The 57,671-nt window shown below is 60.4% G+C and carries 40 protein-coding genes and 4 pseudogenes (1 of these 44 cut by a window edge); 16 read left to right on the top strand and 28 right to left on the bottom strand.

Translation table 11 applies throughout. From position 1 onward, the window contains the following. Positions 1–458 (top strand): IS630 family transposase gene (locus ACVWW3_RS03095; protein ID WP_247341796.1); it begins 491 nt to the left of the window's first position. Within the gene, positions 1–458 belong to an annotated coding region that runs on past the window's edge; the region does not span the whole gene. A gap of 81 nt (positions 459–539) precedes the next feature. On the opposite strand, the gene ACVWW3_RS03090 is transcribed toward ACVWW3_RS03095, so the two are convergent. The 4 genes from ACVWW3_RS03090 to ACVWW3_RS03075 all read right to left on the bottom strand — a co-directional run bounded on the left by ACVWW3_RS03090 (position 540) and on the right by ACVWW3_RS03075 (position 5,113). After that, positions 540–1,361 (bottom strand): enoyl-CoA hydratase-related protein, encoded by an 822-nt coding sequence (locus ACVWW3_RS03090; protein WP_247341793.1) that lies wholly within the window; start codon positions 1,359–1,361, stop codon positions 540–542. Positions 1,362–1,431: 70 nt separating this feature from the next. Further along, positions 1,432–2,136, bottom strand: coding sequence for an SDR family NAD(P)-dependent oxidoreductase (locus ACVWW3_RS03085; RefSeq protein WP_247341791.1), 705 nt, complete (start codon positions 2,134–2,136; stop codon positions 1,432–1,434). A gap of 17 nt (positions 2,137–2,153) precedes the next feature. Further along, the gene (locus ACVWW3_RS03080; protein ID WP_247347912.1) at positions 2,154–4,475 is read right to left on the bottom strand and encodes a molybdopterin-dependent oxidoreductase; all 2,322 of its coding nucleotides are present in this window, start codon (positions 4,473–4,475) and stop codon (positions 2,154–2,156) included. Between the two features lie 14 nt (positions 4,476–4,489). Beyond that, positions 4,490–5,113, bottom strand: a complete 624-nt coding sequence (locus ACVWW3_RS03075; RefSeq protein ID WP_247341785.1) for a TetR/AcrR family transcriptional regulator — start codon at positions 5,111–5,113, stop codon at positions 4,490–4,492. A gap of 162 nt (positions 5,114–5,275) precedes the next feature. Here ACVWW3_RS03075 and ACVWW3_RS03070 point away from each other — a divergent pair, with 162 nt between their 5' ends. Together ACVWW3_RS03070 and ACVWW3_RS03065 are read left to right on the top strand one after the other, a co-directional pair. After that, positions 5,276–6,466, top strand: a complete 1,191-nt coding sequence (locus ACVWW3_RS03070; RefSeq protein WP_247347911.1) for an acetyl-CoA C-acyltransferase — start codon at positions 5,276–5,278, stop codon at positions 6,464–6,466. Between the two features lie 95 nt (positions 6,467–6,561). Beyond that, positions 6,562–7,764, top strand: a complete 1,203-nt coding sequence (locus ACVWW3_RS03065) for a multidrug effflux MFS transporter (protein ID WP_247444357.1) — start codon at positions 6,562–6,564, stop codon at positions 7,762–7,764. A 127-nt stretch (positions 7,765–7,891) separates the two neighbouring features. Here the strand turns inward: ACVWW3_RS03065 and ACVWW3_RS03060 are convergent, their stop codons facing one another. The 7 genes and pseudogenes from ACVWW3_RS03060 to ACVWW3_RS03030 all read right to left on the bottom strand — a co-directional run bounded on the left by ACVWW3_RS03060 (position 7,892) and on the right by ACVWW3_RS03030 (position 15,368). Continuing rightward, complete coding sequence (locus tag ACVWW3_RS03060; protein ID WP_018322613.1) at positions 7,892–8,545, bottom strand: flavin reductase family protein; 654 nt, start codon at positions 8,543–8,545, stop codon at positions 7,892–7,894. A gap of 127 nt (positions 8,546–8,672) precedes the next feature. After that, entirely contained in the window at positions 8,673–9,686 is a 1,014-nt protein-coding gene (locus ACVWW3_RS03055; RefSeq protein WP_247341777.1) for an NAD(P)H-dependent flavin oxidoreductase, read from the bottom strand. Positions 9,687–9,708: 22 nt separating this feature from the next. Next, complete coding sequence (locus tag ACVWW3_RS03050; protein ID WP_247341774.1) at positions 9,709–10,896, bottom strand: acetyl-CoA C-acyltransferase; 1,188 nt, start codon at positions 10,894–10,896, stop codon at positions 9,709–9,711. Positions 10,897–10,910: 14 nt separating this feature from the next. Beyond that, positions 10,911–12,041 carry an acyl-CoA dehydrogenase family protein gene (locus ACVWW3_RS03045; protein WP_456650951.1) on the bottom strand — a complete coding sequence of 377 codons (1,131 nt, stop codon included), beginning with the start codon at positions 12,039–12,041 and terminating at the stop codon, positions 10,911–10,913. Between the two features lie 23 nt (positions 12,042–12,064). Further along, entirely contained in the window at positions 12,065–13,246 is a 1,182-nt protein-coding gene (locus ACVWW3_RS03040; protein WP_247347906.1) for an acyl-CoA dehydrogenase family protein, read from the bottom strand. A 13-nt stretch (positions 13,247–13,259) separates the two neighbouring features. Beyond that, positions 13,260–13,998 (bottom strand): annotated as a pseudogene (locus ACVWW3_RS03035) (SDR family oxidoreductase). Positions 13,999–14,015: 17 nt separating this feature from the next. Beyond that, complete coding sequence (locus ACVWW3_RS03030) at positions 14,016–15,368, bottom strand: class I adenylate-forming enzyme family protein (protein WP_456671863.1); 1,353 nt, start codon at positions 15,366–15,368, stop codon at positions 14,016–14,018. Positions 15,369–15,857: 489 nt separating this feature from the next. Between ACVWW3_RS03030 and ACVWW3_RS03025 the strand changes: the two genes are divergently transcribed. Beyond that, positions 15,858–16,601: an SDR family NAD(P)-dependent oxidoreductase gene (locus ACVWW3_RS03025; protein WP_456650955.1), complete on the top strand. Its 744-nt coding sequence runs from the start codon at positions 15,858–15,860 to the stop codon at positions 16,599–16,601. A 70-nt stretch (positions 16,602–16,671) separates the two neighbouring features. After that, positions 16,672–17,281: pseudogene (locus tag ACVWW3_RS03020) on the top strand (glutathione S-transferase family protein). Positions 17,282–17,305: 24 nt separating this feature from the next. Here ACVWW3_RS03020 and ACVWW3_RS03015 read toward each other — a convergent pair. Next, on the bottom strand, positions 17,306–18,505 hold the full coding sequence (locus ACVWW3_RS03015) for a CaiB/BaiF CoA transferase family protein (protein ID WP_247347904.1): 1,200 nt from the start codon (positions 18,503–18,505) through the stop codon (positions 17,306–17,308). A gap of 100 nt (positions 18,506–18,605) precedes the next feature. Further along, on the bottom strand, positions 18,606–19,238 hold the full coding sequence (locus ACVWW3_RS03010; RefSeq protein WP_247341747.1) for a 2-hydroxychromene-2-carboxylate isomerase: 633 nt from the start codon (positions 19,236–19,238) through the stop codon (positions 18,606–18,608). Positions 19,239–19,480: 242 nt separating this feature from the next. Here ACVWW3_RS03010 and ACVWW3_RS03005 point away from each other — a divergent pair, with 242 nt between their 5' ends. The 3 genes from ACVWW3_RS03005 (at position 19,481) to ACVWW3_RS02995 (ending at position 22,701) form a co-directional block, all read left to right on the top strand. Further along, positions 19,481–19,996, top strand: a complete 516-nt coding sequence (locus ACVWW3_RS03005; protein ID WP_194406779.1) for a winged helix-turn-helix transcriptional regulator — start codon at positions 19,481–19,483, stop codon at positions 19,994–19,996. A 777-nt stretch (positions 19,997–20,773) separates the two neighbouring features. Beyond that, positions 20,774–20,905 (top strand): hypothetical protein, encoded by a 132-nt coding sequence (locus tag ACVWW3_RS03000; protein WP_256468377.1) that lies wholly within the window; start codon positions 20,774–20,776, stop codon positions 20,903–20,905. 1,178 nt (positions 20,906–22,083) lie between these two features. Continuing rightward, complete coding sequence (locus tag ACVWW3_RS02995) at positions 22,084–22,701, top strand: LabA-like NYN domain-containing protein (protein ID WP_354105061.1); 618 nt, start codon at positions 22,084–22,086, stop codon at positions 22,699–22,701. A gap of 184 nt (positions 22,702–22,885) precedes the next feature. Here the strand turns inward: ACVWW3_RS02995 and ACVWW3_RS02990 are convergent, their stop codons facing one another. Together ACVWW3_RS02990 and ACVWW3_RS02985 are read right to left on the bottom strand one after the other, a co-directional pair. Then, positions 22,886–23,098 carry a hypothetical protein gene (locus ACVWW3_RS02990; protein WP_456650956.1) on the bottom strand — a complete coding sequence of 71 codons (213 nt, stop codon included), beginning with the start codon at positions 23,096–23,098 and terminating at the stop codon, positions 22,886–22,888. 1,100 nt (positions 23,099–24,198) lie between these two features. Further along, positions 24,199–24,900, bottom strand: coding sequence for a Crp/Fnr family transcriptional regulator (locus ACVWW3_RS02985; protein ID WP_456650957.1), 702 nt, complete (start codon positions 24,898–24,900; stop codon positions 24,199–24,201). A 457-nt stretch (positions 24,901–25,357) separates the two neighbouring features. Between ACVWW3_RS02985 and ACVWW3_RS02980 the strand changes: the two genes are divergently transcribed. The 3 genes from ACVWW3_RS02980 to ACVWW3_RS02970 all read left to right on the top strand — a co-directional run bounded on the left by ACVWW3_RS02980 (position 25,358) and on the right by ACVWW3_RS02970 (position 27,929). Continuing rightward, entirely contained in the window at positions 25,358–26,461 is a 1,104-nt protein-coding gene (locus ACVWW3_RS02980) for a DUF2336 domain-containing protein (protein WP_247443160.1), read from the top strand. Beyond that, the gene (locus ACVWW3_RS02975) at positions 26,458–26,781 is read left to right on the top strand and encodes a PilZ domain-containing protein (RefSeq protein ID WP_354105065.1); all 324 of its coding nucleotides are present in this window, start codon (positions 26,458–26,460) and stop codon (positions 26,779–26,781) included. Before ACVWW3_RS02980 ends, ACVWW3_RS02975 begins: the two co-directional genes overlap by 4 nt. A gap of 98 nt (positions 26,782–26,879) precedes the next feature. Beyond that, positions 26,880–27,929, top strand: coding sequence for an HD-GYP domain-containing protein (locus tag ACVWW3_RS02970; RefSeq protein WP_456650958.1), 1,050 nt, complete (start codon positions 26,880–26,882; stop codon positions 27,927–27,929). A 469-nt stretch (positions 27,930–28,398) separates the two neighbouring features. On the opposite strand, the gene ACVWW3_RS02965 is transcribed toward ACVWW3_RS02970, so the two are convergent. The 4 genes from ACVWW3_RS02965 to ACVWW3_RS02950 are packed head-to-tail and all read right to left on the bottom strand — an operon-like array spanning position 28,399 to position 33,550. After that, the gene (locus tag ACVWW3_RS02965) at positions 28,399–29,481 is read right to left on the bottom strand and encodes a response regulator (protein WP_456671862.1); all 1,083 of its coding nucleotides are present in this window, start codon (positions 29,479–29,481) and stop codon (positions 28,399–28,401) included. Positions 29,482–29,538: 57 nt separating this feature from the next. Continuing rightward, positions 29,539–31,497, bottom strand: coding sequence for an ATP-binding protein (locus ACVWW3_RS02960; RefSeq protein WP_456671861.1), 1,959 nt, complete (start codon positions 31,495–31,497; stop codon positions 29,539–29,541). Then, positions 31,481–32,494, bottom strand: a complete 1,014-nt coding sequence (locus ACVWW3_RS02955; protein ID WP_456650961.1) for an ABC transporter substrate-binding protein — start codon at positions 32,492–32,494, stop codon at positions 31,481–31,483. The genes ACVWW3_RS02960 and ACVWW3_RS02955 overlap by 17 nt, the downstream gene beginning before the upstream one ends. Positions 32,495–32,524: 30 nt before the next feature. Beyond that, a complete protein-coding gene (locus ACVWW3_RS02950; RefSeq protein ID WP_247441974.1) occupies positions 32,525–33,550 on the bottom strand; it encodes an ABC transporter substrate-binding protein in 1,026 nt (341 codons plus the stop codon). Positions 33,551–33,992: 442 nt separating this feature from the next. Here ACVWW3_RS02950 and ACVWW3_RS02945 point away from each other — a divergent pair, with 442 nt between their 5' ends. Together ACVWW3_RS02945 and ACVWW3_RS02940 are read left to right on the top strand one after the other, a co-directional pair. Then, on the top strand, positions 33,993–34,439 hold the full coding sequence (locus ACVWW3_RS02945; protein ID WP_456671860.1) for an MFS transporter: 447 nt from the start codon (positions 33,993–33,995) through the stop codon (positions 34,437–34,439). Then, entirely contained in the window at positions 34,423–35,526 is a 1,104-nt protein-coding gene (locus ACVWW3_RS02940; protein WP_456671859.1) for an MFS transporter, read from the top strand. The genes ACVWW3_RS02945 and ACVWW3_RS02940 overlap by 17 nt, the downstream gene beginning before the upstream one ends. 159 nt (positions 35,527–35,685) lie before the next feature. On the opposite strand, the gene ACVWW3_RS02935 is transcribed toward ACVWW3_RS02940, so the two are convergent. Continuing rightward, positions 35,686–36,630: a DUF5996 family protein gene (locus ACVWW3_RS02935; protein WP_456650963.1), complete on the bottom strand. Its 945-nt coding sequence runs from the start codon at positions 36,628–36,630 to the stop codon at positions 35,686–35,688. A gap of 400 nt (positions 36,631–37,030) precedes the next feature. Between ACVWW3_RS02935 and ACVWW3_RS02930 the strand changes: the two genes are divergently transcribed. Then, positions 37,031–38,344 carry an adenylate/guanylate cyclase domain-containing protein gene (locus ACVWW3_RS02930; RefSeq protein WP_247441980.1) on the top strand — a complete coding sequence of 438 codons (1,314 nt, stop codon included), beginning with the start codon at positions 37,031–37,033 and terminating at the stop codon, positions 38,342–38,344. Positions 38,345–38,617: 273 nt separating this feature from the next. Here the strand turns inward: ACVWW3_RS02930 and ACVWW3_RS02925 are convergent. After that, positions 38,618–38,892 (bottom strand): annotated as a pseudogene (locus tag ACVWW3_RS02925) (transposase); the annotation flags it as partial. 324 nt (positions 38,893–39,216) lie between these two features. Continuing rightward, complete coding sequence (locus ACVWW3_RS02920) at positions 39,217–39,558, bottom strand: hypothetical protein (RefSeq protein ID WP_456650964.1); 342 nt, start codon at positions 39,556–39,558, stop codon at positions 39,217–39,219. 1,180 nt (positions 39,559–40,738) lie between these two features. Between ACVWW3_RS02920 and ACVWW3_RS02915 the strand changes: the two genes are divergently transcribed. Together ACVWW3_RS02915 and ACVWW3_RS02910 are read left to right on the top strand one after the other, a co-directional pair. Then, positions 40,739–41,923: a 5'-methylthioadenosine/S-adenosylhomocysteine nucleosidase family protein gene (locus tag ACVWW3_RS02915; protein ID WP_456671858.1), complete on the top strand. Its 1,185-nt coding sequence runs from the start codon at positions 40,739–40,741 to the stop codon at positions 41,921–41,923. Positions 41,924–42,035: 112 nt separating this feature from the next. Next, positions 42,036–45,980 (top strand): AAA family ATPase, encoded by a 3,945-nt coding sequence (locus tag ACVWW3_RS02910; RefSeq protein ID WP_456671857.1) that lies wholly within the window; start codon positions 42,036–42,038, stop codon positions 45,978–45,980. Between the two features lie 450 nt (positions 45,981–46,430). On the opposite strand, the pseudogene ACVWW3_RS02905 reads toward ACVWW3_RS02910, so the two are convergent. From ACVWW3_RS02905 to ACVWW3_RS02880, 6 genes and pseudogenes are all read right to left on the bottom strand, one after another. Next, positions 46,431–47,778, bottom strand: a pseudogene (locus ACVWW3_RS02905) (IS5 family transposase). 327 nt (positions 47,779–48,105) lie between these two features. Then, positions 48,106–49,470, bottom strand: a complete 1,365-nt coding sequence (locus ACVWW3_RS02900) for an HlyD family type I secretion periplasmic adaptor subunit (RefSeq protein ID WP_247447005.1) — start codon at positions 49,468–49,470, stop codon at positions 48,106–48,108. An 18-nt stretch (positions 49,471–49,488) separates the two neighbouring features. Then, positions 49,489–51,309 carry a type I secretion system permease/ATPase gene (locus ACVWW3_RS02895; RefSeq protein WP_456650966.1) on the bottom strand — a complete coding sequence of 607 codons (1,821 nt, stop codon included), beginning with the start codon at positions 51,307–51,309 and terminating at the stop codon, positions 49,489–49,491. 55 nt (positions 51,310–51,364) lie between these two features. After that, entirely contained in the window at positions 51,365–55,525 is a 4,161-nt protein-coding gene (locus ACVWW3_RS02890) for a hypothetical protein (protein WP_456671856.1), read from the bottom strand. A 73-nt stretch (positions 55,526–55,598) separates the two neighbouring features. Further along, positions 55,599–56,150, bottom strand: a complete 552-nt coding sequence (locus ACVWW3_RS02885) for a hypothetical protein (RefSeq protein WP_247447008.1) — start codon at positions 56,148–56,150, stop codon at positions 55,599–55,601. A 132-nt stretch (positions 56,151–56,282) separates the two neighbouring features. Further along, the gene (locus ACVWW3_RS02880) at positions 56,283–56,894 is read right to left on the bottom strand and encodes a sigma-70 family RNA polymerase sigma factor (protein ID WP_354068638.1); all 612 of its coding nucleotides are present in this window, start codon (positions 56,892–56,894) and stop codon (positions 56,283–56,285) included. Positions 56,895–57,671: the final 777 nt, after the last annotated feature.

Raw genomic sequence — 57,671 nt, 5'->3', positions numbered from 1 at the left:
GTGCCAAAGGGGCACGCCTGCGTGGCTTCGCACCGCACGGTTACTGGCGTACCCTCACGTTCCTCGGCGCGCTCCGCCACGACCAACTCACGGCACCCTGCGTCTTCGACGGGCCGATCAACGGCGAATGCTTCCGCGCCTATGTTGAGCACCTTCTCCTGCCAACCCTGCGCGAGGGCGATATCGTCATTCTCGACAATCTTGGAAGCGACAAGTCGAAAGCTGTCAGGCAGATGATCCAGGCCGCTGGCGCCAGGCTCTGGTACCTGCCGCCATACTCCCCCGACCTCAACCCGATCGAACAGGCCTTCGCCAAGATCAAGCATTGGATGCGGCAAGCTCAGAAGCGCACCATCGAGGACACTTGGCGACACATCGGTCACCTCGTCCACGACATCCAGCCTCGTGAATGCGCCAACTACTTCGCTAACGCCGGTTATGCTTCAGTCAAAAAGTGAAACGCTCTAGCTTGGCAGCTCCAGCTTGTGCGGTTGCGGGTACGGCCCGCTAGGCCTTCGAAGTCATGACCTGAAAGAGTTTTACCTGTAAGTCGGCGGACGCTTCTCAATAAAAGCCCGGACAGCTTCGGCGTGCTGCGCAGTGCCCGCCGCGAGGACCATCCTCTCGGCCTCTTGATCTAGTGACGTCAAGAAGTCGGCCGACAGCGCAAGGTCGAGATTATCCTTCATGGAGGCATAGGCGCTCGCCGGGCCATTCGCCAATGCTCTCGCCATTTCGAATGCTTCGCTTTGCAGTTCGGAATCAGACACCACGCGATTGATAAGGCCCAATGCTTCGCAGCGCCGTGCACTGATCCGTTCAGACAGAAACATCAGTTCGCGAGCACGTGCCGTCCCGGCAAGCCGGGTCAACAACCACGAAATGCCGTAATCGCCGGTGAGCGCAATCCTGGCATAGCCTGTCGTCATGATCGTGGATTCGGCCGCGATACGAAGGTCGCAAGCGAGTGCGATCGCAAGCCCGGCGCCAGCCGCCGGTCCCGGCAAAGCTGCGATGGTGGGCTTCCGCACCGAAACAAGTACGCCGGTCAGGGTTCGCTGACGTTCCCGCAATCGCGCAACCTTGTCGCTGAATGACATCGCCGGCGCGGCAGCGTTGCCGCCCATTCCCTTAACATCGCCGCCCGAACAGAAGGCAGTGCCTGCACCGGTAATCAGGAGGGCTCCGACCTCAGGATCATCTCCATTCTGTTTGATCATCCGGCGCAACGCCGGCGTAAGATGATCGGACAACGAATTTCGGGCTCCGGGCCGGTTCAAGGTAATCACCGCGACGCGATCCCGGATCGCGCACAGCAGTTCGTCCGTCCCCGCATCAACCGCGATGGATCCATCAGTCATGTTCCTGACCTTTCAAGTCCCGCGGAGAGCTCTCCAAAGTGACCCAGCGCGCCGTGCCCGTGTTCGAGCGTTACCAATTTTCGTTGAATGGCCGCAGTTCCGTGAGAAACGACCAGGCCGAGCGATCCTGACCGTAGAGATGCAATAATTCGTCGGCGATCGCCGCCGGCTTGATGAAGAACTCATCCGGTTTGTCGCTCATCCGCGCGCGCATCCGGGGCGTATCGATAACGGCGTCGATGAGAACGTAGGAGACGTGGACGCCGAGAGGTCCTACTTCACGTGCGATCGACTCGGCCAGAATGCGCTGCGCCGCCTTCGTCGGCGCGAAGCCGGCGAAATTGGCTTTGCCTCGGATCGAAGAGGTGTTGCCGGTCACCAGGATTGCGCCCTTGCCCCGAGCGATCATGTCAGGCGCCACTTCTCGCGACAGGTACAACAGACCCATCACGTTGACTTCGAAGTTGCCCTTCAGCATCTTCGGATCGATCTCGCGAAAACTCCCCCAACCCCCTCCGACCGCGTTGTGGATGAGAATGTCCGCCGCGCCAAAGCGGCGCTTTACGTCAGCGACTGCGGTCCGCACCTGAGCCTCCTCGGAGACGTCGCAGGTCACCGCGTGCACGTCCGGAAGCTCTTGCGCAAGTCGATTGGTGAGCTCCGCTGAGCGGGCAAGCGCGATGATACGAAACCCGCCAGCAGAGAAGCGCTTGACGATGGCAGCTCCCGTGCCTGGCCCTACTCCGGTCACGATTGCGATTGGTTTCTCGGTCATTCGACGCTCCCTTCGAGCTATTGTCCGGCCGCTCTCTTATGAATTCGCTCGGATTGCGACTGATAGGCGGCAGCTTCGTGCCCGGACACCAGGGTCAAACGCACCGGGACGTTCTTGTGGTAGGGCGTGCCCGCAATGGGATCACGGTTGCCGCTCTCGGTGAGCAGATTGATGCGCGGTCCGTTGATCAGGCGCTCTCCGTCTGATGTCGGGTATGCCTGACCGTAGCCGTGCGGCAGCGCCAACTGGCCGTTCCGCATGGCGTCATCGACCTTGCAGCGGACGACGAGCCGCCCGACCGCCGACTCGACCGCGATCCAGTCACCATCCTTCGCGCCCAACTCGCTCAGATCGCTCGAATTGATCAACAGGGCGCCGTCCGGGTCGTCGCGACGCCACGCGGGATCGCGAAATATCTGGTTGGCATTGAACATGCGGCGACCACCGGCCGCCAGCATGAACGGAAACTCCTTTGGCGCGCCCGCAGCCTGCGGATCGAGACGCGCCAGCCATTCCATCATCTGCGGGACGACCAGCCGAACCTTGCGATCCGAATGGCTGATCAGTGACCAGACCTCGTCATACTTGTGCCGGGTGACCGCCGTGCCCTGCCGGGTCGCCACAATGGTGTTGAACAGAAGGTCTCCGAGCTGCTGGTCCGTCACCTGGTCGGATGCGCCGATCGCCCGCCGTACCGCTTGCGGCGACCGCTTCGCGCAAGCCAATGCCGCGCTCCACAACGGAGCCGCGGCCGCCGTGTCATCCGGAAGCGTCTGCCCTAGCGTATGGTAGAGCACCAGGGCAGGCACCGCCGCCGGGTTTTCCGCGATGAAGGCACGAAAGGCCGCGGCGAATTCAGGTCGCGAGCGCTGTGCTATTTCGCGTAGCGGCGCGAGCACATTGTCACCCGGCAGAAGCCCCAGGGCGACGGCAAGCCGCGTGTAGATCTCGGGCTCTGGCAACGTGCCGGCGAGCGGCGGCAAGACGCCAGCGCGCACGTGAAAATAGTTTGTCGGGAATTCGTAGTTAAAGAGAGTGAATTCCGTCTTCTCGTATTGTGTGGACGCCGGGAGAACGTAATGCGCGAGCCTAGCGGTTTCGGTCATCGCAACGTCCACGACGACGCATAGTTCGAGCGATTTCAGCGCGCGTTCCACCGCCTCCGTGTTTGCGGCGGTGTTGGCGGGATTGGAGCTGTCGATCCAGGCGCAGCGCAACCGGTCTGGATGGTCCTTGAGAACCGCTTCGGGGAAAATGTTGGGCGGCAACAAGCCGCCAATGATGGCGTCGCCGGTTGGCGCGAATGTCTGGTTCGGAGAATTTCCCCATAGCGGCTGAAGCCAGCTATGCAATTGGTTGGTACCTTCACGGCCGAAATTGCCGGAAAGCATGATCAAGAGCTTCTCGAGATAGGAGTTGAGAGTCGAGTTGACGCCTTGCTGGATGCCGAGTTCAACCCGAACCACCATGGCCTTCGCGGCCGCGATCATCGCGGCGCAGCGCTCCAGCTGCGCGATCGAGATATCGGCGGCGTCGGCCCATTCTTGAACGGGGATATTCAATAGCGCTTGCCTCACTTCCGCGAAGCCGATCGTATGCGCCTCAATGAACGCGTGGTCGATCCGGTCGGACCGGACGAGCGTGGCCAGCAGCGCGCCAAGAAGAAACGTATCCGCACCGGGACGAACCGCAAGATGCAGATCCGCCATCTCTGCGGTTTCGGTTCGCCGGGGGTCGATGACGACCAGCTTGCGTGCGGGATCCTTGCGTATCTGATTGAGATGGTCGCGCGCATTGGGGAAGCCGTGCGCGATCCAGGGATTTGCCCCGATGACAAGCAAGAGATCGCAATGATGGACGTCCTCTGAGGTGTGGCAGGTTTGGCTGCCGAACATGTGGCCATTGACCCAGAAGTCGCCGGTTTTTTCCTGCGAAAGAGCGTTGAAGACGCCGCGCGAGCCCAGCGCACGCAACAAACCACTGGCGTAGGCGCCGCCAGCGTGGTTGCCCTGCCCGCCGCCGCCATAAAGGGCAATACTCTTGCCGCCATACCTGTCGACGACGTCTCGAAGCCGCTCCGCGATTTCTGCGATCGCGACGTCCCACTCGATCTCATCAAAGCCGCCATCGGCGCGACGACGCAGCGGGGTCGTGAGCCGATCCCTGTGATGCGCATAGTAGGGAATGCGCGCCGCCTTGTTGCACAGATAGCCTTGCGACTTCGGGTTTGAACGGTCGCCTCGTACCTTCTCGAGACGCCCCTCATTCACCCAGACCTCGATGCCGCAGTTTACGTAACACAGGTTGCAGGCTGTCTTGAGCCACTTGCCGGCCGTCATGGGCACCTCCCAGATTATGGTTTGTCGCAGCTCATCGCCTTTGCTGTTCTGCGCTGTCGCTTGTGAGTCCGGCCGCAGACAGTCATCCGTCCGGCGTCGAGAATATCGTCGGAAAGCTTCCCGGCGCCGACAGCACGCGATAGCACGATCGATCCAACCATCGTCGCAATGGCGCTCGTCGCGATTTGGCGTGCCTGTTGAGGACCCTCGGCGGGAAGCACTTCGACCAGGATGTCGATCATCTTCTCCAGCTTGGAAGCAAGCGCCCGTTGCTCCCTCGGGCTCGATCGAGCGACATCAGCGGCCAGGGCTGGAAGCGCGCAGCCTTGTCTGGGATTGTCGCGGTGGCGGGAACTGAGATAATCGGCGATCAACGTCTCGAAACGATCCTCGTTTGCCTTCCGGTTCGCCAGTTTTTTCCACCGCTCGGCCGTTTGATCCATCGCAAACGCAATTGCCTCGCCAACAAGCGCGGCACGCGACTCGAAATGGTTATAGAACCCGCCGTGCGTAAGACCGGCGAGCTTCATCAATTCGACAACACTAAGCCCTTCGGCACCGTTTTGACGCAAGCCGTAGGAGGCACTTTCAACGATCCGGCTGTGGGTCTGGCGCCTATGGTCTCCTACGTAACGCATCTCCCCTCCGTGCAAGCTGCTCGGTGACCGGCTGTACGACCGTTCCCATCCACCAGCGCTTCTGGACCGCGCTTTTGAAGTGACGGCAATATTTCATTGCAATGCCGGCCATGTTATATGATTATCGTCATATAACAACAGCGATCAACAGGAGAATTCGCCATGGCTTCCGATCCCGTCGTCATCCTCTCCGCAGCCCGGACGCCGCTCGGCCGCTTCATGGGCGAGCTCTCGCCACTCAGTGCCCACAAGCTCGGCTCCCATGTGATCGGATCTGCGCTCGAACGAGCCAAACTGGCGCCCGAGCGGATCGACGAGGTGTTCATGGGCAACGTGTTGCCGGCCGGACAGGGCCAGGCGCCGGCACGCCAGGCCGCGCGCGGCGCCAAATTGCCCGATGCCACCGGCGCCACCACGATCAACAAGGTCTGCGGCTCCGGCATGAAGGCCACCATGCTGGCTCACGATATCATCAATGCGGGCTCCGCCGAGATCGTTCTGTCTGGCGGCATGGAGAGTATGAGCAATGCGCCCTATTTGCTGGCCAAGGCGCGGGGCGGCTATCGCGCTGGCCACGACCGCATCATCGACCACATGTTGATGGACGGGCTGGAAGATGCCTACGAGACCGGACGCTCGATGGGCGACTTTGGCGAGGCCACGGCGGAGGCCTATCAATTCACCCGCAAGGACCAGGACGAGTATGCGATCGAGACCTTGACCCGCGCCCGCAAGGCGGTTGAGGGCGGCGCGTTCAAGGCTGAGATAGCTCCGATCACGCTGACCGAGAAAGCCGGGCCCCGGATCATCTCCAATGACGAACATCCGCTCAAGGTAGATCCCGCCAAAATCCCCGGGCTGAAAGCCGCGTTCCGCGCCAACGGCACCATCACGCCCGCCGCCTCATCCGCCAATGCTGACGGCGCTGCGGCGCTCGTCTTGGCGAAACGCTCGCTCGCCGATCGCGACGGCCTCCCGGTGCTCGCCGAGATCAAGGGCCATGCCACCCACAGCCAGGAGCCACAATGGTTCACCACGGCCCCGATCCCCGCTATTCGCAAGCTGTTGGACAAGGTCGGCTGGAGCGTTGGCGACGTAGATCTGTTCGAGATCAATGAGGCATTTGCCGTCGTGGCGATGGCGGCACAGAAGGATCTCGGCATCCCCAGAGAGAAGCTGAACGTCAATGGCGGCGCCTGCGCGCTAGGTCATCCCATCGGCGCCACCGGCGCGCGGCTGATCGTGACGCTATTGCACGCGCTCGAAACGCGGAACCTCAAGCGCGGGGTCGCGTCACTCTGCATCGGCGGCGGCGAAGCCACGGCCATCGCGATCGAGCGCGTCGTCCGCTGATATTGCGGCTAGGCGACAAAAACGGAATCGGCAAGCGGCGCGAACCGCGTCACTCGCCGCCTTGATCTACCTATCCCTGTCACGCGAAAGATCCCATGGCTGACCTGATCAACACCGCGCCTCGGGACATTCCCACCTCCAGCGCCCTGCCTATCGCGGTCCTTTCCGTCCTGGCCGCGATGGGAACGCTCGCGACTAACATCTTGCTGCCGTCTCTGCCGCAGATTGCGATCTCATTGAATGTCACGACTGCAGAGGTCACGTCCGCCATCACCGTGTTTCTTGCAGTGTTCGGGTTAGGCCAGCTCCTGGTCGGACCGCTTTCGGATCGCTACGGAAGACGTTGGCCGGTCCTGATCGGATTTGCTGTGTTTTTCGTCGGCAGCGTTTGGTGCGGTCTGGCAACCGACCTGCCCAATCTCCTCATCGGCCGCGTCGTGCAGGCAACAGGTGCTTGCGCGACGTCAGTGCTGTCTCGCGCTATCGCCCGCGACATGTTCAGTGGCGCCGCACTGGCGCGCGCGATGGCGCTCATCATGATCGTGATGTCCGCTGCTCCCGGATTCTCGCCGCTGCTTGGCGGCGCCCTCGACCACAGCCTGGGCTGGCGCGCCGAATTCGCGCTGGTCGCAGCCTTTGCCGCCGTCAGCGCCGTTGCCTACGCCATCGTTCTTGGCGAAACCCACAATTCGATCCGCACGCCGTTCAATCCAGTTGTCGTCGGCAGGACCTATGCCGGTCTGATTCGAGACCGTCGCTTCGCTACCCCCGCGGCCGCCTCGAGCCTCACTATGGGCGGCTTGTTCTCGATGTTTTCCGCTGCGCCGCGCCTATTCATCGAAGCGTTGCACTTCACGCCGATCCAGCTCGGGCTCTTCTTTGCCGGCACCGTCTTCATCGTATTCGCCGCGGGTATGCTTGCCACAAGATTGGCACCACGCTACGGGCTCGATGGTCCGATCCGGGCAGGTTTGTGCGCGACGACCGCCAGCAGCCTTGCGATCCTGCTCATCTCGCTGATCAGTCCGACTTTCTTGCCGTTCTTAGCCGCAATGAGCATATATCTCCTCGGCATGGGCATTGTCGGTCCATTGGCCACGGCGCGCGCGTTGTCTCCATTCGGCGAGAAAGCCGGCGCGGCCTCGGCGCTGCTGGGTTTCTTGCAGATGATGATCGCGGCAATCGGCGTATGGCTTGCTGCCACAGTGTCACATGAAGCAATGTTTGCGCTGGGCGTCGTGATGAGCGCGTTCTCCCTGCTGGCTCTTGGCCTGTACGCGCGGGGCCCGGGGTCTTGATGGGCGTATGACTCCGCACGCGCTTCCGTTCAGTCACTCATCGGCTTTGCGAAGTCGGGCTTAGGCCTGTCGGGCAAAACGCGGCAAGGCATGGTCGGCCCCACAATTGAGCCTGTTTCCAGCTCAATCAGGTCCCGTGGAACTCCGGCTTGCTGCTGCCCGCTGGGCGCTTCATCTCGAACATGTTCTCGGTCCTGACCTCGAGATAATCTCCACCCCGGCCGGCGCGCAGAATGGGACGCGCAAGTGCCGTGTTGTAGACGCCGTCCTCGATCAACGTTTTGTCGATGTAGACCGCGACGACCTCACCAAGCACGAACCATCCTTCGACCTTTTCTCCGCGTGCGTTGGCCAGCTGAGAGACCTCGACGACTTTGCATTCCATGGCGGCCCTGCTCTCGCCCACCCGCGGCACAGCAACGTGGCGTCCGGGTATCGGTGTCAAACCGGCTGCTTCGAACTCGCTCACGCCGTGATCGAGTGGCGTCGCTGTCACGTTCATGCGCTCGCCGAGATCCATGGTGACCAGATTCCAGACAAATTCGCGCGTCTCGCTGACGTTCTTGACGGTGTCTTTCCACGAGATCGAGGAAAATCCGATGATCGGAGGATCGTAGAGGAACGCGTTGAAAAAGCTGTAGGGGGCCAAGTTCAATCGACCGGCTGCATTGCGCGATGAGATCCACCCAATCGGACGCGGCGCGATTATCGCATTGAACGGATTATGCCGGAGCCCGTGGCCTTTCGAAGGCTCGTAGTAGTGGAAGTCGGCCTGGTCCATAAATGCCCCCGAAGCTGCCGAAGGCCGTCGATCTGACCCGTTGAGCTTCAACAAAGATCGACGCACGCATGACCATGCGTGCGCATAGCCTCCGTCAGAACGTCCGGAAGCGGTATGTCCTCCCGGGCTAAGCCATCGCCCGAGCCGCAGCCGGCCGCTGTCCGGCGCCGTCGAGGAAACCAGTCAGGCGCTGCCGGATGAGTCTTTCCGCATCCGCCATGATGCGGTCGATCAGTTCCTTCACGGACGGAATGTCGTGAATGAGCCCGACGACCATGCCGCAGCTCCATGCGCCCGCATCCATGTCGCCGTCGATCATCACCTTGGGATAGACGCCCGCCACCTGGTCATGGATGTCCTCGATCTTGAGGCTCTTGCCCTTCTCGCGCTCGATCTCGAGCAGTTGCTCGACGCCCTTGTTGTTCAGGACCCGCTCTGTATTCCGGAGCGCACGCATCACGAGCCTGGTGTCGAGTTCCGTCGCCGCGACCAGCGCCTTCTTGACGTTCTCGTGCACCGGCGCTTCCTTGGTGGCGATGAAGCGCGTGCCCATGTTCATGCCCGCAGCGCCCATCGCCAGGGCGGCAACCAGGCTGCGCGCATCCGCCATGCCGCCCGAGGCAACGAACGGGATCTTCAGTTCCTCCGCGGCGCGCGGCAACAGGATCATGTTCGGCATGTCATCCTCGCCGGGATGGCCCCCGCACTCGAAGCCGTCGACGCTGACGGCATCGCAACCGATCTGCTCGGCCTTCAGTGAATGCCGGACGGAGGTGCATTTGTGGATCACCTTGATGCCGCCCGCCTTCAGGGCCGGCATGTACTGTTCGGGGCTGCGCCCGGCGGTTTCGACGATCTTGACGCCGCCCTCTCTGATGGCCGCGATGTACTCCGGATAGGGCGGCGCGCTGAAGGTCGGCAGGAATGTCAGATTCACGCCGAACGGCTTGTCCGTCATGTCGCGGCAGCGAGCGATCTCCTTGGCCAGCAGCTCCGGCGTTCTCTGCGTCAGGCCCGTAATCAAGCCGAGCCCGCCCGCGTTGGAGACGGCCGCCGCCATTTCGGCGAAGCCGACATAGTGCATTCCGCCCTGGATGATCGGGTGCTCGATGCCGAACAGTTCGGTAATTGCTGTCTTCACGAATGATCTCCCGCGTTGCCGCTCAGTGGATGATTTCGAACAGGCCGGCTGCGCCCATGCCGCCACCGATGCACATGGTCACCACGCCGTACTTCGCCTTGCGCCGCCGGCCCTCGATCAGGAGATGGCCGGTGAGCCGCGACCCGGTCATGCCGTAGGGATGACCGATCGCGATCGAGCCGCCGTTGACGTTGAGCTTGTCCGGATCGATTCCGAGCTTGTCGCGGCAATAGATCACCTGCACCGCATAGGCCTCGTTCAGCTCCCAGAGGTCGATGTCGTCGATCTTGAGGTTATGGCGCTTGAGCAGGCGCGGGATCGCGGCGACCGGGCCGACACCCATCTCGTCCGGCTCGACGCCGGCAGCGACGAAGCCACGAAAAATGCCAAGCGGCTTGAGACCCTTTCTGGCCGCAATCTTGTCGCTCATGATCACGCAGGCCGAGGCACCGTCCGAGAGCTGGCTGGCATTTCCTGCGCTGATTGTCTTGCCCTCGAACACCGGCTTGATCTTGGCGAGGCCTTCGGCGGTGGTTTCCGGACGCGGGCCTTCGTCCTTGGTGAGCGTCACCTGCTCGTAGGTGACCTCCTTGGTGTCCTTGTTGAACAGCGCCATCCTGGTCGTGAACGGCACGATCTCGTCGTTGAAGCGGCCGGCCTGTAACGCAGCGCCGACGCGGCGTTGGCACTCGAGGCTGTATTCGTCCTGCTTGTCGCGGCCGATCTTGTAGCGCTCGGCAACGACCTCGGCGGTATCGAGCATCGACATGTACATTTCGGGCTTCATCGCCATCAGCTCGTCGTCCACCGCGTGGAACTTGTTCATGTGCTCGTTCTGCACGAGGCTGATCGACTCGATGCCTCCGCCGATCGCGACCTCGACCCCGTCGAGCATCACCGAGCGCGCGGCGACCGCGATGGCCTGCAGGCCGGACGCGCATTGCCGGTCGATCGTTGTGCCGGCCACCGTGATGGGCAGGCCGGCGCGGATCGCGCCCTTGCGCGCCACGTTCATCACCATGGTGCCTTGCTGCATCGCGCAGCCCATGACCACGTCTTCTACTTCTCCGGGCGCGATGCCGGCGCGCTTCACGGCTTCGGCCATCACGTGCCCGGCCGTGGTGGGGCCGTCCGTGTTGTTGAGCGCGCCGCGATACGCTTTTCCGACGGCCGTTCGGGCGGTGGAAACGATGACTGCTTCAGTGGTCATGCCTGCCTCGCTGCTTATGCGGCCGCGTCCAGCTGCGCGTAACGCAGCACATGGAACGCGGGATCGCCGAACTGGATGTTGATGGAGGAGATTCGCTTGAAATAGTGCCCGACGTTGAGCTCGTCGGTCATTCCCATGCCGCCGTGAAGCTGCACCGCCTGGTCGGCGACGAACTTGCCGGCATAGCCGATCTTCGATTTGGCACCCGAGGCGAGCCGCGACAGGCCCGCATCGCCAGCGCTGAGACTGAGGCTCAGATGCTGCATCAGGGAAAGCGCCTCCTGATGTGCGATGAACATGTCGACCATTCGGTGCTGCAGCACCTGGAAGGAACCGATGGTGGTGCCGAACTGCTTGCGCGTCTTCGAATACTCCAGCGTCGCCGAATTCAGCTCGCCGATCGCGCCGACTGCTTCCGCGCAGAGCGCGCCGATGGCACGGTCACGGCAGGCTTCCAGCGCGGCAAGACCCTCGCCTTCTGCGCCCAGCAATTGCCCGCGGACCTCGTGCAGGCCGAGCTCGGCAGCCCGGCGGCCGTCGATGGTCTTGAAGCTCCGGAGATCGACGCCGGTCGCGCGCCGATCGACCACGAACAGGCTGACGCCGCCGCGGTCACGATCGTCGCCGGAGGTCCGCGCAGAGAGGATCAGATAGTCGGCCCAAGGTGCGGCGATCACCATGGTCTTCGCGCCGGTCAGGATGTGGTCGCTCCCCTCGCGCCGCGCCCGCGTCGTGACATTGGCAAGATCGAAGCGCGATGCCTTCTCCGTCCAGGCCAGCGTCCAGATTTTCGAGCCGTCGATGATTTCAGGGATGAAGCTTTGCTGCTGCTCCGGCGTGCCCACGTGCTCGATCAATCCGCCGGCCAGCACCACCGTCTCGACGAACGGCTCGACCACGAGGTGACGGCCGAACTCATGCATCACGATCATGGTCGACAGCGGACCGCCGCCGAGACCGCCGGCGCCCTCGGAGAACGGTGCAGCGAGAAGGCCGAGCGCGGCGAAAGCGTCCCATTGCTTTCGGCTGAAGCCCTCCTCGCTTGCCACGATCTTGCGCCGCGCCTCGAAGTCGTACTGGTCGCGCAACAGGCGCTGGACGCTGGATCGCAGCAATTCCTGCTCTTCCGTGAACTGAATATCCATCCGATCCTCCCGATCCGCCGTGACTAGAGCCCGAGCACGGCTTTGGCGATGATGTTGCGCTGGATCTCGTTGGATCCGCCGTAGATGCTGAGCTTGCGCGCGTTCAGGTATTTCTCCGACGCGGTATGGCCGTAGTCGGCGCCGGGCATGAAGCGGTTGGCGCTGACCGGATGCTCGCGGATGGCAAGGCCGTAATTGCCGATCGCGCGATGGGTGAGTTCGGTGATGGCCTGGAAGATTTCAGTGCCGCGGATCTTGAAAAGCGAGGCGGCCGGGCCAGGATCTATGCCGCGCGCCATCTGGGCGACGACGCGCAGCTCCGTCGCCTCCAGCGCCAGCACGTCGAGCTCGATGCGGGCAATGTCCCGCAGAAATTCGAGATGCGCGGGATCCTCGGCCGGTATTTCGGCCTTCACGATCTGTTTCAGCTTGTTGATGTAGCGGGTGGACCGGCCGATGCCGGCCATGCTGGTGCGCTCGTTGCCGAGCAGGAACTTGGCGTAGGTCCAGCCCTTGTTCTCCTCGCCGATCAAATTCTCGGCGGGCACGCGGACGTTCTCGAGGAAGACGTCATTGACCTCGTGGCTGCCATCGATCGTGATGATCGGCCGCACGGTGACGCCGGGCGACTTCATGTCGATCAGCAGGAAGGAGATCCCGGATTGCGGCTTCGCGCTCGGATCGGTCCGCACGAGGCAGAAGATCCAGTCGGCATGCTGCGCCAGCGTGGTCCAGGTCTTGTGACCATTGACGATGTAGTGGTCGCCGTTGCGCACGGCCTTGGTTCTGACGGTTGCGAGGTCCGAGCCGGAGCCAGGCTCCGAATAGCCCTGGCACCACCAATCCTCGCCGGAGAGAATCCGCGGCAGAAATTTCTGCTTCTGCGCCTCGTTGCCGAAGGTGTAGATAACCGGCCCGACCATGGTGACGCTGAATGCGAGCGGCGGCAGCGTGCCGGCGCGAGAGGTCTCCTGCTCGAAGATGAAGCGCTGCGTGACGGACCAGCCCGGGCCGCCATACTCCTTGGGCCAGAGCGGGGCGATCCAACCCTTCTTGTGGAGGATCCGGTGCCACAGCAGCGACTGCTCCTTGGTCAGGTCGGTCTCCGGATTGGGAACGCGCATTTCCGGCGGATAGTTCTCCGCAATGAAACTGCGCACCTCGTCACGAAACGCGGCATCCTCGGGCGAAAGCTTGAGCTCCATCGCAGCAGGCCCGCTACCACTTCTCGCCGAAGGGGCGGATCTCGAGCTCGAAGGTCCAGGCGCTTTTCGGCTGATGGTAGAGCTGCCAATAGGATGCTGCGACGGAGGACGGAGGCATCAAGGCGTCCGGATCATCCAGCGCGGTGGGCCCGAGAGCCTCCAGTCGGCGTTGCCGCCACCCACTCAGTATCCACGCCGGAATCGATGATGAGATGCGCGACGTGAATATTTTTCGGGCCAAGCTCGCGGGCCATTGCTTGCGCGACCGCACGAAGGCCAAACTTGGCGCTTGCGAAAGCGGCATACCCGCTGCCGCCTCGGAGCGAGGCGGTCGCCCCGGTAAAGAAGATGTTGCCACCCCCGCGCGGAAGCATGAGGCGGGCCGCCTCGCGACCGGCCAGAAAGCCGGAATAGCAGGCCATTTCCCAGACCTTGCGGAAAACGCGTTCTGTGGTTTCCAGAATTGGGAAATTGACGTTCGCACCGATGTTGAAGATGCAGACTTCCAGCGGCGCATGCTTGTCTGCATCGTTGAGGAAGGAGATGATCTCGTCTTCCTTGCGAGCGTCGAGCGAGCGTGCGTGAATCTCTCCGCCGGCAGCCTCGATATCCCTGACGAGCGGAGCCAATTTTTCGCCGTTACGACGGCCGGCGAAGACCGTGAAGCCTTCTGCGGCGAATTTTTTGGCGATCTCGCCGCCGATGAAGTCTCCGGCGCCGATGACGGCCACGGTCGCGTTTCTCTTTTGCAAGATGTCCTCCCGGTAAGTTAGATGTGTTGCCTGCGGAATTCGGGCGTCTGCACCGCAGGGGTTGCGCCGCCTTCGCGCAAGCTCTCCGCGAGCTTGTGCTTGAGTATCTTGCCGGTCGACGTCGCCGGCAAGGCATCGAGGATGACAATTTCGGACGGCCGCTTGTAAGAAGTAAGCTGAGACCGGACAAAATGCATCAGGGTCTCTGGTGTCGTGCAAGATCCTGGCAGCAACTGCACAAAGGCCACGATCTCCTCATTGCCGTCCGCGGCACGACCGACCACAGCGGATTGCACGACGTCCTTGTGTGAACTGAGGACAGCTTCGACCTCCGCGGGATAGACGTTGAAACCGGAACGAATGATCATTTCCTTGGTGCGGCCGACGATATACAGACAATCGCCGTCGAAACGTGCGAGATCGCCGGTGTTGAACCAGCCCTCGCTGTCAATCACCTTTGCGGTAAGCTCGGGGGCACGATAGTACCCCAACATGACGTTGCGCCCGCGAACATGCAGCTCGCCGACTTCACCTCCTGCCGTCGGAAACCCTTCGATGGTTCGCACCCGCGCCTCCACACCCGGCAGCAGCGTACCAACAGCCTGATCCGAGCGTGGTCTGTCGAAACGTACGCCTGATATTCCCGGCGAGCATTCGGTGATCCCGTAGCCGTTGAGCAACGGAAGCCCGAACTCCTCTTCCACACGCAACTTCAAATTCAAATCCAGCGGCGCGCCGGCGACGGCAATCAAGCGCAACGAACCTCGGGGGAGTTGTTCCACGCCTGATACGCTCTTGTACTCCAGCAGGCGCTGATAGGTGGCAGGCACGCCATTGAGAATGGTGACGCCCTCCTCCGCGATGGCCTTTGCAGTCGCGGCAGGATCGTATTTGCTGACCATCCGCGCCGTGCCGCCAACCATCAGCGTCATCATCAGGAGCGAGATGCCGACGATATGCGAGATCGGCAACACAAGATAGATCTTGTCCTTCTCGTTCATCCTGCGGAAATACGCGGTGGTCTTTGCGCTGATCAGAAGGTTGTCATGCGAGAGCATCACGCCCTTGGGAGTCCCCGTCGTTCCGGACGTGTAGATCAAAACCGCGACTTGCCTCGCTGGATCGGCCTCCACCGGCTGGACCACCACGCTTTCGTTGAGCGGACCAACACCAATTTCCGACAGCGCGCCAATTCGCCGATTCTCGGCGCCATAGCGAGAGGCGTGAGCAGCGGCCTCGTTCGAAATACCCGACGTGAACAACATCCGCCGGGCGCCGCTGTGATCGCGGATCTGGTCCAGTTCGCGCGCCGACAAGCGCGGGTTGGCGACAATCGCCCAGGCGTCGAGCCGGCTCGCCGCCAGCAGCAAAGCGGCAAGCGCAATACAGTTCTCGCTGACAATGATCATCCGATCGCCGGCCCCTGATCCCCAGCGATGAGAGCATGGTGGCGATCTCGCCAACGCGCTGCTCCAGATCTCGATAGCTCCAGGAAGCCCCGTCCTCGACCAGCGCAATCCGGTCAGGCGCTCTGGCAACCGGTCCTGCCGTTACTTGATGGATTCGGCTCGGCAAGCCGACAACAATCTCGTCGACACTGATCGTCTCTGAAAGCTCCAGCACGACTGACCTCCCGACCGACCATGCCGACTTTGCAATGCGGCACACTTGGCTTCGACTTATAGTTCTTTTTTAGAACTCGTCAATCGATAAATCGTCGTCGGCCTTTTCCGGAGTCGAATGGACAATCCATCCGCGAGTATCGTTTTCTGCGCGACTCTTAAGAACCTCCGTTTACAACGCATCATCCGGCAGCTAGTCTATAGTATCAAATAAGAACTTAAAGGGGAGGATCGAGGATGGCAGCGAGCCGCGGTGTAGCGATACTTGTCGGCGCAGGCGATGCCATTGGCGCGGCGGTCGCCCGGCGTTTTGCCCGAGGCGGCTATACGGTTTGCATTTGCAGACGCGATGCGTCCAAATCGCAGGGACTCGTGGCCGAGCTGAGGGCTGCGGGGCATGACGTTCACGCATTCAGCGTGGATGCGCGTCAGGAACCAGAAGTCCAAGGCTTATTCACGCGGGTCGAGAAAGAGCACGGGCCTGTCGAGGTTTGCCTCTACAATGCCGGCTCGAACGTCAACAAGCCTCTGCTCGAGACCACGGAGAAGTTGTTCTTCAAAGCTTGGGAACTCGCCTGCTATGGTGGTTTCCTGGTTGGACGTGAGGCGGCTCGCGTGATGCTGTCGCGCGGACGCGGCACCATCTTCTTTACGGGTGCGACGGCAAGCGTGCGTGGCGGCCCGGGATTTGCAGCATTTTCATCAGCGAAGTTCGGCCTTCGTGCAGTGGCACAGGCGATGGCGCGCGAGCTTGGACCGAAGAACATTCACGTCGTGCATCTCCTGATCGACGCTGGCGTGGATAGCGAGGCGATTCACCAACGCATAAAGGCAGCGAAGGGGATCGAAGCAAGCGACATTCCGCCCGATAGCCTGACCAAGACGTCTTCCATTGCCGAGGCGTATTGGTTCACCCACCAGCAAAGCAAAGATGGCTGGACCCACGAGCTCGATCTCCGTCCGTCCGTGGAGAAATGGTAACATGAATGCGACACCAGACCTGACCCTGTGGGGCGTTGGAACGAGTCGCACCATTCGTCCGCATTGGGCCATGCACGAACTGGGCTTAGCCTACAAGACAAGGCCCATTGGCCCGCGAACCGGCGAAACCAAGACCGCGGAATACTCGAAGCTCAATCCGCGCCAGAAGATCCCGCTGCTTCAGGATGGCGACTTCTGCATCGGCGAGAGCGCGGCGATCGTTGCCTACCTGTCGCGAATGTATTCCACGACGGAACGCTCGCTGATTCCGGAAGCCGCCCGCGAGTATGCGGCGTGGCTGGAATGGTGCTTCTTTATCGTTCGCGGAGCTGGATTCCACCAGCCTTTACGTGATGCGTCGCCATCGGGCCGATGCGCTCGGCCCGATCTACGGCGTCGCGCCCGAGGTCGTCGCCCAGGCCGGAGAGTATTTCCGCCAGCAGTTGCGCCATGTCGAAGTCGCGCTCGCAGACGGCCGTCAGTTCCTGATGGGCGACCGGTTTACCAGCGCTGACATCCTGCTCACGACCTGCCTGGAGTGGGCCATCGCCTATGGCGTCGGCATTTGCGACAACGCTCAGCCCTATCTCGAGCGCATCAGGAAACGGGAAGCTTTCCAGCGCGCCGTCGCGGCGAATGCCCCGCTGGCACCGATCACGCCGGCGCCGGCGAAGACCTAGAGTACGGCCTCGTGCGCTTCGCCGTCAGACGGCGACGCGCACGCTGCGCTCTGCGACCATCTTGTCGATGGCGGCGTCGTCATAGCCCAGTTCGTGCAACACGTCGCGCGAGTGCTCACCGACCCTGGGAGCGGGCCCACCGATCGCGGCCTCATTGATCGCAAAGCGGGCTGCGGGTTTAGGTTGCCGCACCCGCCCGACCTTCGGTTGATCGAACTCCGCGATGATTTCGCGCGCGACCACCTGTTCGTTGTGGATGATTTCGCCGCGCCGCAGGATCGGCGAACAGGGGACGTCGGCGGCATCCAGACGCTCCAGCCATTCTGCGGTGGTGTGCTGGCTAATATATTCGGCCATCTTGTTGATGCGTGCCGTGGCGTTGACCGAGCGCGCCGATGGCGTCGCAAACCGGGGATCCTTGGCAAGCTCGGGATCGCCGGAGGCCTGGCAAAACCCCTGCCATTCGGAATCGGAAATGGTGCCGGCGGTGATGTAGCCGTCGCTGGTCTTGAACACGAGATCGGGCCGATCGTTGGGATCGGCAGCAGCAGCCTCGGCACCCACCACCGTGTATTGCATCATGCCTTCGGGCCACAAATACGAGATCATCGCATCAAGCATCGCAACCTGAATGTGATCACCCTGCCCGGTCTTCTCGCGGGCATAGAGCGCGGCCGCCACCGCCTGCGCGGTGAACACCGCGGTGGTCTTGTCACAGACGATGGTGCGGATCATCTGCGGGCGGTTCGTGACCGGCTGCGACTGGATGTCGGCAAAGCCCGACAGGCCCTGAATGATCGGGTCGTAAACGCGCTTCTTCACATAGGGTCCGGTGTCGCCAACACCGCTGATCGAGACATAGATCAGGCGTGGATGCCGCTGGCGCAGCTCATCGCCGCCGAGACCGAGGCGCTCCATGGTGCCGGGCCGGAAATTCTGCACCAGCACATCCGCCTTCGCGACCAATTTGGCCAGAACCTCACGGCCGGCCGCGCTTTTGACATCAATCGACAGCGAGCGCTTGCCACGGTTTGAAGAAATGAATAGCGCGGAGAATTCGCCATCCTTATCAATGGTGGCGCGGCTGCGCCGGGTAATGTCGCCGCCGATCGGCTCGATTTTCAGGACGTCCGCGCCCTGATCCGCCAGGAACATGGTCGCGAAAGGACCCGACACTACGCCTGTCAAATCGAGGACACGAACGCCGTTGAGGGGGCCGGGCATGACATTCTCCCTAAATTGGTTTTGTTATAAGGCCGACTGAGCTTTCGTCATGCAGGCGCGCGGACGTCTGCTCGGCTCTGCAAGGCTCCAGGTCCTGGCCTTAGGCCGTCTTCGAAACGGGCTGGCCAATCTGCTCGACGATCGACTCCTCCACATCGCGGAGCTGGTCCTTGCCGAAGAACATCTCATTTCCAACGAAGAAAGTCGGCGAGCCGAATGCGCCGCGGTTGACGGCGTCGGTGGTCCGATCGATCAGCCCTTTCTTGACGTCATCCTGCTGCGCACGCGCAAGCAACCGATCAATATCGACGCCTGAGGAGATGAACGCTGCTCGGAAGGTTTCGAGATCATCCATCTTCTTCGGCTCCTCCCACATGTGGTGGTACGCCGCGCGGAAGTAGGGTTCGAACACGCCTTCGAGCTGCGCCGCGACGGCGCCGCGCATCAACATCAGCGTATTGACCGGAAAGAACGGATTGGACCGGAACTTCGTTGCGTTATGACGGCGAATGAAGCGCTGTGTCTCCAGCGCCTGATACTCCGGCTTGTTCTTGATGCCACGAAGGGATTCGAACGGGGACATGTTGCCCGTCGCCTTGAAGATGCCGCCGAGCAGGACCGGGACATATTCGAATTTCACGCCGGTGCGCCGTTCGATTCCCGGCAGGGCCAGTTCCGCGAGGTAAGCATTCGGACTGCCGAAATCGAACAGGAATTCAACTTTGAGAGACATGTCAGCTCCTCCCGCAGAGCGCGATGTTGGTCAGATTTGGGTGATCGTCCAGGCCGAACGCAGGCTGTCACCCACTTGTATAGTTCTAAAATTGAACTGTCAAATCTGCTCTGAAATCACGAGGTTTGGGCGACCGACGGGGGTATTGTATCCACTTTAGTACCTATCTAGAATGGTGTGAGCGGCGCATGCCCCTCCCCCCTGATTCGAGCGGAACAGGCACCGGCCGACCGGAGAGCAGAATGAAATGGGATGAACTTGAGGAAGAGCCGTGTTCGATGGCTCGCACCATCGGTGTGATTGGTGACCGCTGGACTCTTCTAATTCTCCGCGAATGCTTCCTGCGCACGCGCCGCTTCGAGGGTTTTCAGTCAGCGCTTGGAATCACACGGCATTTGCTCGCCGAGCGGTTGAAGAAGCTGGTCCGGCAGGGCGTCCTGCGCCGCATTCCGTATCAGGAGTCGCCTAAACGCCACGAGTATATCCTGACGCAAAAGGGCCTCGACCTCTATCCGATCATGATGGCGCTCGTACATTGGGGCGACACCCACATGGTCGACGAACGCGGACGTCCCCTGCTGCATGAGCACCGCAAGTGCGGAAAGATGTTCGACCCCGTGATGGTGTGCTCGGAATGCGGCGAGCCGCTTTCAGCCAAGGAAGTTCATGTCCACCCTGGTCCAGGTGCGCGCCCGGCTCCAGAGAGGGTCTTGCTTGACAAAAAAGCAAAGCCGAAGCCCCGCAGGAAAGCGGCGTAACGGCGACGCGCCGCGTTTCCCCCGCAACGGCCGCAGCACTGCGGCGGCTAACTCTGCGCCATCGGCTGGGTGAACTACAGTTTGACGCCCCCCGGTGCAGAAGCGCATCAGTTCGACTGACTATCCGATCGGCTCGCCATGACCCTCTGTTCTACGGCAGCGCGTAAGACGCCAGCCCGAGCAGCCTCTGCAGGACGTCGCTTGGTTCGATTCTGGACCGAGCATTAGAAGCTCAATTTCCAAACGCGCCAAAAAATTCGGCAGGAATGGAGCTGCTTACGCAACGAACTCAACGGCTTGTAAGCTGGCTGGCGACCCAGTGCTGATCGCACCTGTCTCTAGGTCATTTCCCGGCAAACAGGGAATTTTGCGGGGAATTTGATCGTTTCGGCTTCGCAACTGCCGCTGGCGAAAGAAAAACCGGCCTGTTTGCAGGGCGTTATCGCGAATACCCTATGCCACGTATCAGCGAAATTTGAGCAGATATCAGCGAACTTCCGGGGATGAGCAGCGAATTTGTATCCTGCGACGCCGGAGACAGCGAGCACCACGCCTGCCTGGTTATTCTGCCTGGTTATTCTGAAAAGAGAGACTCGGGCGCCGGCAAAAAAGAAGGCTCTCCGGGCAGCTCGATTATCTGCTTCCAAGTCGAGGTCGTGACACCGAACAGAACGCAGCCTGACTGGCTTGTGCTATCGCCAAAGGCCGGGCCCCAGTTTTGGTTTGCTGTTAAGCCGAGAGAACTCACCTCGTCATGGCGGCGGCGGGATCAGCCGGGTGGAATGGCGCATCAGCGGCGTCACGGCCGGCGTGGACACACAGGTGTCCGCGCCGACAGGCCAGCCGACACGGCTCAGCCGCGGCCCGCTGCTCGATGCCGGCGACAACGCGATCGAGGTCGTGGCCTAAACGCCGCGAACCTGCTCGGCGTCGCTCCCCGCGCGATTGTACGTCGCCTCGCAACTGGTCGCACCGCCCGGCGCCCCGACCCAGCCGCCGCTGGGCGACCAGCCGCCGGTTCGACCAGGCCGTGGCTGTTTCGTCTTGGTGGCCGGCGTTAACGACTATGCCGATCCCCGCATCCAGCTGTCCTACGCGGCATCGGATGCAAAGGACGTCGCACGCGCCTTCCGGGGCCAGCGGCAAGACAGACCCGCGTCCTGCAGGACGACGTCACGCCGGTGGCGGCGGCAAAGCCCAAATACGAACTGTCGCAGACCGCGCAGCTCCAGGTTTAGCCGAACGCGGGCGGAACCGTCGTGCGAAGCCTCTCCACAAAGACGGTGGTCACGGTGATCGAGAGCAAAAATGGGTGAGTCGCTGATTGCAACCGATCGCAAGCCGCTCGGCTACATCGCCACGAGGGACCTCGCTCCATCCAGTAGAAGCGTCAGTTGAAGGCATCACTCCGATCGGAGCACGCGACGCGGTGTAAGCAAGCGCCGAACTTTGATCCCTATCGCCTTCCAACATTGACCCCACACGTGATGAGCAATGGCCCAAGAAATTAGGCAGTGTTGGCCGGGGTGAACCTTCAGCCCCGATCGGGGTCAAACCGTGCGGCGAATAACACGCAGAATGGCTGCAAGGATTCGGTCGGGCGTTCGGCTCCAGTATCTCGGCTTTCAAGTCGACGATTAGGCCGGCGGGGAAATTCGATTCCGATACGGAGCGGTCAACAGCAATTGGAAAACCGCCCTTGCTGCCATGTACTGCGCAGCAGGCCTGCTCCGCTCGCTTCCAGTCAGAACAGAAATCCCTGACCGGTCTATAACGGACCATCGCCAGGCGCGGCCGCGCCTATAAATGGAAAGATCAAAGAGAGGAAAATCGCCAGCGATCATGGCGGGAACACCCTCAAACAGGCACATGGAAATAGACAGGATACATTACAAATCTGACAGAACAACTTTCGGCTAATGTCAGAGTTCCAAGGCTGCGTGCTTCTCGAAAATAGTTGAAGCTTAAAGCTTGGCGCTACTCGACGATCTCCGGTAGCGATTTATATAGAATGCGACCGATAATCGGCGTCGCGGATCCGGGATGCTTGCAAGACCCGAACTTGCCCCACCGAAAGCGTGAACTAAATGTCACCTTCCTCTACCGACAAGATCGCGCTCTTCATCGACGGAGCCAATCTCTACGCGACGGCGAAAACTCTGGGCTTCGACATCGATTACAAGCGCCTGCTGAAGGAATTTCAGAGCCGCGGGACACTGACGCGGGCGTTCTACTACACCGCGATCATTGAGGATCAGGAATACTCCTCGATCCGCCCCCTGATCGACTGGCTGGACTACAACGGCTACACGGTCGTGACCAAAGCGACCAAGGAGTTCATCGACGCCTCCGGCCGCCGTAAGGTCAAGGGCAACATGGACATCGAGCTCGCCGTGGACGCCATGGAGCTCGCCGAGCACATCGACCAGATGGTGCTGTTCTCGGGTGACGGCGACTTCCGCTCCCTGGTCGAGGCCGTTCAGCGCCGCGGCGTGCGGGTCACCGTGATTTCCACGATCGCCAGCCAGCCGCCGATGATCGCCGACGAGCTGCGCCGCCAGGCCGACGTCTTCACCGACCTCGTCGAACTGCAGGCCAAGCTCGGCCGCGATCCGTCAGAGCGCCCCGCCCCGCGTGACCGTGAAGCGCGTGGACACATGCCAAAATTCTTGCAAGAGCCGAAAAGGAACGACCCTGCCGGCTAGACAGTTAAGGACCGCCCGCATCGGCGAATCTGGGCGGACGGACTTCAATAGAAGAGCATCACCGACATCCACGCCGCCAGCGACGCGCAGAGACCAATTCCAAGATAAGGCAATGCAAGGCGCATCGGGTTTCTCCTCCGAGACGCGAAATATGCCTTAGCTTCACATGTCGGCCGCCCAATGACTACGAATCTCCGGTTGTGCCGCCGCCGCTGCCGGGCGGCGACTTGCTGGTGCACTCGGAAGCAGGCGTATGCTCGACCCGGGCACCGGTTTGCTGCTGGTGAACCTGCTCCTCGGCGTACAAGAGCACCTTGCGCCGCGTATCCTGATCGGTCAGCTTCTGAAAAGCCCTCATCAACCGCAGCATTTGAAGATCTTCGGTGCCGTTCGCCATGGCAAAATCTCGTTAAAAAGGTGGCATCTCCAATGGGAAAGTTATGCAACGGTTCACCCGGCGGAGGAACGTGGAACTTCGTCGAAGGTTAAGGTCTGCTGGCCATAGCCGCCGATGGCTGGCGGAGCGGCTCCGATCCACCTCTCCAAGACACCCGGCCGGGGGCCGTCTCTCCGGCAAGAGCTGTTCTCATGACATGCGTCACCAACGCGACGACCCCGGCTTGGTCTGCGAGAACAATTCCGCGCCTGCCCCTGTGGCGACGCCGGTGCGCGTCAAGGGCGGAATGCCGCGTATGCCCAATGGCTTTGTTTAAGGTCGAGATCGACAAGGTCCGCTGGCGGGTCCGGGTATGAATTCGTGCCGGCGATCGCCTTGAGCGCAACGTAAGGGCAGCCAAATCATGACCGAAAAGAAAAGCGCGAAGAAGTGTAAGGCGTCCGCAAGGGAGAGCGCGTCAATCCTCCGTCCGCAAGCAACGGCGTTCGATACGGTTGCTATCTATCGCCCTTCCCTCAAGTTGCGTTCCTGCAATGCAAAATCCCAATTCGGTTTTGGTCTTGTTAGGGTTAGGGATCGCCTTGCTCGGTGTTTGGCTTTTTCTGGGGCCGCTGAGCGTGTGGTGATCATAGGCGCCTCGCTACCGCTTTCCATCTGGCGTCGATCGGATTAGCAATGGGCCCCGCGCGTCGGGGTCCGCACCTAACCGCAGCGCGGGGCCTTATGGCCGCCGGCATCGCTCGACAGCCGGATCATGTTGCACACAGCTTCTTAACCGGCCAGTTCAAAATGCGGGCTTGGAAAAGGGTCGTAGGATCTGCGCGATGTCGTACTGGTGGAGGGCCTGCCGACGGCTAGTCCCGGCGGCGCCCTGAGCCGGAGCCGCTAGGCAGACCTAGGTCGAGCGTTGAGACGCACCAAGGCGCCTCTGGCGACCGCCGTCGGCTCGCCCAAGGTGCTCTGACCAGCCGCGGCCGCTTGGATCAACTGTTCCGCGATGTACTTACGGCTCTCGTGATCGCCGCCACGCGGAAGTTCTCGGCACACCTCCTCCAAAATGAGGTCCATGTTCGCACGCAACCGAGAGCTTATTTCGCCCATCAAAATGCCGCATCCACGGATGAGCACAACATGAAAGTTCCTGGAGGGTTAAAGCCGGCGGACGTGTGCGCCGACGGACAAACGCCGTCTGCGCGGAGACCCTGAAGGACGCGATTGACGTGCACGATGCTTAGCCCAAGCGCCTCGGCCAATTCAGGTTGCGTAACAGGAAACTCAAACTCGTCATCGCCGACGAGTCCGACCGCCGCCAAGCGCTCGCGCATTTCGGCGAGAAGATGCGCCATACGGGCCGGTGCTTGGCGCACTGCCACGTTGACGATCCACTCACGGAAGATTGCGGCGTCGATCAGGGTTTCGCACCAGAAAGCGCGCGCGACTGCGGGCCGCTGCTCGATCAGTGCCGAAAGAGCGGAATGGTCGACGAAGCCCAGTGTCGCCGCGGATATTGTCGCGAGATCATGATCCATAACCCTGAGAAAAAGGCTCTGTAAGTCCGGAATGTCTCCCGGGATGTGGAAGGACAGGATCTGACGCTTGCCGCTCTCGGCAATCTTAGACCGGCAGAGGAAACCACTTAGGACCAAACAGCTACGTTTGGGGCAATCACCTTCACGAACGACGCAAGTGTCGGCTGTAAGCTGCTTTACATCGACGGGCAGCGTCTTGACTGCGGCGGCGTCCTCGTCGGACAGCCGAGTGTTCGCACGCAATCGTCGGATCAGGATTTCTGTGGGATGCATGATGAGTCTCCTGATGGCTGAGGGCAAGACCATCCGTTAAGGTCGGTTCACAGATGCCAAGAACACCTAATCCAAGTTGCAGGGCCAGGTGCAATTCGGACGCTACGACGAAAAGCCGAATCTCTCCGGAGTAAGGAACGAGTAATAGGTCCGAGCGGTCCTCATATCCTCTTATTCAGTTTAACGAGATGAACTGACCGTGCGATTGCTCCTGGCTATACGCGACGAGTTCGATTGTTGTCGAAAGCGTCTCCTGTCGCGCCGGCATGGACGCTTTGGTCATCAATACTCACGCAAAGTAGGCGAAACGGCGCGGCCTGCCGGTTTCGATGATATTTTAAGGCAATTACAGTTGCACAATACCCGTGAGACCCAGATGAATAAAACCTATGTTAACAACTTCGGCGCGTAATACATAAATTGAATAACTGCATTTATTGACGATTAAGGCCGACCAATGACCGCAATTTCCGCAGCCGATGTTATTGTCGAGTTGGACGCCACCATTGCTGGGAGCTCATCTGAACGTTGTGTTCGGATGCTTCGGCGCATCGTCGAGCTGCTTGTCGCCGAGAACAGCCGGTTGCAAGAGCCGCACGTCGGCCTGCTCGACGACGTCCTTGTTCGTCTGATCGCTCGGATTGCCCCCGCCACTCTCGTCGAGCTCAGTACAGCTCTTGCAGACTTGCGGGCGGCTCCGAGAACGACGTTGCGGCGTCTTGCCTCATGCGCAGACGCCGCGATCGCAGTCCCCGTTCTGCGTCAATCTCCGGCGTTGTCTCCGCGGGATCTTATGGAGATCGCGGCGTCCAGCAGCGAGAGTCACCTCCTCGCCATTGCTGACAGGCGCGAGATCGAAAATGCGCTGACGGACGTGCTGTTGCAGCGCGGCAGCAGCAAGGTTTGTCTGGCGCTTATCGGAAATCCAGCCGCGGGATTCTCTGAAGTCGGCTATTCCATCTTGATCGGCAAGGCCGAGCAGGATGACGAGATCACCAAGGCTCTGGCGTTGAGGCCAGGCACACCGGACATGGTTATCCGAGCGCTGCTATCGGCATCTCCACGGGCAGCAACCGTCACGAACACCGACGCGCGTCCGTCCGCATTTTCAGGCGCAACCACGTCCTCCGAAATGCCGGTAACGGTGAACCGCCCTTGGGACGCAGAGTACGCCGCTGCGAGGCCGGAGATCGTGTCGCTGAACCGCGCCGGCAAGCTGAACGACTCGACCGTCAATCGGTTCGCTATCCGGAGCGAGACCGCCAATCTATACACCGCGCTGTCGGTGCTGTCCGGAGCACCCGTCGAGGTCGTGGAGCTCGTAATGGCGGAGTCCGATTGCGAAGGCTTGGTGATGGCGTGTCGGGCGTCGCGCCTGAATTGGCAGACGACGCTGGCCATCCTCAACAATCGCGGCCCGCGTCCTTCATTCGGCGAACGCGAACGAGCTCAGGAGCTGTTTGAAAAGCTTCATCTGTCGACCAGCCAATGGTCCGTTCGTTGGGGAGAAATCTCCGCGAGCGCCGACCACTGCACTGCGAAATCGAGAGCGCGACGATGAAATTCGATGGCCGTAACGCCTCTCGAGTGCGGATGGACCACAGGCAGGCCGTCAACCTGATGGGCTCCGACGGCACCTGGCGGCGAAGCTGTGTCCTGCTCGACGTCTCGGACACGGGCGCCAAGATCGAGGTCGAAGGATCGCTCGACGTTCTCAAGGCCAAGGAGTTCTTCATGCTGCTGTCGTCTACGGGACTGGCCTATCGGCGCTGCGAGCTGGTCTGGATTGACGGAACCGTCGCTGGGGTTCACTTCATCCACGCGGATGGCAAGAAAGCCCCAAAGACGGCCAGCGACAGAGCCGAGTCGAAACAGCCATAAGCCGAGCAGTTTCATCGAACTCTAATCTGATGCAATGATCGTGTGGAATCTGACGCAGGCCCATTCAGACCGGCCCCCTTCAAACAGAGGCATCAGTCATGTTGGTACATGTCCTGGCTGATACTTCCGATAAGCTCTTCGGGCTCTGCTCGGTCCTTGAAAGGCAATTCACTGTCGAGGGCGAGCGGCTCGACGTGGAGGCAAAGCTACCGCATGCGCCTGCCGCCGTCGTGATCCGTGCCGATCTACGATCTGTCGAAAACATTGCCGCACTGAAAACGAGAGCTGCGCGTCTCGCCAAGGCCGGCAAGCGGATCTTCCTCGTCGAGCAAACCTCCCGCGTTTGCATCTCGCAAGCCTACGCGCTGGGCGCCACGCTCGTTTTGCCCGGCAAGATCGATCCGATCAAGCTCATGGCCGCGCTGTCCGATCCGCCGCGGAGCGAAACTAGTTCGACGTGCGACATCTCGCAGCCTAATGATGCGGTCGAGGCTGCGGCCAACGCCATCACATCGTTGTTCACTTTAGTCGCACTCGGAGAGCGGATTGACGTCGACGGCACCAAGGAGGCCGGCCGCATGATCACCAACCGGATTTCCGAGCACGGGCTATCCGAATGGCTGACCACGGTGCGGCGCCATCATGAGGGAACCTACCAACACTGCCTTCTCGTAACCGGCGTCGCGATCGATTTCGGCCTCAGTCTCGGCGTCCGCAAAAGCGACCTTGAACGGCTCTCTACCGCTGCGATGTTCCACGACATCGGAAAGGCCAGGATTCCCCTAGCGGTTCTGGACAAGCCGGGACGCCTCGATGACAACGAGCGCGCGCTGGTCGAGACCCATCCGGCAGCGGGTTATGACGTGCTGAAGGAGCACGGCTCTATCTCATCCGAAATACTCGACTCCGTCCGGCACCATCACGAGTATCTCGACGGCAGCGGCTATCCCGACGGCCTCTGCGCCGAGAACATCACGGACATCGTTCGCATCCTCACCATCTCGGATATTTTCGCGGCGCTGATCGAGCACCGGCAGTACAAGCCGACCATGCCCCGTGAGGCGGCCTACGACATTCTCTGCAGCATGAAAGGAAAGCTCGAGAAGGCGCTGGTCGTCTCGTTCAAGGAAGTTGCGCTAGCCAGATGAGATTGATGCACGGCACGGTGGACCTCATCAGCTTCCCCGCAAATCACGAGAGAATCATAGCAAAGCGGCTTTCACTCTATCAGGGTCATTTGTTAAGCTAGCGTGAGCAAGAGCCAAGAGCCGAGGTCTGCTATGGGTCAAATTGCGAACTCTAATCCATCGAATTGGACCTAAGGACGGCTCCACTCGTCCGAAAGCCGACGTAGGTTCAGAAGGTGACACGTTCGAAAGTGACCGGCCTCATCAACTGAGGAGGTCATCATGACCGCCGTCTCAAATGCCACAGAGAACGTCCAAAAGCGCCTCCCGTGGAACAAGGGTAAGATTGTTGGCGCCAAGCCGCCACTTCGGCCGAAGCACGTTTGCTCTATCCGGACGAAGCTCCAGGTTGAGGGACGATCCGCGATGTGGCTGTCAATCGGCGTTGGACTGGTTATTCCATGCCGAAACACAATTCGATCGGACTAAGTCATCTCAAGGACGTTGTATATGCCGCTATCGGACGATGCAACCCCTTGAGCGTCAGTTCACCCACGGGCTCCGCGGTCACCCTCGCGTCAAGCGCTTCCCGTACCTTGCTATCGACGAGAATCTGACTGTCGCGCGCCTCCGCGCAAAGACGGGCAGCCAGATTTACCACGGTTCCGATCGCGCTGTACTCAGAACGTCCCTCAAAACCGATAGGTCCGAGGGTCGCATATCCAAATGCAATGCCGACTCCAAATCCAAGTTCGTGTCTTGCACGCCGCCATTTCATCGATAATTCCAACAGGCGGCTTCGCATCGCGATAGCCATTTGGACAGCTCGCTTGCATGGATCTGTACAAGGAATCGGATCGCCGAAAATCACCATGATTCCGTCGCCCAGGAACCTCTCCAACGTGCCTTCAAACTCGTGGACAAGGGAGCCTAAGGTGGCATGATATTCCTGCATCACCGCCATCACCTCTTCGGGCTCGGCAATCTCTGCGAACGCCGTGAAACCTCGAAGGTCACCGAAGACTATTGTCACCTGTCTGCGGTGGCTCGCTAACGGCTCATATGTCGATGAAGAAAGAATCAATTCCGCTATCTGCGGCGAGAGAAAGCGCTTTAGACGGCTGACCCGTTCAATTTGCACAACCTGCTCCGCAACACGCTGCTCGAGCGTTCTATTCCACGCGGCGAGTTCGATCGCCTGAGCTTCAACTCGGTCATGTAACTCCTTAATGCGTAACATGGAACGAACACGCGCAACGAGAGCGGCATGGTCGACTGGCTTGGTCAGATATTCGTCGGCACCCGCGTTAAGTCCAGTGACGACATCCTGTGAGTCGGCTCGCGCCGTCACCATGATGATTGGAACAAATCCAAGCGTCGTATCGACCTTCAGTCGCCGGCAGACCTCAAAGCCATCGATCTTCGGCATCATGACGTCGAGGAGGACAACGTCCGGCGCGACTTCGCGCACGACCGCGAGCGCCCTCTCGCCGTTTTCAGCCTCCATGGTCTGATAACCCTCGGCGTCGAGGCGAGCTGTAAGAAGGCAGCGGTTCGTTTCGTTGTCATCCACGATCAAGATTCGGGGTGGGACATGCATCTCTGCTCCACGTCAGCATGCGCTGGAACTTCATGTCAGGTATCGATTGATCGTCTCAAGTAGCTTTCTTGCGCTGTAGGGCTTTGCGACATAGGCATCGCAGCCTGCCGCGCGTGCCTTTTCTTCATCGCCGCCAAGCGCATAGGAGGTAACGACGATGATTGGAATATGGCGGAGATCTGACTGCGCCTTTATGCGCCGTGTCGCCTCGTATCCGTCAAGAATAGGCAGTTGGATATCCATAAGGATCAGGTCCGGGCTTTGGGTTCGCGCCGCCACGAGCGCTCCTTCGCCGTCGTGCGCCTCGATCATTTCGTAACCGACGCTTGTAAGCAGATCGCGCAGAATCTGCCGATTGTCCTCCTGATCCTCGACCACCAGTACGCGCTTGCTCATGTCTGCATCGCCTGCTTGCTCGAGCCGAGCCGGCACCAGAAAAGAGAATCTCGCCCCGTGGCCGAGGCGGGATTCTATCCAGATTCGACCACCATGCATCTCCACAATGCGCTTTACGATGGCGAGCCCCAATCCCGCGCCTCCTTTCGTCTTGGTGATCGAGTTATCCACCTGCTGGAATTCCTGGAAGATTCTGACCTGGTCGACTGAGTCGATGCCCGGTCCCGTGTCCTGAACGGAAAAGACGTAGGAATCTCCCCTCGTTTCCACTTCTATCCGGACCTCTCCCGCGTCTGTGAATTTGATCGCGTTACCAACGAGATTGAACAGGGCCTGAGCGAGCCTGCGTTCGTCTCCTCGCGCCGGCGGCAAGCCAGGCGGAACAGCAATTCTCAAACTTAGTTTCTTCTCCGCGGCGAGAGACTCAACGGAGGTATGAACAACGTTTATCAATTCCTCTACCGAGTAATCGGTCAGAGAAAGTCGAAGCTGTCCGGCTTCAATCTTGGAGAGATCGAGGACATCGTTGATGAGCCCGAGCAGATGTCTGCCGTTTCGTTGGATGCGTTCGACGGCGGATCGCATTTTCTCCGGAGGATTGCCGTATATGCCGTCGAGCATGAGCTCTGAAAAGCCGAGTACTGCGTTCAGTGGCGTCCGCAACTCATGACTCATGTTTGCGAGAAATTGCGATTTGTGACGGCTGGCCTCCTCAAGACTTCGGTAGAGCTGCTGCAGCTCTCCGCAGGTCGAATTGACGTGCGCCGCAAGCTCCCCGAGTTCGTCCCGATTGGGAAGGTCGATACGCTGGGCGAAATCGCCAGCGGCTATCCGATTCAGTCCGTCATGAATGATGCGCACTGGTTCGATCACAGACCGGGAGATCGCATGTCCCAGGACCAGCGTAAGCACGAAGCTTGCGAGCGCGACCCCAGCGACAAGTATCTGAGATTTGGTGTAGGTTTGTCGGCTCGCATCTATCCCGGCCACCATGTCCGCTTCAGCCCGGTTGACCAATTGATTGGTCAGTCGTTCGAGCTTGTCCGCGAGAGGCCCGAGCTCCGCGAGTTCGCTCTGTTTGGCCTCAGCCCCTCGCCCGCCGCGGATGAGATCGACGATGTGTGAAACGACGGCAATAAAGCGCGCATATTCTTCGCGCACCTGGTTGAGCAGCGCCACCTCGTCCTTTGCGACGAACGAGACACGGTCAAGGTCGTACCCAAACTGGTTGATCTGCCGCAGCACAACTGCCAATGTCGTTTCGTTCGGAAAGGCGAGCGCTGTGGATACGCCATAAAGTTGTCGAAGCGTATTGTGCTGCATCTGCCGATATGCCTCGATCTTCTGCTGCAGGCCAACAACCTGGTTCGCCCGCTGGTCCGCTTCGCGGAGCGAAAGGAGGCCGATTAGCCCAACCGAGACCAAGAGCATTTCGATGACGAAGAAGGCCATCAGCAATTTCGTGCGCAACGAGGGGCGCAGCTCAAACCCGAGAAGACCGCTCTTCGCTGACGTCTCGTCGCCACTTCCTCGCGACGTTGCAGGGAGCGGGCGCTGACCAAGAAACGACGTCGAATCAGCTTCCAAGTTCACGTCGAACCTCGTTCAGGAACCGCCAGTCGGCTGCGTCCGCGATAATCTTTGTAGGATTCGATTTCAGCATCCCCGCTTCGCGCAGGCGAAGAGCGTAGAAGCGGATTGTGTCTTCGGGATCAAACTCGCGCCAGCGGTTGTACGGCACATCCGCGAGCGTCTGAGCCGCATAGTCGTGGCGAGGCGTGAAACCCCCATCAACCATTCGCTGCGCAACAAGGGCCGGCGCGCTTACGCACAAATCCGTCGCCCGAAGCATGGCGCGAACTACACGTTTGGTGGCGATGGGATTATTTCTGACGAACTCCCGATTCCCCGCCAACATGCAGCAAAAGTACTGCGACCATGGGCGATCCTGCGCACTGTTGACGATTACATGCCCGATGTTCTTGGCACGCAGACGCTGTGGCTCCGGAGGGAAGCCAAGGAACGCGTCAATCTTACCCTCAGCAAATAACTCGATCGGTTTGACCGACGCACTGGTCACCCACTCGATATCCTTGGCGGGATCAAGTCCGACAAGCGTCGCCATCGCGCTGATGAAAACGTGCGGGCTACTGCCAACCCCCTGCTGGCCGACGGTTCGCCCCTTCAGATCGGCAACGCTACGTATGCCTTCCCTGGCGAACAGCTCGAAGCAGCCGACATGAACCCCAGCCACAACAGTAATGCTCGCGCCTCGATCGATCTCAAGAAGAAGCGGGCCGGAGAAATGCAGGGTGAAATCGATGTCGCCCTTCGCGATTGCTCTGGTTTGCTCCACGCCGGCGTCAGATTCGACGTAAACGACGTTTGTAAACCCCTCGGCATTCAAGAGGTCGCTCACCACGTACTGCGGAGCGATACAAATGCTTGCGTTCTTCGCAAGGCGGATTGTCGTGGTCTCTGGCGGCGGAGTGGACTCTTCGGCCTTCAGGCGCGCCGCCGCGATCCCAAACAGGGCAGTGGTAGCGGCACAGGCCCCAGCCAACAGCAAGTCGCGACGGTTCGTATTCATCGGGACCTCCTCGAAAACGCTTTAGATCAATCAGCCTCCCAGTTCAGGTCGAACCGCGTTAAGGAACCCCCAGTCAGCTCCATCCGCGATAAGTTTCGCCGGGCTCGATTTAATCATCCCAGCTTCGCGCAGGCGAAGCGCGTAAAAGCGGATTGTGTCCTCAGGATCGTACTCGCGCCAGCGATTGTACGGCACATCCGCAAGAGTCTGAGCCGCGTAGTCCAGGCGAGGCGCGAAACCCCTATCCACCATGCGCTGTGCAACGAGGGCCGGCGCGCTCACGCACAAATCCGTGGCCCGGAGCATGGCGCGCACCACGCGCTTGGTGGCGATAGGATTCTTTCGAACGAATTCGCGATTGCCCGCCAACATGCAACAAAAGTACTGCGACCATGGGCGATCCTGTGCGCTGTTGACGATGACGCGACCGATGCTCTGCGCACGCAAACGTTGAGGTTCTGGGGGAAATCCAAGGAAGGCGTCGATCTTGCCCTCCGCAAACAATTCGATAGGTCTGACCTTCGCGCTCGTCACCCACTCGATATCCTTAGCGGGATCGAGCCCAACAAGTGTCGCCATCGCGCTCAGAAATACATGCGGGGGCGATTCAAGCGATTGGATGCCGACGGTCCGCCCCTTCAGGTCGGCGACGCTGCGTATGCCCTCCCTGGCGAAGAGCTCGAAGCAGCCGACGTGAACCCCGGCCAGAATGGTAGTGCTCAAGCCTCGGTCGATCTCGAGAAGAAGTGGCCCAGAGAAATTCAGATTGAAGTCGACATCGCTGTTTTTCCAGATAGCTTTGTCTTGTGCAGCGCCGCTACCAACGAACCCGGTTTCGACGTGAACTACATTTGTAAATCCCTCGGCATTCAGCAGGTCGCTTACTACGTACACGGGCGCGATGCAGATACTCGGGCTCTTTGCGAGGCGGATCGTGGTGGTTTCTGGCGGCGGATCGGGCTCTTCGGCCCTGAGCCGAGTGGTAATGCTCCAAAGCAGCGGAGTGGAGGCGGCGCAGCATCCCGCCAACAGCAAGTCGCGACGGTTTGTATGCATCGGGACCTCCTCGAAACCTTAGGGTTGCTTCGGGGGCCGAACGTCAGGCCGCGTGATTGCGGGAAAAGGCCCCGCTCTCGATAAACATATCACCGCTGCGCTAGGTCGGATATGACCGAGTACCTGACGTGTCTGCAATTCCAGACAATCCTCGGCCGAACTAATTTAGCTTTCTTGGGTCGCCGTGGTCGGCTTAGGGTCAAAATGCGAAGAACTCAGCCTGAGCAAATCTTGTCCGCCATTCCTCAATAAGCGGACCTCGTGGAGCGATGCTGCTGCTTCGCCGAAGGGCCACAAGCAGACATCGGCCTGAGCGGGCATCCTGCCGGATCTGCCGACCACCCGAGCGATCGACCTCGGCGAAACGGGCTGAACCGACGGTTCCCAACGGTACCCGCGAGGCGCACGCTGATAGCGACAGCCACGCTTCTCGAGCCCCCAAATGGTTGGTTTCACACAACCTCCCTGCGAAGCCAACATTATCCGGGCCATACCAGCTTTTGACGCAGCACTGCCGCAAAGACGCAAGCGGCTGACGCTGGTGGCGACCATATTCGGTTCGAGCATGGCATTGGTCGACGGCTCGGTCGTGAATATCGCCCTGCCGGCGATTCAGCACGCCCTGCATGCAGGGGTGGCCGCGACCCAATGGATCGTTAGTGCCTATCTGCTGCTGCTCAGCGCTATGGTGCTGGTTGGGGGGGCGGCTGCCGATCTTTACGGCCGTCGACGCATCTTTGTTTTCGGCATTACGATATTCACCATGGCCTCCATTACGTGTGGCCTGTCGCCGAACATCACCGTGTTAATCGCAAGCCGCGCAATCCAAGGGGTTGGCGCCGCGCTCCTCATCCCGGCAAGCCTCGCGCTAATTGGGAGCGACTTTTGACGAGCACGAGCGCAACCATGCGATCGGAGTATGGGCTGGTGTCGGCGCGCTGACCGCTGCCGTCGGCCCGGTACTGGGCGGCTGGCTCGTCGATCAGGTGTCGTGGCGTGCGATTTTTCTGCTCAATTTGCCGCTGGCGGCCGTCGCGGCGGGACTTGCGAGCAGCTTCGCGGGCGAAAGCCGAAATGACAATGCAAAATCACTGGACTGGGCCGGAGCGGCCACGGTTGCCGCCGGTCTCGCCGCGATCAGCTGGGGGCTTGGCGCTATTCCCGCGTCGGGATTTTCTGACAGAACCGTAATCGGCGCGCTCGGACTGGGATTTGTATTGTTCTTGTTATTTCTCGCAATGGAAGTTCGGCTCGGTGCACGAGCAATGATGCCGCTATCGCTGTACGGTTCGCGCAGTTTTTCCGCAGCCAACGTATTGACGCTGTTGCTTTACTTCGCGCTAGGCGGCGCGCTGTATTATCTGCCGTTCGGCTTGATCCGGCTCGGCGGCTACTCCGCGACGCAGGCCGGCGCTGCGCTGCTTCCATTTGCTGTCATCATGGGTTTCGGCGCGCAATTCGCCGGCAGGCTTTCCGATCGTTTCGGGCCGCAGCAGTCGCTCACCTTCGGACCCGTCATCGCAGGCTGCGGTCTGGCGCTGCTGGCTTTTGCCGATTTTCGACAATCCTACTGGGCCGGAGCGTTTCCGGCGATCTGCGTATTTGGCATCGGCATGACCATCACCGTCCCGCCGCTGACCTCGATGGTAATGTCGTCAGTGGGCGACGCCCACGCCGGGGTCGCTTCGGGCGTCAACAACGCGGTCGCCCGGGTGGCAGGTCTCTTTGCAGTCGCGGCGCTCGGCGCCGTTTTGTTCGCCAGCTTTTCGTATCATCTTGCCGGTTCGCCGCGCGCAGAAGCCAACGAAGCGCTGAATGCAATACTGGCCGGACAAGCCGGCATCACCGAAGCCGCAACGGCAGCGTTCGAACGCGCGCTACGCATAGTGTTGCAGGTGGCGGCGCTCTGCTCCTTGGTAGGCGGCATTCTTTTTCGGTTGTGGATCCGACCGATTGGATCGCAAGCGGCGCGTTGAAGGCGGACGTCTAGGGAGGTCCCATTCGGGCCGCGCTTCCGCCGATGGCCAATCGCCAACAGATATTCGCGATTGACGAGCAGCCCCGCCGGCACAGCGTAGTGGCTCGACATCGCGATTGAGGTGCTCTGCCTGACCAAGGGGAAGACTCGTCGAACTTCATCTCTTCCTATCCAGGGGGCGGGGCAGAAGGGGGTGACCAATCGGACATTCGAGCGCGGCACGATCCCAGCGTCCGACATCGGCTGCCGCCCGATAGGTACTTTCCAGAAACGACATGAGCGTCGCCTCCGGATTGCTCGACTTCCTCACAACCTCGTACGCCAGGAGATATTCCCCGAGCTTCTGATCGAAATATGCGCCCGTCGGCAAAATCTGTTCGTCGGCAAAACCGTTCGGAGTGGGATAGGCATAAGAGTAGAAAGCCGCAAAGTCTGTGCCGCCTCCGCCCGGCCAGAAGCCGGCAGACGAGACTTCATCACTGTAGGCCTCGCGCGTCACTTGGTCCGGTAAACCCGGTACGCCCCCCGGGTGAAGCGGAGCAGGACGTCCGGAGAAGCGCGTCACCGCGAGATCGAAGCTGCCCCAGAAGAGATGGACCGGACTGACCTTTCCGGTGAAGCCCGTTCGAAACCGATGAAACACACCGTCGATCGCAACCAGGGCCCTGAAAAACCGCGTCACGGCGTCTGCATCATAGGGTCGGATCTGACGGTCGTCCTGGAAGGGGATCGGATCGGGGACTTCATTGGGCCGGCCGTCGAATTCCGGTGTACCGCCGAGACGTCCCACCAACTCACAGAACCGGGCGTGAAAGTCGGCAACGGACATCGGCCCGAGCGCCATTTCAACCCGGCGGCCATCAGAGGCCTCTCCGATCACGATATGGCGGGAGAGATCGAAGGTGATCTCGATACCTGAGGCGTCTGGAACCAGTGAAGTCGTGAGCCCGCGAGCATTCACGTAGAAAGTCGCGTGCCATGAATGATTGACCCACGGCGTCCTCGCGAGCCGATACTTGCCGACAACTTGGCAATACAAATGGAGCGCGGAACAAGTTTCGCGCCACGCCTCGAAGGGGATTTCCGGCCAGATCGCGCTCATAGTGTTTCCTCCTTTGTGTTTGGTCGCACGGACGAGGCGCTGGTGTCGTCCATTCACGTATGAGCATTAACGGTCGCAGGCATTTGAGAACGTGTGCAGCGAAAAACAAAGCTCCAAATTGGAGAGACTCGTAGGATCAGTGTCGCCAAGCTCATTGAGGTCTGGGCGTTTTCCCAGGGCTATCTTTGGCCGGGCCGTCGCGCGAAAAGGCCGGTTTGGGTCACAGGCCGACTTCCGAACCGACTTGAGCCTGGGTCGGCTTATCTCCTCAAGGCAGACATAGCGGCCCTGTAAGCAAAGGTCGGCAGCGGGTCAACCGGAGACATTCAACCTATGCCGGTACCCTTCTTGCTGCTACACTCTGAGCGGACTGCGACGACCGTGGCCGGGGAGATCATCCATGCAGCCGGTCACTCGCTATGCGAAGAGCGGCGACGTCCATATCGCTTATCAGGTATTTGGCGACGGGCCGATTAATCTGGTTCTCGCTCCCTATTTCGTGTCGAACATTGAGGTCTACTGGGAGCATCCCGCAGTCGCTCGGTGGCTGTTGCGGCTGGGATCCTTTGCTCGGGTGGCAATGTTTGACAAGCGTGGGACAGGCATGTCCGATCGTGTCCCGGAGCTTCCAGGCCTCGATCAACGTATGGACGACCTCCGGGCAGTTATGGACGCAGCAGATATGGAACAGGCGGCGCTCCTTGGAGCATCGGAAGGCGCATCCTTGGCGGCACTGTTCGCTGCCACCTATCCGGCACGGTCCCGTGCGCTGATCCTCTACGGCGGCTTTGCGCAATTTTCATCTTGGCTACCAACAGAGAAGGATCTGGCAGAGTTCCTTGCATATATTGATCAGGCTTGGGGATCTGGCGGCAGTATAGCCGTCTTTTTTCCCTCCCTTGCCAACGATCCAGCCGCCCAACAGTGGATGGGCAGATTTGAGCGGCTGGGCGCAAGCCCCGCTGCAGCGACCGAACTCATGCGCATGAATAGTCAAATCGATATTAGTAATATCCTGCCAACGATCCGGATTCCCACACTTGTCGTTCACCGCACCGGCGACAGGGCAATCAATGTGGAGGGGGGCCGCTATCTGGCTGAGCACATTCCCGCGGCTTGTTACGTCGAGCTTCCTGGAATTGACCACCCTCCCTTTTTCGGCGACAACGCCGATCTAATTGCAGATACGATCGAGGAATTCTTGACCGGCGTGCGCGCGCCGGTCACCGGCGATCGGGTGCTCGCTACGGTTCTCTTTACTGATATCGTTGGATCGACCGAGAAGGCGGCTGCACTCGGCGACCGCCGTTGGCACGATCTGTTTGATGCCCATCACGCTACAATCCGACGCAACCTCGATCGCTTCCGCGGGCACGAAGTCAAGACGACTGGCGACGGCGTTCTGGCCACTTTCGATGGGCCGGCACGCGGGGTACGCTGCGCGTGCGCAATTGCCGAAGAGGTTCGATCGCTGGGCATCGAAATCCGCGCGGGACTGCACACGGGCGAGTGCGAAATTAGCGATGACGATGTGGGCGGCATCGCCGTCCACATCGGTGCACGTGTTGCAGCGCTCGCAGGCGCGGGCGAGGTCCTAGTATCGAGTACCGTCAAAGAACTGGTGGCTGGGTCAGCGTTACGGTTCGGCGACCGTGGTGCCCGATCGCTAAAGGGTGTTCCCGGCGAGTGGCGCATATTTGCAGTCGAGCGATAACTGTGTCGGCCCGCGCTATTTTTTCGCGAGAAGGTCCGCTTCGGGTCTTGGTCGTGTAAAAACACTATTGCATGACGCAGACTGGCGCGGTTGGACTCAGGCTAGCGCAATCCGATCAATTTGAACAATTTTACGGCCACCAGAACTCATCCTGACGCAATGTCGGGCTGTTTCACGCGCCCGATGAATCGCAACGGCGCGCGCCGGCGCCCGTATCCCGCCCTCACCGCCGCCAGCAGCGGTTTCATCCCGACGATGTTCAGCACGCGTTTCCGACGGCTCCTGCCGGTCGGCGGCGATCGAGCTGAGCGAGATAGCGCGCAACACTCTCCTCCAATTGCGTGCGCCGCCGCTCGACTTCTTATCGCGATTATTGACTGCTTTGAATTTGCTGCCGTCGATGGCGACGCTGGCTGTCGCGAGCAATCCCATCTTGCGACACACCTCGACGAAGCGCGCGCAGACTCTTTTGATGCGGGACCATTGTCCTTGCGGAAATCGGCGATCGTTTTGTGATCGGGCGCAAGCCGGGCGAGCAGCAACATCACATGAGGCGCTTCGTTCAAGGGGCTGATCGCGGGCAATCGACTTTGTTGCCGGAATGCCTGGATGCTGAATTTTAGATGACAATCCGGTTCGCGTGATCGACACTTCGACGTTGCGGCCAGCTTCACGCTCGAGCCGGCGGCTCGAGTGCACACGGTTAAGATAACCGTAAATGTAGAGCCTTAAGAGCGCCGACGTTTTCACACAGCCAGGGTCACAAGCCGCCGAACTGGCAACCGGCTGCAAACTTCCGGTCTGACCTTGTGAGCCGACACGCAGCGACACCGCGCCAACGGAAGCGATGGGCCACAAGCCGCTGTCAGCGATCATGCCGCCAGCTCCTCGAGCAGGGCTTTCCCCTTCTTCAAATCCAACGTATCGGACCCCTCGGTGAACCAGACGTAGACTGGAGTGAGAAGCTCTCGGGCTTCTCTGTGCTTGCCGCTGTCGCGCCAGAGCCGGGCCAAGCTGATGGCGGCGCGCAGCTCCAGGCATTTAGAGTTCTGGCAACCAGCCACGTCGAGCGCACGCTGAAACCATAATTCTGCTTTGGTCCTGCCGCCGCCCGGCCCGGCTAGCGTCAACTCCCCAGTCAACCGGTAGATTTCCGCCTCCCACCGCCGCTCGCCAGTTTCCTCGACGGGGAGACGACCATCGAGCTGAAGCAAATCCCCAAACTACTGCCCCTGTCATGGTCGAAGCAGCATCAGTCGGTCAGCTGAATTCGGCCATCGGATGTTATGGAACATCACCGCAGTTCTGGAGGCAGAGAGTTATACGCACTTTCTCCGCCGAATCGTCTAGTAGGGTCCCGTACAACAGAATTATCGCCCTCCGAAGGCAACGGCCAGCCCTTCCCAAACAGAAGTAATACGGGTGCTTGACGCCGGTGTTACTGGTTGACCAACAGGCGCTCATCGGCTTGCCGCACGAGGCACAGCTCAATGCGCCGCGCAGCGGAAGTCCGAACGGATGTCTGCTCGCATCGGAGCGCGTGCGGTTCCATTGATACGGCTCTGGATCCGCTCGAACGTCTCAAGGCTGACCAGCGGTTCGTGCTTACCCTTTTGAGGTGTATCGTCCAACCGTGAGTCTTCCAATATCCACGCTCACGACCATCGAGAATAAAACCCTTCGTCCGCAGCCAGGCGACGAATGCGTCCACCTCGAATTTGAAGCGCCTTCGAGGATTGCGATTTACGATCTGTGCTGCAGTTTTGGGTGCGTCGAGTCCGGGAAGCCTACCAGCGACGCGGCCACCGGTTTCAGACTTTGTAGATCGACTGGACCTAGATTTGGCCTCGCTATTTCGCGGCATCGAAGAACCCGATTCTGAAATCAATGGACTATAACACGCCTCGTTGCTGCGCATGGCAAGATGTGTGCGGTAATACCCGCACCATCTTGGCAAGGGGTCCCGCTGGCGCGCCCCCGTTGCATCCCCCCGGCCCATGGCGCGGTAATGAGGCATCGAGCCTCACCGCGCCTCAGATCACTCGCCAGTCTTAGAGCTTTCCCCGCACCGAACCATGGAGGACCCTGATGGCCGGTCCAACACCACTCGGGCAAGAGCCTCCATGCTCCCCGAGACCCCATGGCCAACCGTCCGCCGTTTGGATGCCGCCGTCGTCTTGCCGCTGGATAACGTGCAGGGAGATTTCGGCTCTCCCTGCCCCCATCGAGTCGGCGCAGAAGCGCCGCCCCCGATCCCTCTGGTCGCAGGTCAATAAGGCATCGACCTTCCCTTTACCGTACAGTATTAGTTGTACGTTCAACCACAGCTGGCGGGAGCGCGTTTCGTTTTCTTCTGCAGCGTCGACGTCACAACGTTGAAAGTGCCGACTGCAGATGAAATTCGCCGACGCCACTGCAGTACTAGCCGAGTCTGACCGCAAGGGTTGGCGGCGAGTACTCGTGATTACGGCGCTCCCGTTGGAAATGGCGGCGGTCAGGGCGCATACTATCCACAGGGCTTCTTGCGAGGGCCGCGACCACAACATTTTTGAAATTGGCCATTTTCGTGGGTCCAGTTCCGAATGGCTGGTGGTCGTCGGGGAAAGTGGCGCGGGTAACCACGTGTCACAGGCAATCGTAACCAATGCCTGCATTCAGTTCGGTCCATTTGAACTGATTTTATTTGTCGGAGTGGCTGCAACTCGGAAGCCAGATGATGCTCCGATTGGCAGCGTGGTTATCTCCGAGCATGTCTATTGGCCTTATGCGGGAAAATACCGGCCCGGCGAATTTCAAGGCCGGGCACGCAGCCTACCAATCGACCCACAACTTGTTCGTCTTGCGAAAAAGGTGGTCCGTGATGAAACTTGGCAATTGCGACTCCGACCACCCTACGGCGGCGCGAACCCAGGTGACCAATACTATCCGCAGCCGTTTCCTCCTGCCGCGAAAACGGCTCCAATTGTCTCTATCGAAGCAGTCTCGGCTGACCCTTCTTCCGCTCTCGAAGAACACATCACAAGTAACTATCAGGATGCGACGGCCCTTGAGATGGAGGGGTACGGAGCGATTTTCGCCGCCGAGGAAGAAGGAAGAACACCTTGCATCATCATCCGGGGCATATCGGATGACCGAGCTGGCAAAGACCCAAAGTTAGACAAGATTCATCAGCCGATAGCTGCCGCTCACGGCGCAGCTTTTGCCTACGAGTTATTGGACTACTGGGGTGACAACCGTCGCGCGCCTGAACGGACGGATGTTGTGGACCCACCAAGCACAATTGAGCCGGCGCAACAGGATCCCGGCCCAGTCGACACTTTACCCATACAACCCGCACCAATTGCAGAAGATGTTTTAGACGAGACCTCTATCGCGGTTTTGAGCTTTGCTGGAAGCGAGGCGGATTTTCCTCAAGCTCGTCAGAAAGTCATCCTCGATGTAATACGAAACATCACGGGCAATCCAGCTATTGAAATCGTCGGTAGCCAAGCCGGGTCATTCTATCTTTTCCTCCGTGTGAACGAGCCTGACCTGGTTTCGCTTCAGTCGCCAGAATTGCGCTCTGCTCTCTCGGAATAAAGCCGAAGCAAGGCTTCTCGGGGTCGCGAGCAAGGAAGATTTCGAGCGTTCCCGTCAGGAAATTGAAGAGCTGCTAACAGCATCACGTTCAGTTTTAGACTGGCCGCGCGCGTTGCCGGACGGAACAGTTATCGAACGACCGGAAATTAATCAGCTGCTAGAACCAGCGCCCGATCATCAAGGCCGGACCAAAGCGGTGATCGGCGATCCGGGTTCAGGCAAGACCGCTTTATTAGCGGCACTTGCCGAAAGGTTGAGAAATTCGCGGATCCCATTCCTCGCAATCAAGGCTGACATTCTAGATACGAGTATTACGAGTGAAAACGACTTGCAGCGAGACCTCGGTTTGTCGGATTTGCCGAGCCGAATCCTCACCTGGCTTTCCCGCCGTGGCCCCGTTTATCTGATTATTGATCAGCTAGACGCTCTCGCTAGGTATGTCGATCTACGCACGGGGCGCCTGAGTGTTCTGCTGAGCTTAATCCGCGCTTTGGGCAATCAGCCTAATGTGTGCGTCGTCGTTTCTGCACGTCGGTTTGAGTATGAACATGACACGCGTTTGAAATCCGTGCAGGCAGAAAGTGTCTTCCTAGATTTGCCGCCGTGGAGTGAAGTCCTCAAAATTTTGGAATCGCATGGCATACAAGCGGCTGGCTGGCCTACGGATGCGCAACAGGTAATTCGCTCGCCTCAATCTCTCGCAACGCTCCTTAAGCTGACGGGTGCGTCGCAATCGGTCGCGTTCGACGAGTATCAAAAAATGCTAGAACGGCTCTGGCAAGAACGCATTCTTAATCGTCCGGACGGAAGCCGGGTCGCGACTCTCGCGGGCCGCATCGCGGAAGAAATGGCGAGTAAAGAGACATTATGGCTCGCGCGCTCGCGTTATGATGCTGAAAATGAGGATTTAAAAACGCTATTAGCTGAGGGAATCTTAACTACTTCGGCTGGCTCGCCGGGCAGTATTGGGTTTTCGCATCAAACGGTGTTCGAATTTGCTCTCGCGCGATCGTTCGCTCAAGCTGACGGGCGACTCTCCAGTTACATACAGGAACGTGTCGCTTCTCTCTTTGTTCGCCCGAAACTTTGGGCGGCCTTAACATATTTGCGTGGAGTGGAAGTCGCCACGTACGAGCATGAACTGCGAGCGATTTGGGCACTCCCGAATCTGCGAGCGCATCTACGAAACCTCGTTATCGAATTTATTGGTCAGCAGAATTCACCGATAGCTTCCGAAGTGACGATCATGAAGGAAGCTATGGGATCGCCCGACCGTAGACTGGCTCTCCAAGCGATCCTTCGCAGCTCTGGCTGGTTCGAACTGTTCAAGAACACCGAAATCACAAAAGCGATGACAGACGTTGCTGAGGCAGGTATCGCTTCGGCCATACTTTCACGAGCGGGAGAATACGCTTCTGATGACGTTATCGAGCTGCTGGAGAGAAACTGGCTCCCAGACACCAAGTTCGACTCCTTTGCGTGGTATGTATTGCAGGACAACCCCGAATGGTCTGATCGGCACTTAGCCCTTGCTACGACGATAGTACAGCGCATCGACGTTGATGCCTACGCGTTCGACCATATGGTTTCAACAGTTGGCACGGGCCGACCGGTTATGGCGATTAAGCTGGTTCGCTCCCGGCTCGACGTAATGCTTAAAAAAGCCGCGACAGAGGCGCTGTCCCGAGCGGAATCGATAAATACTCAAGAGGATTCGACAGGGCTGGCTGCGTATATGTCATCACCTGCGCAGGCTATCGAAAGCGTTATTGAGCGTTCAGAGGGTTGGGACACGCTTGAGGCACTTGGAAAGTCGGAACCCGCCTTTTTCGTGAGATCGATTTGGCCGTGGTTTCAAGAGGCTCTGGAAGCCGTCAAACGTTACAAGAATTATGCAAGCGAGTTCACCTATCCACTTTCGCACAATCTGGACCTTCGCTTCGAAAGTGAAGGTACTCTCGATCTTCCTGAGCCGTCCTTGTTGGCCGGCCTTCGTTCAGCGGTAGAACAGTTTGCGGCTGCGGATACCGTTGCCTTCAAGACATGGTTCGATGAAGCTAAGACCCAGGATGCTGCTCCAGCGCAAAGGCTTCTTGCTCATGCACTTTCAACGCAGCCGGAAATCTATGCCTCTTTTGCTTTGGAGTTTCTGCTCGGCGATGACCGTCGCTTCCATCTCGGAAATATTGAAGATGCGTCGGAAACAACAAAGCGACTGATCGTGGCGGTAAGCCCATTCTGGACGCGTGAACAGATCGACGATTTCGTTGCCGCTTTGTTGAGTTATGCGCCTCGTCCAGTCGGTGACCGAGATGCAAAATCTCGCCAAAATTTTTATCAGTTAGTGGGACAGACCCGCTACGAGCTTGCAGCGTGTTTACCGAAGGAGAAAATGCCGTCAAACGCAATTGCTTTGGTTCAAGAAGGAGAACGAAAATTTGGATCTTCACGGCGGGGAGCAACGTTCTACGGCCCCACGTGGGTCGGCCCGTCTATGTCTCCGGACGCAATGGGGCATGCCGCTGACGAAGACATCTTGAACGCATTTCAAGAGCTTCCAGACGAAACAGGATGGGACAATCCGAAGAATTGGCGGCACGGAGGCAACGTGCAGCTGTCGAGATCGTTCGCGGACTTCGCCAAGAATAACCCCAACCGTGCAATCGAACTGATGCGTCAGTTCACGCCCGATATTGGAGCTCGCGCAGTCGGCTATGCAATCGATGCAATGGCAGAAGCAGTCGATCCATCTCTATTGTTGCCGCTTATTAGAGAATTCGACAGTCGTGGGTTCTCTACCGAAGAATACCGCGACAGCGTCGCGCGCGCGGTCGAAAAGCTGATCAATCGTGGCGCCATTATCGATGACATAACGCTTTCTATAGTTGAGGGATGGCTGGGCTCTGCTGCCGTGCCGGTGGTGGACAACGACGCAGATTCTGAATCTATCCAAGACGATGACGAGATAAAGGATATAGAAGAAGAAAAAGACAGTCGTAGCATTCTTTGGGGCATGGGTGGCTTGTCGATATTGCCCCATGGAAATTTCCCGATTCTCGAAGCAATCGCACGGATTTATCTGCAACGGAAGAACTACGACCGTCTTTTGGAAGTCTTTAGCCAACACCTCGACAGGCCAGAGGAAGAAAAAGTTTGGCAAGCACTGTTTCGGCTCTTCCCGTATATCCGGACCGAAAAGAAGTCGGAGCTGGCGTCCTTCTATAGGGTTCTTTTCGAGAAGTATCCGGCGCTTGCGATCAGCCACGAAGCGATTTTGCTTTTTGCGCATATTCACTGGGCTCTGCCTGATTTGGTCCGCGATATCATTTCTGGTTGGAAGGATTCCCCTACCAACTTTGCTCAGCAAGCCTACGGCGAACTCAGTTCCTTGATTTGGCTAACGCATAAAGATCTGGCTTGGGCCGCCAATATGGTGCGAGGTATTCTCGAAAGCGAAAATGAATCTCCGATGCGTGTCGGCGCTGCTTATGCCGCAGTTCACGTTTGGGCAGATATTCCCGATAATAAGAATGCGCCCATACTGATCCGCGACCTTACTCTCAATGCCAGCGGGCGTACGTGGGCCGCTATCATCGATCTATTCCGATTGGTAGATGAGATTTCACCCGATCCGGACTGGGTAATGATATTGCAAGCAATTGCAGAAGAGATACCGCGACAGCCCAACTTTGGGTCTCATTTTGTGACGGAGAGGCTGCAGACCCTGTTGCCCCACGAAGCAACTTTAGTTGCTTCCATCGTAAAGGGATTGGTCGACAAGTGGCGAAATGATTTGGGCGATGTTCGTACCTCGCACGCATCAATAGCGCCAGAACTGGTCGACATTGCTATCACGCTCCATCGACTCAACGACGAGACGCGTCTGCCCGGTCTCGAGATCTTCGAGCAATTGCTCGCTATCAACGCATATACGGCGCGAGAGACGCTGGATCAGGTTGACAATCGTTTTCGGTCTACCCAGCCGCCGCAACGTACACGTCTACCCCGTCGAAATCGTCAATCCCGTCGCGCGCGGAGACGGTCGGCGCGAACATAGCCTTTCGGCCACGCGGTACGCATCACATCCCGCCATGTACTCGGCTGACCGGCTCTTTCCACCACGCCGCCGTATGCATATCCAGCGGCGTGGCACTGCACTTCAGTTTTCTATTTTGGTTGAGCGAGAGAGATCCAAACCGTGACGCAGCCAAGCCATCAATCAGCCGAGAAATGCCGTACTAGACCAATTTTGGGGGCGCTAAGATTCGGAGAAAATTCGGTTCTCCGGCTCCTTTCGGGCCCCTTTTGGATAACGAATGGGAGTTCTCCGCCCGCGGAAAAGCAGGAAAAAGGCCGAATTTCTGGCCTGTCCGCGGCTCCAAGTACGAAACTATTTTGGTGGGGTGGCGGAGGGAGAGAACCTGGCCTCGAACCTTCTCCGCTCCATCAAAGGACGCCCATCTCAGACTGGGGTTAAAACCAAATAATTTTGTGAGGTAGTCGTCCGTTAAGAAGCGGAATTGAGCGGGGCCGGACAGGCGCGCGTGCGCCAGAGCTGGGTCAGGAACAGGCACAAGAGTTCTCTGAGCCAGGCGAGGATGCGGCGGAAGTTGTGGCCGACGGCAGAGAGGATGACGTTGGCCGCATCGCCAGCGCGGCCTTTGAGATAGCAGCGGCCGAGGTGGCCATCGGTCTTCAGGTGTCCGATGATGGGTTCGATGGCGGAGCGGCGGCGCAGCTCGCGCTTGATGACACCGAAGACGCCGCGCTTCTGGCCAGAGATGAAGATTCGGCGGGGATTTTGTGTGTCGTGGCCGCGGTATCCCTTGTCGACATAGGCCCGCTCGATCGCACAGCCGGTGAGCGTCTCGGTGCGGTCGATGACGTCCCGCAAGGTGTGACCGTCGTACGGGTTATCGGGCAGCGCCCTGACGTGCAGCACGAACAGGCCACCGGGAGCACGGCGGTTGTTGGTGACGAAGGAGGCTTTGACACCGAACTCGTAAGGCGCGGCTGCTTTGCCCTTGCCGATGCACTCCACCTCCGGGGCGTGGAAGGAATAGAGCTTCCAGCCGCGCTGGCGCTGCTGCTGCGAGCGGATCTGCGAGGCCCGGCCAAGCGGGAGGGCGAACGCGTTCTCGAGCACGGTCTGACCTTCGATCTTGCGGCGGATATCGCGGATGATCCGGCCCAGTCGACTGCGCAGAATGCGCAACTGCCGCTGATGCCGCTTGAATTGCTTGGCATGGGCGTAGCGCCCCGCCATCATTGCCGCGGTCTTGGCAATGCGAAGATAGGACTGCCGCAGCCTGACCCCGTGCTTCCTCGCCAGTCGATTGAGCCCCTTGATCGCCGCGTGCAGCAGCTTGGCATCGGTCGGGAAGGTGATGGCCTTCGGCTGCACGGTGGTATCGACCGTGACCCGCTTGAGGTCCTGGCCGCGTAACGCACCGGCCTCGTGCGCCACCCGCAAGCTCTCGGCCAGCAACAGCTCAAGCTTGTCGCCGAGCCGCTTGCGCCAATGGCTCAGGTCCGAGCGCTCGTGCGGGAACGCGTGCTGAAAGAACACTTCGCCGGTGAAGTACTGGAAATACGGGGTCGTGGACCCAACGCTCGCACACCCCCTCATCGGACAGGCCGTAAATGTGCTTGAGCTGGAGTAGCCCGATCACGAAGCGGGTTGCGATGCCCGGCCGACCGTTCTCGCTATAGAGCGGCGCGATCTCGCCGTCGATCCAGTCCCAATCGACCTTGCCGGCAAGCTGAACCAGCTCGTGCTTCATATTGATGATCTGGTCCAGCTTGGCCCGGAACAGATCGCCCGATCCCGTCGTCCTGTGCTTCTTCGGTCGCATCGCCACCTCCGATGCGACGAGGGAATCATGACTGGCGATTCGACGGAATCCTGAAAATCAAATTGCAAGGTTCCGATGCCCCAAGCATCAAAACCCTGCAATCGCAAAACAGTCCACAACGACAAATGCGATTCTAGCTCAATCGCTTAGCCGCTCTTCACGGACGACTAGGTAAGGCGTCCCGGGAAGGACCGGCCGTCATTCTTGCGCTTCGCGGGTTTATACGCCAGGCAACCGGGTTGCTGAATGTCAGTGCCCTGATCCGAAAGGCTTGAGGGCACCGTACTCGCGAGTGCTCAGCATTGACGTCCAAAGTGCTCGCTCTCTTCAGGTTTCGCGGAACGCGCGCGAGAAGCTGTCGAGGAAAGGCTTCATGATGTACTCGAAAAACGTGCGCTCTCCGGTCTTAATGTAAACGTCTGCGGGCATTCCGGGCGTCGGGATGAATTCAGGCATTCGCCTGAGAATATCGTCCTGGTCCAGGCGCACCCGAACCACATAGAATTCCCGACGGGTGTCACCGTCGGGACGGGTTTCGGTCTTCCCCTGCATTTGCTCCGACAAGGCGTCCGCTGACACGTAGATGACGCTCGCCCCCACCATGGGTGTGACGCGCTGGTTGAGCGCCGACAGTCGTACCAGCGCCTCCTGACCTACGCTCACATGCGAAATGTCCTTAGGATTCACATGTGCCTCGATGAGGCGCTCGTCCCCGATCGGCAGGAGCTCAAGGATCACGGCACCAGGAGAGACGACGCCGCCCGGTGTATGGAAGTTGTTCTTCACCACAATACCTCGGACCGGCGAACGGACATCGACCCGATCGACCACATCCTGAGCGGCGCGAATCTGCTCCTCCGCATCGTCCAGCTCCGCCTCGGTCTCGCGCAGCTCCTTGATCGCGTCCCGAAGCACCGCCGCGTGGAGCTGCGCTATTCTTTCGTTCGCCTGAGCGATCCGCTCCTTCGAATCGGCGATGCGGCCGAGATACTCGCCGAGGTCGCCCCCGAGACTCGCCTCTGAGCGTCGCAACGCTAGCACATCCGACTTGCGGACCAACTGCTGACCAAGAAGCGAATTCTTGTCCTTCAGCTCTTCGGCGAACAAGGCAATACGGTCTTTGGTGGACTGCACTTGCGCCTCATATCCGCGGATGCTTTCCTCCAGCCCAGCGATTTGCTTTAAGAGTACGCTTTCCTCGGCCACCCGACTGGCCCGGCGTGCCCAAAGTTCGGCACGTTGCCGATCAAGAATCGCTTTGATTTCCGGATCACGCGCGCTCTCGCTGAATGCAGCCGGAGTTTCGATTGCGTCCGAAGAGCTCATTTCGGCTTCTAGACGCGCCTTCATGGCGAGCAGTCGATGCTTCTTCAAAACCAGCCGTTTCAGCTTGGCGTTGGCAGCGGTATCGTCCATGCGAACGAGGATCTGGTTGGCCTCGACGACATCCCCGTCCTTGACTGCAATCTCGCGGATGATGCCGCCCTCGAAGTGCTGGACTAGCTTGTTTTGCCCGGTAGCCACGAATGTGCCCGAGGCGACGACCGCACTATTGAGTGGGGCGACTGCGGCCCAAACGCCGAAACACCCGAGCCAAACAACAAGGATGGCGAGGCCGGTGAAGATGGGCCATTTGGCGCTCAGAGGAACACCGCGGTACCACTCGCCGATGTCGTCCTTTACCGCTCTCATGCTGTCCTCCCGCGCCGGTCACCCGCCCGAGGATTCGATGCGTTGCGGCTGCTCCGGCTCATCTCCGCCGGCCCTGCCGGGCGACCGAACCAGGCGATGCAACACGTCGCTCGGAGAGCCGAATGCTTCCGCGCGTCCGGCCCGCAGTATGAGTACTTTGTCCACACTGTTCAGTAGCGCCGGTCGCAGGGTTACGACCACCGCGGTGACCCCCCGCCTCTTGGCGCGCTGCAGGGTCTCGGTCAGAGCCTGCTCGCCCGCCGCGTCGAGATTCGAGTTGGGCTCGTCGAGCACGACAAGGGACGGATTACCGAAGAAAGCCCGGGCGAGCGCGATGCGCTGTTTCTGTCCTCCCGAGAGGGGCCCACCGCCGCGGTCGAGCACGGTCTCGTATCCTTGCTTCAACTGGCAGACCATGTCGTGAATGCCCGACAACATCGCCGCCTCATAGATGCTCTCGTCGGGCAAGTCGTCGCGCATGCGGCAGATATTCTGCTTGATGGTCCCGGGAAATAGCTCGACCTCCTGGGGCAGATAGCCGCTATATTCCCCGAACTGGCGGCGATCCCAGTTGCGCAGCTCTGTTCCGTCCAGCCTGACTTTCCCGGCTGTCGGCACCAGACAACCCACCAGAATGCGCGCGAGAGTCGACTTGCCGGATCCGGACGGTCCGACGATGGCCAAAGATTCTCCGGGCGCGAGCTCAAGCGACACACCATTGAGCACCGGCTCCTTCGAGGCCGGCGGCAGATACAAGACCCGATCAACGCTCAGGCGCCCTTGCGGTCTGGGCAAGCGCAGCTTGGGCGCCTCGCGCTGGAATGACTCGACCGCCTGCTTTACGCGGGCATAGGCCGATCGCGCCTGAACGCAGCTGCGCCATCCCTCGATCAAACCCTCGAGCGGCTGCAGAGCGCGGCCGGCGATGATCGAAGCCGCGATCATCATGCCCCCGGTGATCTCGGCGTGGAGGGCCAGATAGGCGCCGGTGCCGAGGATCGTGATCTGGGCCACGAGCCGGACGAACTTCGACGCACCGCTGATCCAGAAATTCCGATCAAGGGCCTGGCTCTGCACCGTCAGCGCTGGCGCCTGGCGGCGCCCCCAGTGGAGAATGCTTTCGCTCAGCATTCCCATCGCATTGATCACTTGCGAATTTCGCGCCAGGGACTCGGCCGCCGCATCGGCCTCGGCGGCATGCAGGCCTGCCTCGCTCAGACGCTCCGAGGTCGCTTTCTGGTTGATTAGCGCAATCAGTGCGAGCGCCAAGCCCGATACGACCGCGATCCAGCCCAGATGTCGGTGAACGAGGAATATGACTCCGAAGTAGAGGGGCGAGAGTGGCGCGTCCATCAGTAGAAGCATGATAGGGCTCGAGATGAAGCCCCGCACCTGGTGAAGACTGCGGATCGCCTGGATGGTTCCGCCCTCGCCAGCCCTGGCGTTGTTGATGCTGCTCGCCAGTACTGCGCCGCCGAGCGCTGCCTCCATCTTGGTCGCAAGACGTCCCAGGACCTGCCGACGCAGAATGTCGACGATCGAGAGGATACCGATGAACGTCAGCGCGAGGGCCGAGAGCATCAGCAGTGTCTCGAGACTGCGGCTCGTCAGCACACGATCGGATATTTGAAAAAGGTAGATCGGCAACGTGAGCATCAGCAGATTCACAACGACCGAAAATGCCGCGACCGCTATCAAGCTAGTGCGCGCGACCGAACGCCAAGTGGCCAGTGCGTTGACAGGTCCGACATTGTCGCGGGCCTGGTCGTTGGATACGACGCGAAATTGAGCTCCGGACTGGTTGCGCGGCGTATCGTCCAGTGTCTCGACAGCTGTCATGTTTGCCTCCTACTAGAGGATGGCATCGTGAGTTCCAACGTGATCGATCGGAGTACTATCCACGCTGTCGGGAGGCGGCGGCGCGGGTTTTTGGACATCGGCGGCCACCCGGCGCCGAAATGTCTTGAGCCGATACGGCGTCCGACTGAGACACGGCAGTCTGGGGGGGCGCGATGTCGCTGCTTAGAGCGACGCCATAGTCTGTATACTGGGTTCCGTTGAACAGCGGATCTGCCGGAGGCGGTGGCGCATCGTTCAACGCGATCACATCGCCCGCGACGGCGGTTGTCGCAGCATTCGATGTGTCCGTCACAACGTTCTCCGGGGCACTGGTCACGGATCCCGAACTCTCGATCGATGCGTCAGTCGTGGTGGCGAGCGTCGAGTCGGCCGATCCAGGAGTTTGAGCGCTGCTGGTGTCCGGCGCGGCCGGCTGTACCGGCTCGGTCGCGGGGCTGCTGAGCGAATCTCCGGCGCTGGCGAGCACCGGCTCGCTCGTGCCCGCGACCGGCGCCGCACTCGCCGAAGCATCGCCAGCCACACTGCCCGTGTCGGCCGGTTGCGACAGATCGCTCGGCGCATCGGTCGGAGCGGCAGCCGTTGTGGCGAGCACCGGCTCGCCCGTGTCCGCGACCGGCGGCGCCGCACTCGCCGAAGCATCGCCAGCCACACTGCCCGTGTCGGCCGGATGCAACAGATCGCTCGGCGCATCGGTCGGAGCGGCAGCCGTTGTGGCGAGCACCGGCTCGCTCGTGTCCGCGACCGGCGCCGCACTCGCCGAAGCATCGCCAGCCACACTGCCCGTGTCGGCCGGATGCGACAGATCGCTCGGCGCATCGGTCGGAGCGGCAGCCGTTGTGGCGAGCACCGGCTCGCCCGTGTCCGCGACCGGCGCCGCACTCGCCGAAGCATCGCCAGCCACACTGCCCGTGTCGGCCGGATGCGACAGATCGCTCGGCGCATCGGTCGGAGCGGCAGCCGTTGTGGCGAGCACCGGCTCGCCCGTGTCCGCGACCGGCGCCGCACTCGCCGAAGCATCGCCAGCCACACTGCCCGTGTCGGCCGGATGCGACAGATCGCTCGGCGCATCGGTCGGAGCCGCAGCTGTTGTAATGAGCACCGGCTCGCTCGTGTCCGCGACCGGCGCCGCACTGACCAAAGCATCGCCAGCCACATCCGGGGGCTGTGGTACATCACCAGGCGCACCGTTCTCCGTAACCAGTGCCGACTCCGCGATCTCAAGAGCAGGCGCCGAACTATTAAGGGTGTGAACACCGGTGCTGTCCGATGCAGCTGTTTGCGACAACGCGGTCGACTGACTCTCTGAACCCGTCGTCGGGCCAACCACCTCGTTGCTCAGCGTGCCCATGTTGTCGGCCAATGTCGTGAGCGTCGGCTGTGCCGCCTCGACCGGCGCAATCGTTTCAGCCACGTCGCTGGGCAGGGTGCTGACGGTGTCGGTCGCCGTCGCGAGCGCCGGCGGCACCGCGGCCTCGACCGGCGCAATGGTGCCGGCCGCGTCGTTGCTCAGCGTGCCCACGTTGTCGGCCAATGTCGTGAACGTCGGCTGTGCCGCCTCGACCGGCGCAATCGTTTCAGCCGCGTCGCTGGGCAGCGTGCTGACGGTGTCGGCCAATGTCGTGAGCGTCGGCTGTGCCGCCTCGACCGGCGCAATCGTTTCAGCCACGTCGTTGGGCAGGGTGCTGACGGTGTCGGTCGCCGACGCGAGCACCGGCGGCACCGCCGCCTCGACCGGCGCAATCGTTTCAGCCACGTCGTTGGGCAGGGTGCTGACGGTGTCGGTCGCCGACGCGAGCACCGGCGGCACCGCCGCCTCGACCGGCGCAATCGTTTCAGCCGCGTCGTTGGGCAGGGTGCTGACGGTGTCGGTCGCCGACGCGACGAGCACCGGCGGCACCGCGGCCTCGACCGGCGCAATGGTGCCGGCCGCGTCGCTGGGCAGCGTGCTGACGGTGTCGGTCGCCGACGCGAGCACCAGCGGCACCGCGGCCTCGACCGGCGCAATCGTTTCAGCCGCGTCGCTGGGCAGCGTGCTGACGGTGTCGGCCAATGTCGTGAGCGTCGGCTGTGCCGCCTCGACCGGCGCAATCGTTTCAGCCGCGTCGTTGGGCAGCGTGCTGACGGTGTCGGTCGCCGTCGCGAGCACCGGCGGCACCGCCGCCTCGACCGGCGCAATCGTTTCAGCCGCGTCGCTGGGCAGGGTGCTGACGGTGTCGGTCGCCGTCGCCACCGCGGCCTCGACCGGCGCAATGGTGCCGGCCGCGTCGTTGGGCAGCGTGCTGACGGTGTCGGTCGCCGACGCGAGCACCGGTGGCACCGCCGCCTCGACCGGCGCAATCGTTTCAGCCACGTCGTTGGGCAGGGTGCTGACGGTGTCGGTCGCCGACGCGAGCACCGGCGGCACCGCCGCCTCGACCGGCGCAATCGTTTCAGCCGCGTCGTTGGGCAGGGTGCTGACGGTGTCGGTCGCCGACGCGACGAGCACCGGCGGCACCGCGGCCTCGACCGGCGCAATGGTGCCGGCCGCGTCGCTGGGCGGCGTGCTGACGGTGTCGGTCGCCGACGCGAGCACCAGCGGCACCGCGGCCTCGACCGGCGCAATCGTTTCAGCCGCGTCGCTGGGCAGCGTGCTGACGGTGTCGGCCAATGTCGTGAGCGTCGGCTGTGCCGCCTCGACCGGCGCAATCGTTTCAGCCGCGTCGTTGGGCAGCGTGCTGACGGTGTCGGTCGCCGTCGCGAGCACCGGCGGCACCGCCGCCTCGACCGGCGCAATCGTTTCAGCCGCGTCGCTGGGCAGGGTGCTGACGGTGTCGGTCGCCGTCGCCACCGCGGCCTCGACCGGCGCAATGGTGCCGGCCGCGTCGTTGGGCAGCGTGCTGACGGTGTCGGTCGCCGACGCGAGCACCGGTGGCACCGCGGCCTCGACCGGCGCAATCGTTTCAGCCGCGTCGCTGGGCAGCGTGCTGACGGTGTCGGCCAATGTCGTGAGCGTCGGCTGTGCCGCCTCGACCGGCGCAATCGTTTCAGCCGCGTCGTTGGGCAGCGTGCTGACGGTGTCGGTCGCCGACGCGACGAGCACCGGCGGCACCGCGGCCTCGACCGGCGCAATGGTGCCGGCCGCGTCGCTGGGCAGCGTGCTGACGGTGTCGGTCGCCGACGCGAGCACCGGCGGCACCGCCGCCTCGACCGGAGCAATCGTTTCAGCCGCGTCGCTGGGCAGGGTGCTGACGGTGTCGGCCAATGTCGTGAGCGTCGGCTGTGCCGCCTCGACCGGCGCAATCGTTTCAGCCGCGTCGTTGCTCAGCGTGCCCACGTTGTCGGCCAATGTCGTGAACGTCGGCTGTGCCGCCTCGACCGGCGCAATCGTTTCAGCCACGTCGTTGGGCAGGGTGCTGACGTTGTCGGTCGCCGTCGCCACCGCGGCCTCGACCGGCGCAATGGTGCCGGCCGCGTCGTTGGGCAGCGTGCTGACGGTGTCGGTCGCCGTCGCGAGCACCGGCGGCACCGCCGCCTCGACCGGCGCAATCACTACCACCACGTCATTGCTCAGATCGCCGACCATTCCAAGCAGGGGAAGGGAGGTGACGATCGACGGGGTAAACGAGTCGCAAGGTACATTAGACCAAATGGATTCGAGCGTTGACCCACCGGGCAATTGAGTGCTTCCGAGGTCGGAATCCGCTGTCAGCGAGTTGACGCAATTGACGCTACTAACGTGGGCCGAGGTGTGAGCATGGTGCTTGCAAAAATCGGCATCTTCGCCACCTCCGCCCCCATCCCCCCAGCTCGCAGCGGCGACTGCTTCGCCACGAGCTGTGCTCGGTCTGGGCGCGTCTTCATGCGGCTCCGCCAGGAGCCCGGTCGGATCGAGCTGAGCCGCATGCGTCTCCAACGAGGTGGCCCGCCCTTCGGGCCTTTCATTCTCCGCGCCCGGTTTCGCGGGATCGCTCGCAGGGAGCTCGTCGTTCGTCGCTTGCGGCCCCGCACCTGCCCGAGCGGCTGTCGCGTCTTCTTGCTCGGCCAGTGCGGATTTGAACGGGGCGGCAAGAAACTCTTCGCAGGCAATCAGCGGGGCAATGAAGAATGACCAGGTCAAGAAACTGAAAGAGCCGGATCGCTTGTCAGCACGCTGCACTCCGGCTTCGAAAATCTTCCGCCCTTGGTCGAACAGTTCGCGCTTTTCTACCTGGTGCATGACCGCCGTCCTTCTCGTTCAAAAACCACTCTCGCCCGGCAGCTTTCACTGCCAAGCGAGTCTCTTCGGCATGTCAGGCGTCCGTGTCGTGCGACGTATCCGTCGCCGTGTCGAAATGCCCTACGTCGAAGTAATCCGTTGGGCCCATCAAACCGATGGCGTATTCGAGCGCATCGTCGGAAGACATCGAAGCGAGCGCGCCGTGTATGTCACCCGAATGATCGGGACCGTGCGAGCTGAAATCACCCGGGAAATCACCATGGGAGAAGTCGCACTTGGCCAGCACCTCACCAGGACTGCGATCGGTCTCGCCCCTGCCGCCGTCGTCGTAGTCTTTGGGCTGGTATTCGCCGTCCTTGGCGTCCTTCCAACCACCATCGTGCTCTGGGTAGTCACCCTTGCCGTCTTTCGGGTACGCGGCAATGCCGCTAACTTTGGAATGATTGTCCTTGCCGTCGTCGGTTCTCAAGAAGTCGTCGTTACCGCTGTGATCGTCATTCCACTTTGACAGCTTGCCGTGACCGCAGTCGTCGGGCTTGGTTGACGTAGATTCGTCGGATGGGACGCGGGTTCCCGCAAGCTTTAACAGCCCGGTAATGCTTGCAACGCTGCTCAGGAAAGACATTGTTTCGCTCCTCGCTCAGGCGACGAACAAGGCACGTGCATCATGCGCGCGCCCTGCCTGGGCACCACGCCGTCACTCCTACTGTCGCCGAAGCACGCCTTTGGATGCAGCGGCAAAAAATAAGTTTACGCCTCATTCGAGCTGCCGGCGCATCGCCACGAGCTCTCGCCGGATCCACGCCTTGACGGTTCCTACGGGAACCCGGAGGTATTCGGCAATTTCCTCGTGCGTGCGCCCGTCAACGATTGCCAGAAGCAGGCTCGCGCGGCGCTGTGGCTCGAGTTGATCGAGTATGGTTCGCAGCGTCATACTGTCTGGGATACAGGACGCAGGGTTCGGAACGGGCCGCTCCCGCGCGCAGATGGCATTCAATGCGTCGTCCTCGAGCGCGAGTTCGCGCCTGGCGCTCCGCCGCATCTTGAGCGCCGTGTTGCGGACAATCGCGTAGATCCAGCCCCGGGCAGATCCGCGTGCAGGATCGAAGTTTTTCGCATATCGGAGAATCTGCGCGAATGCGTCGTGGATGACGTCCTCGGAGCGGGATCTGTCGTGCACGATACGGTGCGCCATCGCGCGCAACTGCTCCCTTTCCCGGGCGTAAATCTTGCCGACGGCCGATCGCGATCCGGAGGCGCACTCAAGCAGAGCTGTTTCGTAATTAAGAGCCGTCTCGCAATAGCTATCATGCCGCGCTGCGCCGGGGCGAATCTTTGCCTTCGTTAAATCGACGCATTGATGGGGCATGGTCGAGTCACCCCGGTCCTATCTTCACGCGCAGTGCCACTGCCTGCTAATTTAAACACCCTGCATTTAAATGTATTTAAATGATCTCTTTTAAAAAAATACGAAATCGGCTGTCGGCGAACTCAAGTCAGCAGCAGCGCCTTCGTTCCCGAAGTTTTCAAACTTTTTTGCCAATCGCCAAGCCGCGACGGGTGGCGGACCATAACGCGTCGTGCTCGCTTGCCAGGTCGAGGCGCTGAGCAGCGACGCAACTCCTCGGGCCGCCTTCGAAGATGGGAGGCTTCAACACGGGCGCAAAGTCGCATCTATAACTTCGGGGCATGCATCGGATCCGATTTCCTTGATATGCCGTGTAACGCCATCAAGGGTCATTCGGAGCACTTTCAAAAAAGCTAAATTCCAACCCTTCACTTTCCTGCCTCTATCCAACCCGCCTGCAATGCGATCAGCTGGAAGCTTTGTCGTGCCAACAGGCGCGGCGACTGGCGCCATCGAAACAAACTAAAGCGCACCTTGGATCGAGCTCCGCCCCATGGCGTCCCAGCGCGCTTTCCATCTCCGCCGCACCGAACTGATCAGAGTCCAACTCACTATGACGAAACCGCACTGGCTCCTCACTGTAAGACACCTTGCATACGACGTTGCACAATCACGATGCAAACAAGCGTCAAACACGTGCCGCACAGAAAATTTATGCGACAGTGCATCCAGATTGGTCTCTTGCAACTAGTGATGACGTGGCAACCGTTACATCACCGTTCTGCCACTACATCGAAA

Source organism: Bradyrhizobium sp. LM2.9 (genome assembly GCF_054056555.1).
The sequence above is the reverse complement of the archived record's forward strand: the minus strand, read 5'-3'. Positions and strand labels throughout refer to the sequence as shown.

Coding starts and splice junctions, on each gene's coding strand:
- ACVWW3_RS03015 (WP_247347904.1), bottom strand. CDS start 18,505: ATGCCCGGCCCCCTCAACGGCGTTCGTGTCCTCGATTTGACAGGCGTA.
- ACVWW3_RS03045 (WP_456650951.1), bottom strand. CDS start 12,041: ATGGATATTCAGTTCACGGAAGAGCAGGAATTGCTGCGATCCAGCGTC.
- ACVWW3_RS02945 (WP_456671860.1), top strand. CDS start 33,993: ATGGTTGGTTTCACACAACCTCCCTGCGAAGCCAACATTATCCGGGCC.
- ACVWW3_RS02990 (WP_456650956.1), bottom strand. CDS start 23,098: ATGGCGAACGGCACCGAAGATCTTCAAATGCTGCGGTTGATGAGGGCT.
- ACVWW3_RS02955 (WP_456650961.1), bottom strand. CDS start 32,494: ATGAATACGAACCGTCGCGACTTGCTGTTGGCTGGGGCCTGTGCCGCT.
- ACVWW3_RS03065 (WP_247444357.1), top strand. CDS start 6,562: ATGGCTGACCTGATCAACACCGCGCCTCGGGACATTCCCACCTCCAGC.
- ACVWW3_RS02930 (WP_247441980.1), top strand. CDS start 37,031: ATGCAGCCGGTCACTCGCTATGCGAAGAGCGGCGACGTCCATATCGCT.
- ACVWW3_RS02970 (WP_456650958.1), top strand. CDS start 26,880: ATGTTGGTACATGTCCTGGCTGATACTTCCGATAAGCTCTTCGGGCTC.
- ACVWW3_RS02950 (WP_247441974.1), bottom strand. CDS start 33,550: ATGCATACAAACCGTCGCGACTTGCTGTTGGCGGGATGCTGCGCCGCC.
- ACVWW3_RS03050 (WP_247341774.1), bottom strand. CDS start 10,896: ATGACCACTGAAGCAGTCATCGTTTCCACCGCCCGAACGGCCGTCGGA.
- ACVWW3_RS02880 (WP_354068638.1), bottom strand. CDS start 56,894: ATGCCCCATCAATGCGTCGATTTAACGAAGGCAAAGATTCGCCCCGGC.
- ACVWW3_RS02915 (WP_456671858.1), top strand. CDS start 40,739: ATGAAATTCGCCGACGCCACTGCAGTACTAGCCGAGTCTGACCGCAAG.
- ACVWW3_RS03075 (WP_247341785.1), bottom strand. CDS start 5,113: ATGCGTTACGTAGGAGACCATAGGCGCCAGACCCACAGCCGGATCGTT.
- ACVWW3_RS03040 (WP_247347906.1), bottom strand. CDS start 13,246: ATGGAGCTCAAGCTTTCGCCCGAGGATGCCGCGTTTCGTGACGAGGTG.
- ACVWW3_RS02995 (WP_354105061.1), top strand. CDS start 22,084: ATGTCACCTTCCTCTACCGACAAGATCGCGCTCTTCATCGACGGAGCC.
- ACVWW3_RS02975 (WP_354105065.1), top strand. CDS start 26,458: ATGAAATTCGATGGCCGTAACGCCTCTCGAGTGCGGATGGACCACAGG.
- ACVWW3_RS02985 (WP_456650957.1), bottom strand. CDS start 24,900: ATGCATCCCACAGAAATCCTGATCCGACGATTGCGTGCGAACACTCGG.
- ACVWW3_RS02900 (WP_247447005.1), bottom strand. CDS start 49,470: ATGAGAGCGGTAAAGGACGACATCGGCGAGTGGTACCGCGGTGTTCCT.
- ACVWW3_RS03010 (WP_247341747.1), bottom strand. CDS start 19,238: ATGTCTCTCAAAGTTGAATTCCTGTTCGATTTCGGCAGTCCGAATGCT.
- ACVWW3_RS03060 (WP_018322613.1), bottom strand. CDS start 8,545: ATGGACCAGGCCGACTTCCACTACTACGAGCCTTCGAAAGGCCACGGG.
- ACVWW3_RS03090 (WP_247341793.1), bottom strand. CDS start 1,361: ATGACTGATGGATCCATCGCGGTTGATGCGGGGACGGACGAACTGCTG.
- ACVWW3_RS02895 (WP_456650966.1), bottom strand. CDS start 51,309: ATGACAGCTGTCGAGACACTGGACGATACGCCGCGCAACCAGTCCGGA.
- ACVWW3_RS03070 (WP_247347911.1), top strand. CDS start 5,276: ATGGCTTCCGATCCCGTCGTCATCCTCTCCGCAGCCCGGACGCCGCTC.
- ACVWW3_RS03005 (WP_194406779.1), top strand. CDS start 19,481: ATGAAATGGGATGAACTTGAGGAAGAGCCGTGTTCGATGGCTCGCACC.
- ACVWW3_RS03085 (WP_247341791.1), bottom strand. CDS start 2,136: ATGACCGAGAAACCAATCGCAATCGTGACCGGAGTAGGGCCAGGCACG.
- ACVWW3_RS02935 (WP_456650963.1), bottom strand. CDS start 36,630: ATGAGCGCGATCTGGCCGGAAATCCCCTTCGAGGCGTGGCGCGAAACT.
- ACVWW3_RS02980 (WP_247443160.1), top strand. CDS start 25,358: ATGACCGCAATTTCCGCAGCCGATGTTATTGTCGAGTTGGACGCCACC.
- ACVWW3_RS02885 (WP_247447008.1), bottom strand. CDS start 56,150: ATGTCTTTCCTGAGCAGCGTTGCAAGCATTACCGGGCTGTTAAAGCTT.
- ACVWW3_RS03080 (WP_247347912.1), bottom strand. CDS start 4,475: ATGACGGCCGGCAAGTGGCTCAAGACAGCCTGCAACCTGTGTTACGTA.
- ACVWW3_RS02890 (WP_456671856.1), bottom strand. CDS start 55,525: ATGCACCAGGTAGAAAAGCGCGAACTGTTCGACCAAGGGCGGAAGATT.
- ACVWW3_RS03025 (WP_456650955.1), top strand. CDS start 15,858: ATGGCAGCGAGCCGCGGTGTAGCGATACTTGTCGGCGCAGGCGATGCC.